This is a genomic window from Fumia xinanensis (assembly GCF_014384905.1).
Taxonomy (GTDB): domain Bacteria; phylum Bacillota; class Clostridia; order Oscillospirales; family Ruminococcaceae; genus Fumia; species Fumia xinanensis.
The window spans coordinates 572,151-629,676 of sequence record NZ_JACRSV010000002.1; the positions used below are offsets into that span (position 1 = coordinate 572,151).

Consider the following 57,526-nt stretch of genomic DNA (forward strand, 5'->3'; position numbering starts at 1 on the left):
GGGCTGGTGTTCCAGTACCCCGAGTACCAGCTCTTTGAGGAGACGGTGTATAAGGACATCGCTTTCGGGCCGAAAAACATGGGCCTCTCCGAAGAAGAAATCGACAAGCGGGTCCGGGAGGCGGCGGAGTTTGTCGGCCTGCGGGCGGAACTCCTGGAAAAAAGCCCCTTTGAGCTGTCCGGCGGGCAGAAGCGCCGGGTGGCCATCGCGGGAGTCATCGCCATGGAGCCGAAGGTGCTCATTCTGGACGAGCCGACAGCCGGCCTCGACCCCAAGGGGCGCAACAAGATTCTCGATCAGATCAAGGCCTACCACGACAAGGTGCAGAATACCATTTTGCTCGTCTCCCACAGCATGGAGGACGTGGCAAACTACGCCGACAAGGTCCTCGTCATGAACGAGGCGAAGGTTTTCGCCTACGACACGGTGGAAAACGTCTTTGCTAGAAGCGACGAATTAAAAGCCATCCGGCTGGCGGTGCCCCAAGTGACGAACGTGTTCCACAGGCTTCGGGACGAGGGGCTGGACGTGCCCAAAAACGTTTACACCGTGGGCTACGCCAAAAAGAAAATCCTCAAGGCCCTCGAAGAAAAGGGGGTGTTCCCCCGTGCTTAAAGACATCACCATCGGGCAGTATTTCCCGGGGCAATCGGTGGTTCACCGGTTAGACCCCCGGATGAAGATTTTACTGACCATCGGCTACATCGTGCTCTTATTTTTGGCGAACCAGCCGCTGGGGTTCCTGCTGGCGGCAATCCTGCTGGCTGTTTGCTACTGGGTGGCGAAAATCCCGGTGCGGATGATCGGCAAAAGCTTAAAACCCATCATCCCCATTTTGATTTTCACCGCCGTTTTGAACGTGTTTTTCATCTCCGGCGGGACCGAACTCTTCCACTGGTGGATTTTTCGCCTCACCACCGGCGGGCTCTACACCGCCTTTACCATGGCGGTGCGCATCGTGCTGCTCATCGCGGGCAGTTCGCTGTTAACCTATACCACGTCCCCCATTACCCTGACCGACGCCATCGAGCGGCTGTTAAAGCCGCTGAAAGTGGTGAAATTCCCCGTTCACGAGCTTGCCATGATGATGTCCATCGCGTTGCGGTTCATCCCCACCCTCATCGAAGAGACCGATAAGATCATGTCGGCCCAGAAGGCGAGGGGAGCGGACCTTGAAAGCGGCGGCATCATGCAGCGGGCCAAGGCGCTGATTCCCATCCTCATTCCGCTGTTTATCTCGGCCTTCCGCCGGGCAGAGGAACTGGCGCTCGCCATGGAATGCCGCTGTTACCACGGCGGCGAGGGCCGCACCCGGATGCGGCAGCTCCATCTGAGCTTCCGGGACTGGGCGGCGGCGTTTGTCATGGCGGTGGGAATCGCGGCGGTTGTGCTGTTAAACCACTTTTTGCCGTTTGTGATTTAGTGTGAACAAAACGGAGGCTCCCATGACCGAATTTCACTTTGTATCCATCATTCCCGTCGAAAAAGGCTGGTCCGGGGACAAAAAATTTGAGGTGACCAAGGAGGACGGCTCTCGGTATCTTCTGCGGGTTTCCCCTGCCGAGCGGTACGAGAGGGCCAAGGCCACGTTTCAGGCCATGGAGCGGGTCGCCGCGCTGTCGGTTCCCATGTCCCGGCCTTTGGAGTTCGGCCTCTGTGAAGAAGGGGCCTGCACCCTCCAAACCTGGATCGACGGGGCCGACGCCGAGGAGGCAATCCCCCTGCTGCCGGAAAGGGAACAATACGAGCTGGGGGTACAGTCGGGGGAAATCCTCCGGAAAATCCATTCGATTCCGGCGCCCGACAATCAGGAGGACTGGTACGCCCGGTTTAACCGGAAGGCCGACCGGAAAATCCAGATGTACCGGGAATGCCCCCTGAAAATCAACGGGGGAGAGGCGTTGATCCGATACATTGAAGAAAATCGGGAACTGCTCCAAAACCGCCCCCAGTGCTTCCAGCACGGGGACTACCATATCGGCAACATGATGCTCCAAAACGGGGAGCTTTTTATCATCGACTTCGACCGGTTCGACTACGGCGACCCCTGGGAGGAGTTCAACCGCATCGTCTGGTGCGGACAGGCAAGCCCGCCTTTCGCCGCGGGGCAGCTGGACGGGTACTTCGGCGGGGAGCCGCCCATGGCGTTTTTCAGGCTGCTGTGCCTTTATATCGCCAGCAATACCTTGTCCTCCGTCCCCTGGGCGATTCCTTTTGGACAAAAGGAAGTCGATACCATGATGAAGCAGGCCGAGGACGTGCTGAGTTGGTTTGACAACATGGATAACCCGGTTCCCACCTGGTACCGGCAGTGGGGCGGGAAATACGAACCGGTGCAACGGGTAAAGCTTTGAGGGAGGAAACTATGCGAAAACTGCTGTTTGAAATGGCCTACGACGGGAGCCGCTACCACGGCTACCAGGTGCAGCAAAACGCCCTGTCGGTGGCGGAGGTGGTGCAGGACGCGGTGGAAGTGGTCTTTAAAAAGCGGGAGGACATCGTGGGATGCTCCCGCACCGACGCGGGCGTCCACGCCAGCCAGTATTTTTTCCACATGGAGACGGCCCTGCAAATCCCACCGGAGGCGGCGGTCATCGCTTTGAACAACTGCCTGCCCGGGGACATCGCCATGCTGTCCTGCACGGAAATCCCGCCGGACAAAGCGGCGGATTTTCACGCCAGGTACAGCGTCTGCTGGAAAGAATACGTCTACAAAATCTGGAACAGCAAGGTGAAAAACCCCTTTTTGCAGGACCGGGCCTATCAAGTCAAATACCCGGTGGACGCGGAACTTTTGGACCGCTGTGCCAGAGAATTTATCGGGACTCACGACTTTCGCGGCTTTTGCAGCGCCGGGGCCAAACCCACCGAAAACTACACCCGCACCATCTACCGGGCCGGCGTCCATAGAGAAGGGGACCTCATTGAATTTCGGGTTGCGGGGGACGGGTTCCTCTACAACATGGTGCGCATCATGGTTGGGACGTTGCTGTTGGCTGCGGAGGGGAAGCTCAAAGAAGGGGATGTGACCCGCGTCCTCGCCTCCCTCGACCGGGAACAGGCGGGGATTACGGCGCCGGCGGCGGGGCTCTACCTCAACTGGGTCAGTTACACTCCGTTTGGAGAGGAAAATCCTGTGAAGTAGAATTACTTTACAGTACTGAAGTTGACAATTGAGCGCAAAAAAGAGCGCTTTATCATACATTCTCCGCCGGACGGAATTTTTTCGCGGCGGCGGGCGCGGGGGCCAAAAAGCCCCTAATGCAGGATTCCCGCGGAAAATTTCCCAGCGGGACGGCGCAAAAGCGCCAAGGACAAGAAATTTTGGGTGTTTGGGAGAGAAGACTGTGAAGAAAGAGAACAATACTCCGGAAAAACAGGCAAAGACCTACGACATCGAAGAATACCGCCGGAAAAAACAGCGGAAAAAATGGCGCAACCGCCTGATTACCGGCCTTACTGTCGTCGTCATCCTCGTGGGAGTGGCCGTGGGCATCTATTTCTACCAAAATTACGATTTGCAGGGCCTTATGGAGAGCGCCAAGGGTTCAAGCGACAGCGAGGGCACCGGCACTTTGAGCCAGAGCTTTCCTGTTTCCCTCACCGGCATCACCCCTTTGTCCATCAGCCAGTCGGGGGACAACCTGGTACTGCTGACAAACGAGGAGGAGATGCTTTACAGCGGCGGAAACGCTGGGCATCACTTCAACCACCGGTTCACAAACCCGGTGGTCCGGCAGGCGGGGGGGAGAATCCTCACCTATGACCGGGGCGGCTACGGCTACCGCATTGACAGCGGCTCGGGGCTCCACCTGAACAGCCGGATGGAGAACACCATCCTCACCGGCACCATCAGCGAAAAGAGAAGCTACGCCATTGTCACCAAGGAGGCCCGTTACGCCGGAAGCGTCACTGTTTACAGCAAGGGGAACGAGGAAATCTTAAAGTGGTACTCGGCGTCGGAACAGATCGCCGACGTGGCCATCTCCCCCGACGACCGGTATCTGGCGGTGGCCTGTGTGGGCTTTGAGGGCGGGGTGCTCAGTTCGAAGCTCTACGTCATCGACCTGAAGCGCCAGAGCGAGGAAGCAAAGGCGGTCATCACCTTCAGCGGCGCTCTGCCGGTGGCTCTCGACTACAAGAAAAACGGCCAGATCCACCTTGTCACCGACGTGGGAGTGGGCATCGTCTCCAAGGACTTTTCCTCCCAGCGGACGGCGGCCTATGCAAACGGCCTTTATCAGTACCATTTTACAAACGACCGCACCTACGTCCTCACCACCGACACAAACTCGGTGTCCTGTTCCATCCTGATGACCGACGGGGAGACGGAGAAGGTCGCCACGCTAAAAGGCGAGGTGCTGGATGTTTCCGACAACGGGAAAAACCTCTTCGTGCTGGGCAAAAGCGTCATCACGGTGCTCGACCGGGAGCTTTCGGCCACCGGGACCCTCAAGGTGTCAAACGACGTCTACGGCATCGAGGCCATCGGCGGGAGCGTTTACCTTTTAAGCAGCAACTCTCTGGACGTGATGAGCGCAGATCCGGAAAAAGCGGAGGAAAGCTCCCCTGCTTCCGAGGGTGAAAACAGCGCCCCCCAGCCGGCCGCGTCCTGATATACAAAGCCCGCGGCAAAAAGGCGGAAGCCGTTTGTTTACCGGTACGGCAGCCGCCCTCCAAAACAGGCGCTTCCGGCGCCTATGGGCGGCCCAAGGGCTTTTTTGACAGAAGTGACACGTCCGCGCAAGGCGTTTTCCGTCATCTGCATTTTTATGAAACCGAGAAAGGAGCGCGCCATGAACATCACTGCAATTATTCTCGATCTACTGCTTGTTGCGGCAATAATTTACTATTTCGGCCACGGCTGGCGCAAGGGCTTTTTGTCCACCCTGGTCCATGTGGTGGGATATGTTTTGGCCCTTGCCGGCGCTTATATCGGCAGCCGGGCGCTGGCTGAGACCACCTACCAGCTCTTTATCCGGCAAAAGCTTGTCCAGTCGGTGAGCGACGCGCTGCAAAATTCCGCCGCCTCCGCCGACGTGACCGCCTCCATTGGGGCGGTGCTGGAATCGGTGCCCAAACTGCTCAGAAGCTTTGTCACCACCTTTTTCGGGGGGATGGAAGGCCTGACCAAAGAGTTCGGCAGCACCCTCGCGGGCGCCGCCGATTCGGTGAGCGCCACCATTGCCGACCAGATGCTTTATCCCATTATATACACCCTTTTGCAGGCGCTGTTTTTCCTGCTTTTGTTCTTTGCCATCATGGTCATCGTCCGGTCGCTTTCCAAAGTGTTCCGGGGGGTGCGCCATATTCCTCTCATCGGGCCGGTGAACTCGCTTTTGGGCGGCGTTCTGGGCCTTGTACAGGCGGCTGTGGTCATCCTCATCGTGGTGATGGCGTTAAACCTTCTCATCGGCGTCACTGGGGACGGCATCCCGTACCTCAACAACGAGGCCATCTCGAAGACCTATCTCTTTCATTTTATTTACGACTGGAACCCTATCGGCGGCGTTTCAGCGAGCCTGGGGGACCTGGGGCTCAGCGCCCTCGGCCTGCTCCCGGTTTAGCCGCTGGGCCGGCAGCCGCCTGAAACCGCCTTTTTTGTGTCGGATTTCCCGCTGTTTTTCGGAACTGCGGGGCTTTTGCAGGCGGCGGGCGCCCGCCCAAACCGAAGTTTCCGTGAAATCGCGGTGGACGGCGCTTCGTATGCTGCCTACAGTTCGCGATGCACCGTGGAGAGCCAGCCGCTTCCGTTTTCCCGCCGGATTTTCGGCCTTTATTTGATTCTGCCCGAAAGGATGAATGCTGTTCTATGAACCTGCCAAACGCGCTGACCATCGTGCGCCTGATTTTGGTGCCGGTGTTCGCGGCCGCCTATTTTCTCGTACCGGAAAATTATTTTTACCTGCCGGCCATTATTTTGCTCCTGTCGGGCCTCACCGACATGCTGGACGGGTACTTCGCCCGGCGCTTCCACGAAATCACCCCGTTGGGGCAGTTTCTCGACCCCCTTGCCGACAAGCTCACCATGTTTACCGTTATCATCTGCCTTTCGGTGAGCCACCGGGCGGTTTTGATGCTGTTTCTCATCTTTGTGGTGAAGGAACTGGCTTTGGCCGTCATCGGCCTCGCTCTCCTCAAAAGCTGGCGCAATTCCATCCCGGCAAAATGGTACGGCAAAGTGACGACGATCCTGCTTTACGCCCTGCTCTGCGCGGCGCTCATCTTCCCCAAGATGCCGGAAAGCCTGCTGTTTACCCTGGCTCTCATCCCCGCCGCCTTCATCATTCTGTCATTTATTTTTTACTTAAAAGAGATTATTAAAAGAAAAGATGCATTATAATGATAAGAGGGGAATTCTAAAAAGGCCGCCTGCTGCTGTCAGGTGAATTTTTTCCCTAAAAAGTGAAAATCTGCTGAAAACGGGCCTGTCCCGTATCATAAATAGGCGCCCGGACAGCGGGCCGCCGGGTTTCCCGCTGAGGGAAACGGAAAGGAACCACGATACATGGATATGTTGTGCTGTAAATGCAAAAAACGGCCGGCAATGTTGTTTGTCGCAAAATTTGACGGAAAGGATATGGTCAACGAAGGCTACTGCCTCAAATGTGCGTCGGAGCTGGGACTGCCCCAGGTGAAGTCGATGATGGACAGCATGGGCATCACCCAGGAGGATCTCGACAACTTTGACGAGCAGCTGGATAACCTTGATAACGATATGTTCGAGCTGGGCGGAGCTGAGACCATGCCGCCCTTTATTCAGAAGATGTTCGGGAACATCACCCCCAAGGACGGGGCGGGGGAGGAAGAGGAGAATTTTGACGATTCCGCTTTGCCCGTCGAGATTCCCGACGAGGAGCCCCGCACTTCCCGCACCCAGAACAAAAAAGAGTCCCGCAAGGATCGCCAGAAACGCAAGTATTTGGACAACTTCTGCACCAACTTAAACGAAAAAGCAAAAGAACATAAGATGGACCGGATCGTCGGACGTGACGCCGAGATTTATCGGGTGGAGCAAATCCTCAGCCGCCGGCAGAAGAATAACCCCTGCCTCATCGGTGAGCCGGGCGTGGGCAAAACCGCCATCGCCGAGGGAATCGCCCAGAAAATCGTCAGCGGGGACGTGCCCTTTCGGCTGCTGGACAAGGAAGTGTACCTTCTCGACCTGACCGCTCTGGTGGCCGGAACCCAGTTTAGGGGCCAGTTCGAAAGCCGGGTCAAAGGCCTCATCGACGAGGTGAAGGCCAAAGGAAACGTCATCCTCTTTATCGACGAGGTTCACACCTTAGTCGGCACCGGCGATTCCGAAGGCTCCATGAGCGCCGCCAACATCATGAAACCCGCTTTGTCCCGGGGTGAAATCCAGGTCATCGGCGCCACTACCTTCGGCGAGTACCGCAAGCACATCGAGAAGGATTCCGCTTTGGAGCGCCGCTTCCAGCCGGTGAAAATCGAAGAGCCCACCATCGCCCAGACCATTGAGGTGCTAAAGGGCATCCGGGAATACTACCAGAACCACCACAAGGTGCTCATCCCCGACGAGATCGTCAACGCCTGCGCCAACCTGTCCGAGCGGTACATCACCGACCGGTTCCTGCCCGACAAGGCCATCGACCTCTTAGACGAGTCGGCGGCCTGCGCTTCCATCAAGAGCACGGTGCTCACCGACTGCGAGAAGCTCAATAAGCGGCTCAAGGGCCTCTATGACACCGAAGCCGAACTGGAAGCCGTAACTGAAAACCCCGACTACGAAGCCATCGCCAGGACTAAGGGCGAGATCATCATGGTGAAGGAACAGCTCAAGGAGCTGGAGCCGAAAGTCAAAGACGTGAAAGTCACCATGGAGGACGTGGCCAAGGTCATCGAGCTTTGGACCGGCATCCCCGCGGAAAAAGTCAGCCGCAACGAGGGCGAAAAGCTCCAGGAGCTGGAGGACGAACTGAAAGCGAAAATCATCGGCCAGGACGAGGCCATCGAAGCCGTCGTCAAGGCCATCCGCCGCTCCAAAGTGCGGCTCAATGTGAAAAAACGCCCCGCCTCCTTCATCTTTGTCGGCCCCACCGGTGTGGGTAAGACAGAGCTTGTCAAGGTGCTGGCCGAAGGGCTGTTCGACAAAGTGGACCCGCTGATTCGGGTGGATATGTCGGAATACATGGAAAAACACACCGTTTCAAGGCTCGTCGGGTCGCCCCCCGGCTACGTGGGCTTCGACGAGGCGGGCCAGCTCACCGAAAAGGTGCGCCGCCGCCCCTACTCCGTCGTGCTGTTCGACGAAATCGAGAAGGCCCATCCCGACGTGATGAACATCCTCCTGCAAATCCTCGACGAGGGCCGCATCACCGACGCACAGGGCCGCACCGTCAATTTTGAGAACACGGTGGTCGTCATGACCAGCAACGCCGGCTCCAACGACAAGAGCGGCGTGGTGGGCTTCAACAAGGACGCGAAGGCCGTGACCAAGGAAAAGGCCATGAAAGGCCTTTCGAGCTTCCTGCGGCCGGAATTTATGGCGCGGGTCGATGAAATCGTCGTCTTTAACCCGTTGAGCCGCGACAATCTCAAAGACATTGCCAAGCTCATGCTGGAGGAAATGCGCAAACCTCTCGAAGATTTGGGTCTGGGCCTCCAGTACGACGAAAAAGCGCTCGAAGTGCTGGCCGACAAGTCCCAAAACGGCAAATTCGCCGCGAGAGACCTTCGGAGCACCATCCGCCGGGAGGTGGAAGACAAGATTTCCATGCTGGTCATCTCCACCATGAAGAACAAAAAAGAAATTTTCGTCAGCGCCGACGAAAAGGATATCATCGTTTCGATGATTTAGTGCTGAAGCGAAACAAACCGCCTGGAACAAATCGTTCCGGGCGGTTTTTGCGTCTAAAAAGGTCCCCCGACAGACGGAGTTTTCCAGTCTGCCGGGGGCTATACCATAAGTGAAGCACAATTCCGCGGGGAAGTTCCCGCACGAAGCGCATTTAGGAGTTGTCGTTTTGTTTTTTGCGGATTGCGATGTTGATGGGACGCAGGCCCAGCCCCTCGCCGTAAATGATGTCGCTTTGCGCCCCGCCGAAGTCGGTGAGCTGGAAGTAGACCATGAACCGGGAATGTTCGATGGCGATGCGGCTGACGGAAAAGGACGGGTCCGATTCGGGCCGCAGGCAAATTACGGCGTCGAAGTCGTATTCCGACTTGGTGAGCAGATTGATGTCGGTCCCGAGAAGAACGGCTTTAATGGGGATATAGCTGTAGGTTTGCTGAAGGACACGCAGGGTCTTGAGACAGAGCCGTTCGAAGATGTCCAGCCCGAAAAAAAGGTAACAGGTCACCCCGTGGGCGATGAGATTATCGAATTCGTGTTCCAGCGTGGCTCGGTATCCGGGAGGAAGGTCGGGGCGGCCGATGATACAGCAGGTTGCAGCCCTAGAAGTCAGAAAACTCATGTATTATAACTCCTTAAAATTTTATTTTGTCTCATTTTTACAACCGATTAAAATTTATTATAGGGTAAAATAAAACAAAGTGCAAAAAATGAGACAAAAAAGAGATGATTAGATGCCAAAATCTAAAAGCAAACCTGAACAGAAAAATCTTATTGGAGCCCAGCTCAAAGATTTAAGAGCTCAAAATCATATTTCACAAAGAGATTTAGCACATCAATTACAACTTTTGGGATTAAATGTTGATAAAAACGTTATCACGAGAATTGAAACCAACAAAAGATGCGTAAATGATTTTGAGATTCAAATAATTGCAAAATATTTTGATGTTTCATATAAGTATCTAATTGATGGTGAAGAGTAAGCCGAACAGTTTATTGCTGTTCGGTATTTTTCTTTTTAAGCGCACTTAAATTTTATTTGTCTCACTTTTACAACCGATTATACCACTATTTTTTGTTAAAATCAAGAAAAAGTGCAAAAAATGAGACAAAAGAGGTGCTATATGTCAAAGCCTAAAAGCAGAAACGGGAAGAAAAACCTGATTGGGCCTCAATTAAAAGCATTAAGGGCGAGGGATGATATTTCCCAAAGAGATTTGGCGGTTCAATTGCAGCTTCTCGGGTTGAATGTTGAAAAAGACGTTATAACAAGGATAGAAACAAATAAAAGGTATGTAAATGATTTTGAAATCCAAATCATCGCTAAATATTTTAAAGTTTCTTATCAATATCTGATTGATGGTGAAGAATGCCTATAATGTTATGGAAAGCAAACCTGTTTTTATATTCCACCAGTAGGGGCGGCCATCGGCCGCCCGTGGTTTCACTGTTGCGTTTTGGTGGGGCGGCTGATAGCCGCCCCTACATTTATCAGAAAAATTTTCTGCATAGAACTCCAATTTTCCGCCATACTAAAAAAGCTTGAGCTATATTTGCCGCCTTCATCCGCAGCCGGGATACAGCTTGTTTCCCAAAAGATGAAAAAATCCGTTTCCGGTTTGGAAAATTTGGAGCAAAAACAGCGTTTTTTCCCGGAAATCAGGGCTTTTACCGCCAAAAACAAAGAAGTGGAAAAATTAAGGGAAAACTATTGACAAACATCGAGCCTTTTGTTATAATATTACCTGTTGCTGAACAGGACCGGCATCCCTTCGCCGAAGAAGTCTGGCAGCAAAGAAAAAGGCAGCACTGCCTTGGTTGTCCCTTTTGCGGGTGTAGTTCAATGGTAGAATCCCAGCCTTCCAAGCTGGTCGCGTGGGTTCGATTCCCATCACCCGCTCCAATCCGTCTTTTGAGGCGGATTTTATTTGCGCCCATAGCTCAGCTGGATAGAGCAACTGCCTTCTAAGCAGTAGGTCTCAGGTTCGAGTCCTGATGGGCGCGCCAATATGGTGGGTATAGCTCAGTTGGTTAGAGCGCCAGATTGTGGCTCTGGAGGTCGTGAGTTCGACTCTCATTACCCACCCCACATATTGGGCTATAGCCAAGCGGTAAGGCACAGGACTTTGACTCCTGCATCCCGATGGTTCGAATCCATCTAGCCCAGCCATTTTTCTTTTATTGGGGTGTCGCCAAGTGGTAAGGCAGCGGATTCTGGTTCCGCCATTCCGAGGGTTCAAATCCTTCCACCCCAGCCAAAACAAAACGCCGGTTTTTGACCGGCGTTTTGTTTTTGTATTCCAAGAAGAATTTGAACCGGAGCGATGTCTTTCCACCCCAGCCAGAAAATAAAGAACCGGCCATTGACTGGTTCTTTATTTTTGTTCCAAGAATGATTTTAACCGAGTCAACATCCTTCTATCAGTGATAATTAAAGCGCCGGTTTTTGGAGACGGTCCGGTAATTTGGCGGAAGCCGCTGGGAATGGCATATCGCCCGCTAGTAAAACGGCAATTACTGGAAAAATACCTTTCCTCACCGGTTCAGGACCGGACGATTTTGGGGATGCGGAGATTGAGCGCTTCCCGCAGATCGTATTTTTCCACGACGAACTGGCGCACCGTGTCTAGAATCAGGCAGTAGCATTCCGAAAGGCCGTCGGCAAAGCCTGTGACATCACTGTTTTGCAGACTTTGGAGAGCTTCAAGCGCCTTTTTGTTCAGCTTGTCGATGTTGCCGCTTTTGATGCGGTAAAAGGCAAAGTAATACCCCCATTGCACCAGCCTTCTGAGCTCTGAGAAAATCGTCCGGAGTGGTTCCAGCTGCAAATGGTTCAGCAGCAGGTCATAAATATCTCCCAGGGGGATGGCGGCGGAATCCTTAAATCGATGGACCAGCTCCTTTATTTCCTCTGCTGTGAAAAGGGGAGCAGCCAGCCGCGCGCTGGGGCCAATGGCAAGGGAAAGAAAGTGCAGGGCGTAGATGTAAAGAAGGGTGTCCTGCTTGCTCACCTGGTTTTGCAGAGTGCAGAGCACTGTGGAATCATTTGGAATGGTGACCATAGTGCCTTTTACGTTATAGGTTTTTCCAAAACCCAACCGTCCCAGCTGGGCCAGGGCATTGCGCACTGTGAAAACGGAAACGCCGTATTCCTTAGCCAAGTCCGCTTCACGGGGAAGGTAGCTGCCGGGTTTATAGGCTCCAGAGCCGATTTTATTTACCAGATCCCGCACGATGCGGGTGTAATAGTGGTCCCGGCCTCGGACGGGATTCCACTCGAAGCAGGAACCACCGCCTGTGGGACAGTCGGGAAAGGAGCTTCGAAGCAGATGGAGGCTGCTGTCTACCTGGCTGGCAAGATTTTCGTACATGGCGGTGAGTTTGCGGTATTTCTGCACCGGATCCGGGCCTTTGAGCATAGCGATCAGCTCTGTGACCATGGGGGAGGTAGTGCGAAGTGTGAGGCCGGTGAAAGGATACTGGTCTTCGATAAAAAAGTTGGCGCGGCCGTGGAGCTCGATGGCGGAGTACACGTCAGCAAAAAGAGGGTTCCCGCTGTGGTGCAGCACGTCCTGAAACAAGCCGGACACCGCTCGCCAGCCTCCCACTTCCAGGCCCATCCGGTCCACCTTCATGGCCTTTTTATAGTAGGGGAGCTCTTCCACAGGGCAGTTCCAGGAGGAAAAGGTCAGAAGCTGTGGAAGGAGCAGCGTCATGGTCTGGTAGACCTGTCTCACGTCGTCCTCTGCGGCCAGGACTGCCAAGACTGCCGCCTCTGGTTCCAGCACAGTCCCTTTTTGGCAGATCACGGGGGCTTTTCGAGGTTCAACTTTGATCAGGCCCTCTTTTTTCAGGGCGTCTAATACCTCATTTATGGTGCGGATGCCCACCTGGTATTCCTGACAGAGTTTCCGACTGGAGGAAAGGCGGCTCCCCGGCTGGAGCTGCCCGGTGAGGATCCGTTCTTTCAAGTTTTGGTACACGTAAGAAAATCGCGTGGCTTTTTCTTCCAAGGGGAGGCCTCCTTGTTCTTAATAGCTGGATTTTAAACCCAGCAGGCCGAGTTTCTTCATAGAAATTGTTTAGGTACAGAGCTGTATATCCTGCGGAATAAGCGCGGTCAGGCTCCTCAGACGTGAGGCAAATCAGATGCCCAGCGGTTTGACGGATCCCGGACAAGGGGTCTGTTTGGACAGATTACTTAATACTATACACTACTTAAAAATTTTTTTCAATACTATGTGTATACGTGTGCAGATAGTATCTTGTTTGAGATGGTGCTTTCTATTATAATAAAATAAAATGTGAGTTTTTTTGCCAACTGGAGAAAAATTTGTCGAAAAATGCGACAGAGCCGCCATAGGCGGCCTATAGGCGAGATTTCTGGCGAGGCTTCTCTGAGCAGGAGAAAGACTCTTCAGAAAATGCAAGTGGAATGACCAGGGGGAGAAGAATACGGATTCTAGGTGGCTGCTTACACGGGGCCTATTGCAGCGCCTGTTCACCACAGGGAAATTAACTAGCATCAAAGAATTATTTTGCAGACAGATCACCTGACGGCGCAATGCTCAGACAGATTGAAAGCGGGAGGGAGAACAGATGAAGCAAAAAACGGAGCAGGGGCATCTTACAGCCAGATATCGCCTTTTCACCTTTTTTGTGCTGGTGCTTTTGGCGATGATTGCAGTCGCCGGCTTGTGGGGATCTCAGCGGATTCTGCTGAAAAACGCGGCGCGTATGGGACAGAATCTGGCTCAGAGCTATGCCTCCGACGAGCAGCACCATATTGAGATCTACCAAAATGTCATTCGCATGGGAATGACCTACTTGGAGGATTACACCGCCGCCGGCGCCTCCTATGAAAAGATAGAAAGCTGGATGATCGATTTTTTCCAGAAGGCGGCAGATGCCACAGGGGAAGGCAACATCACTTTCTACGCCATCGTGGATGAAAAAATCATCGCCTCCCAGCCTTTTGAGGGGATAGAGCAGTACGATTTTCGACAAGCTACCTGGTATCAGCAGGCCATAGACGCCCGGGGCCAGGTGATTTTTACCGATGCCTACAAGAGCGTCACTGGCAGACAGGTGGTCACAGTGGCGGCGGCCAGCCCTAAAAGCGGAAACATCATTGTCATCGACCTGTTTACCGAAAACTTTGAGCACTACCATAAGAATCTGTCCTTGATAGAGGACGGAGCTTACTATCTGTGCGATTCCAGCGGAAATCTCCTGTTTTACAGCGCGCCGTTTGACGTGGACGAGGCGGCAATGGAAAATTACGTCAAAAGCGTTGTTTACAAGGCAAGTACCGGAGAGCAGCTGGAAAACGGAAAGGAATCCTTTCGGGATTTAAATGGTAAGGCCCGCGGCCTTTATTACTACCAGATGCCAAACGGCTGGCTTTCCATCCTTTCGGTGCCGCGTGCGGTTTTGCTGGAAGGAATGGGGGTGGTGGTCACCTGGTATGCTGTCCTCATGGTTGTATTTTTAACGGCGTCAGTGGCCTATTGGCTGCGGGAAGGCCGTCTGAACAAGACCATTGAGCGGACCAACGACACCATCAGGGTGCTGGGCAACTCCTACTATGCCATATACCGCGTCGATGTAGATAAAGGCGAGTATGAGATGACCAAAGGCTCCGATTACGCGCGGCAGAAGCTCCCATATAAAGGAAGCTACGAGGCGCTGCCGGAAACCGAGGAGCAAAATTCAGCGGCGGCGGATGTTTTGCAGGGCAGGCATATATTGCTGGTTGAAGATAATCCCCTCAATATGGAAATTACAGCCGAACTTTTAAAAATGAGAGGAGCACAGGTGACTCCCGCCGCCAACGGCAGAGAAGCGGTAGAAGCTTTCGAAAAATCGGAACCTGGGTTCTTTGACGGAATCCTGATGGATATGCAGATGCCGGAGATGGACGGCTGTGAGGCGGCACGGGCTATCCGAAACTTGAACCGTCCCGACGCGAGGGCGGTGCCCATTGTAGCACAGACGGCCAATGCCTTTGCTGAGGATATTTCCCGCACTGAACAGGCGGGCATGAACGCCCATCTCTCAAAACCCATTGACATGGAACAGCTCTGTTGCATATTAGAGGAACTGTTTACCAAACGGTGACTGAAATAACCTAAAGGATGAAACATATGACAGACAAAGAAAAATGCCACAAACAGAAAATCCTTATTGCCGACGACTCAGAGATGAACCGCTTCATTTTGGCCGCCATGTTGGAGGAAGAATACACTGTTATTGAGGCGAAGAACGGATTGGAGGCGGTGGCTGCCCTGCAGGATATGGAGGCAGGTGTCGATTTGGTGCTGCTGGACATCGTGGCACCGGAAATGAACGGCTTCCAGGTGCTGACGGCCGTGAAACAGCACCGCTGGGGCGAACAGGTGCCGATTATCGTGATTTGGGCGGAAAACAGCCCTGTCTGCGTGGAACGGGCTTACGAGCTGGGAGCATCTGACTATATCAGGCGTCCTTTTGAGGCGGAGGCGGTTCGGCGGAGGGTGGCGGATACCCTGAGGCTGCGCGCCAAGCAGAAACAGCTTGTACAGCTGATCGCGGACCAGATCTACGAAAAAGAAAAGACCAGCAATCTCATGGTGGGCATTCTCAGCCATATTGTCGAGCTCCAATACGGTGAAAGCGACCTGCACTTGATGCACATCCAAACCATCACAGAGATGCTGCTCAAGCGTCTGGTGGAGAAGACTGACCGATATGCCCTGTCCCAGGCGGATATTTCCATCATTTCCGCTGCCTCCGTCCTCCACGACATTGGGAAAATATCTGTTCCAGGCGAAATTCTGAACAAGCCCGGAAAGCTTACTCCGGAAGAGTTTGAGCAGATAAAAAGCCATGCGGCGGCAGGGGCCCGCCTGCTCAGGCGGCTGCCTCTCTACCAGGATGAACCGCTCATCCAGACTGCCTGTGAAATCTGCCACTGGCACCACGAGCGGTATGACGGCGGAGGTTATCCCGACGGGCTCATCGGGGAGAAAATTCCCATTGCCGCTCAGGCGGCGGCAATTGCCGATGTATACGTAGCTTTGATTGGCGAGCGGGTCTACAAAAAGGCGTTTTCACACGAAACCGCCCTTCGGATGATCCAAAACGGGGAGTGCGGTCAATTTAATCCCCTGCTGCTGGAATGCCTCAACGATATCTCCGGAACGCTGCGGCAGGAGTGGAAGGTTGATCTTCTGGGCCGTGAGTTCCGCTGGAAGCTGGAAAACACTGTGGCTGAGCTGCTTCGAGATAATGGGCTGTCGGCTTCGAAGCGGATCATTCGCCTGATGGAAGAGGAGCGGGATAAAAAGCGATTTTTCGATTCTCTGACCAAGGAGGTTCAATTCGAATATACTGTCACGCCGTCGATGATATGCTTTTCCGATTGGGGCGCCGCTTATCTGGGGCTGGACAAAGTGGTCATGGACCCCGCTGGAAATAAGCTGTTTCGGGATCTGTTGGGGGAGGAAAACCTGCATCAGTTGAGCCGAGCCGTCCGCCAGACTGCGCCCCAGCATCCGGATGTTCAGCACAACTGCCAGATACGGATGAAAGGAGAGCTGCGCTGGTGCCGCGTCATCTGCCGGACGCTTTGGTCCAAGGAAGAACCGTCTCAGTTCCTGGGGGCCATCGGAAAGCTTTTGGACATCAATGAAGAGTACACCAAAATGCTCCAATGGCAGTACCGGGCCTCCTGCGATATGCTGACCGGCCTTTTGAATAAGGCTGCGGTCCGGGAGAAAGTGCAGCAGCGGCTTTTGCAGTATCCTGACCAGCGGTTTGTGATGCTTATGGCAGATGTGGACCGGTTCAAGGAAATCAACGATACACGGGGACATACCTTCGGCGACCGGGTTTTAAAATACATTGCCAAAAGGCTCAAGCAGCGTATCCGAGGCAGCGATATTGCTGCGCGAGCCGGCGGGGATGAGTTCCTGATTTTTGTCCAGTATGATGAGAATCCAGACGCCATCGTCAAAAGAGTGTTCGCAGACCTGCCCCGGGAATATGAGGGGCACCCCGTTTCGGTGAGCATGGGAGCTGTGACCACGATTGGAGCGGGAAGACAATATGAAGTTCTGTTTCACAGGGCGGACCAAGCCCTTTACGCCGCCAAAAATGCCGGACGGGGAAGGTTTTGCTTTTATGACGACTCAATGCGGGGCCTGCTCTCTCCGAGGGCCGGCGCTGACAGAAAGAGAGCGTTTATTTGCGCTGAAGCGGAAGAAGAGGACGAACAATGACGTTGAAGCAATGCTATAAGGCTTTGGAAGGGGATTACAGCGGTACGTTAGCCCGGCTGTACAGCGAACAGATGGTGCAGAAATTCCTGCTTCGTTTTTTGGAAGATCAAAGCTATGAGCAACTGTGGCGATCCTTTGAGAACCATGACTACGAATCCGCTTTTCAGGCTGCCCACATCTTGAAAGAGAGCGCCCAGGTTCTGGGGCTCTTGAGGCTCTTTTCCTCCAGTGAGGCGCTGGCGGAAGCTTTGCAAAACGGGGAAAGCCATAACAGTGAGGTGTATATGGGGCATGTGGCGGCGGATTATCAGCAGACATTGAATGCAATCCGTCAGTACCAGATGGAATGGGATGCGTGAGAGAAATCCGGTTTTCCGAACATCACAAAACGGCGCTGTAAGGTCCGTTGCTTTTTCGCCTTCTCGATGCTGCACTGATAAAAACGGCGGGGAGGGAGATAAATGGACGAGGTGAGGCTGAAAAGAGCGCCGCGTCGGCTGAAAAAAGAGGAATTGAGGCTGCGGTACGGAAGCGATACACCTGAGAAAGGCCTTGTTAGGGATGCTTATTTTTCCAACGGGAGGACCTGATGTCCGGTATCCTTTTGTATCGCTCCGTGCCATGGATCGGGAGGCGTTTCGCAGGTGCAGGCCGAATTTTACGCCGATCTCTGCGCCGTTTTTGGGCGGAAGGTTCCCGCCGGGACGGGAGCGCATGTTTATGACCCGCGGCTGCTGGCCCAAATGGGGCTCCCGCCGCAGACGGGGCAGACAGAGATAAAAAGCCGGTTCAGTTCTCTGGCCAAGGAGCTCCATCCTGACTGCGGCGGCGACGAAGATCCGTTCATTCGCCTCGTGGAGGCCTACCGGAAGTTGATGGCGTGGAGTGAACGGGTTTGGGTTCTGCCCGGATTGATTTTGTACGATATAAATACGGTTTTGTTCCTAGGGGCGGCAGCGGAGGTAAAAGTTTCACAAATTCTTTATTGAAAACGTTTACACTTTGGGGTAAGATAAGGGTAAAAGAACCGAAAGGATGAGTGAAATATGGATTTTTTGAGCAGCATGTCCTCCCTGCCCCTGGTGAACGGGGGCAGAAGCCGCGCCGTTACCGGTGAAAATCCTAAGGGTGAAAAAGGCGCAGGAGGGAAGGAAGCAAGCAATCTGGGGCCTTCACGGAAAGGACGGCCCTGTTATCCTTTAGTTAAGGCGGGGGAGACGGTGACTCTCTGTGACATCGAGGGACCGGGTGTCATCCAGCACATTTGGATGACGGCGCCGGGAAAAACCAACGACCAAAATCCCTTCGTCCTTAGGGATTTGATTCTCCGCATCTACTGGGACGGAGAGGAAATCCCATCGGTGGAATGCCCTCTGGGGGATTTTTTCTGCCTGGGGTTCGGTCAGGGATACCATGTCAACTCGCTGCCCATCGCCGTTAACCCCAACCGGGGGATGAACTGCTATTTCGCCATGCCCTTTCATAAATCCGCCCGGGTGACCGTTGAAAACCAAAACGAACTGGACATCACGGCGCTGTTTTACCAGTTTGACTACACCCTCTATGACGAGCTGCCGAAAAACACCGCTACCTTCCACGCCCAGTGGCGGCGGCAGAATCTCACCGAAAAAGGAAAGGACTATGTGATACTTGATGGGGTCGAGGGGCAGGGACAGTACGTGGGTACCTTTCTCTGCCTGTCTGCACTGGAGCGGTACTGGTGGGGCGAAGGGGAAGTAAAGTTCTACTTGGACGGGGACAAAGACTATCCCACCATCTGCGGCACCGGCACCGAGGATTATTTTGGCGGCGCGTGGAGCTTTGCCTCCTATCCAGAGGGAAAATGTGTGGAAACTACCTATCAGACCCCCTTCCTTGGCTACCCCTATTATTCTGTGAAGGACGGGACAGTAGAAAACCCCTATCACGACGATTCCTGCCCGCCTATGCGGAGTTTTTACCGATTCCACATTATGGATCCCATCCGGTTTTCACAAAACCTTAAGGTGACCATCCAGCAGATTGGTGTCAGCCATCGGGGGCTCTTTGAGCGGCAAGACGACGTTTCCACCGTGGCATACTGGTATCAGCTGGAGCCTCACAAGGCGTTCCCGCCCTTCCCGGATCGGTTTAGCCGATGGCCCAGATAAATGAGCCTTTGCACACGCTGGCTTGATGCGCCGGTTTTGCCTGAGGGGAGCCGAAATGGGGAGCGTCCATGCCCCTTGCTTTCTCTGGCTGGAGAACCGGACGGACAACCGAATGCCCAAGCGGGAGGAAAGCCCAATTACAGCAAAATTTTACATGATGACGGTTAAAACACCGAAGCCTGTGGGCTTCGGTGTTTTTTGTGAGAAGCCGCAGATGCTTTTGGCTAATCGCTTTTTGAGTATTAATTTTACATCTATTAAGGAAAAAGCAGTTTTGATGCAAAAATAAATAGTATAACAACTATTATATCGTATTATATTTACTTTTTTATCAATAAAAAACTATAAAGTAAAAATAATACGGTTGATTTATGTTAATTTTTCATTAAAATAAAAGAGTACAATAGATTACTATGTTTTTTAGAAAAGTGAATTAGTTCGACATAATCTACATAATATCATTTGAAAATTGCCGCGTATTTATAGATTATGTCTATTTTTATGCGCTTGACATAAAAGTTGAATTATAAAGTGTTTTGACCTAATGAACGAAAAGCTGTGATAGCTGGAGAAAGTCCTGACAAATAGGCTTAGAAGAATAATTGAGGAAGTATGGAAACTGCCTGGCGAATGGAAGGAGTTTAGGCAGTTTTACATAAATTGTGACAAAGGAGATAGTTGAGATGTTACACAAACGACTCAAAAAGCGGCTTTCGTCTTGCTTGGCGGCTGTGCTCGCGGTAACCTGCATGTTCAGCAGTATACCGGTACAGGCGTCCAACACGCGCGCCGCGGACAACAGGGTCAATCTGGCGCTTGGTATCACTTATGAAACCAACGCCACGGATGCTGATTACAATGAATCGTATCCGGATTTTGACCATGTTAAAATGACCGACGGGCAAATGGCTTCCAGTGTTTGGAGTGGGGCCAGCGTCGGATTCAAAAACCTAAAAAGAGGGGATCCTGCTGCTGACATCCCTCTGACCCTGACCTTCGATTTAGGCGGGGAAAAGGACGTTAATGCAGTTCTCTTCTCTGGATGGGACAGCAACAATGACGGAGGAATCCGTAACCCTGTCCATTATGTCATCAAGTACTGGGCGGACGGCGCCTGGCAGGTTCTGCATGAGCAGAGTCATGGCCGGGTCGACCCGAATGGAGGCCATGCTTATTTCGAATTTGGCTACACCATTCCCGATAATGGTTCCGTCAAGGCTTCAAAAATTATGTTGGAAATCACCAATGACCCTGAGACCCTCGTGGCGTTTCTGGACGAAGTACAGATTCTCGCCCCGGCAGAGCAGGGCGGTGGTATAGCCCCCGGCACCCCCGGCAACTTGGCCAAAGGCAAAAGCTACGAAGTCACGGGGACAAACGACTGGATCAGCGAGGACAAGAACTACGGCGATCCCACCGGCCGCAAACTCACCGACGGCGTGATTCACACCGATGATTCCAGTTTCCAGACCGGGGACGCCTTGGTGGGCTACAAGGTCAACGACGCGGAACATCAGGATTTTATCATCGATTTAGGTGAAGAGAAGGAAGTCAGCGGCTACGCCATCCACGGCTGGTGCATCAACGATTACGCTTGGCTGATTTGGAATCTTCGCCACTACTCGGTATCCTACCTGGATGGAAACGGCGACTGGCAGACTCTGGTGGACACCGAAGACCGGCTGCCCCGTCAGGATGACACCGCTTCCTGCTACACCTGGAAAGGAGATTTCCAGGCTCCTGTCACCACCAGCAAGATCAAATTTTCCATCCGCTGCTGGAGCACAGGCCTGTTCCTCAGCGAGCTTGAAGTGTTCGGCACACAGGGTGGTGGCGAACCTGACGAGCCCGATACCTACGACAATAAGGCTCTGAACCGGCCCTACACCAAATCCGAACCCTATTCAGAAAACGGTTCGATTCTCTATCCCGACACCGGCGACAGCGAACTGACTGATGGTAAAACCGGCGGCGACAGCTACGGCGATGCGGGTTGGGTAGGTTTTGCTGGACAGGACAATGAAAAATTTGTACAGGTGGACCTGGGCAAGCCTTATGACATCGATAAAGTGGAATTTTCCTACTGTGTCGACAGCGGCGCGGGCATCAATCCGCCCTCTTCCACTAAAGTGACTTATTCGCTGGACGGCGTCACTTTCTACGATTTTGTCACCTTCCAGAATCTCAGCCCGGCTTCCGGCGCTCACACAGTTTCTCTCAAAGGGGAGCCGGTCGTGGCCCGGTATGTGCGCTATAACTTCACCAAATCCGGCTCCTGGCTGTTTGTGTCAGAAGTTGCCGCTTACGGTACAGCCGCGAATTTGGATCCCAAAGTACCTTACCTGGCGCAGAACCTGCCCGCGGAAAAACAGCTCTATTTCGGAAACGATGCGGAGCTCACCGTTTCCGCTATTATCGGTACCCCCGGCACCGTTACATATGAGTGGAAAAAAGACGGTACCCCGCTTGAAGAAACCGGCGCAACCCTGTCCCTCAAAAATGTCCAGGCAGAGGACAGCGGCGTCTATCAGGTGACCGTCGTCAACGAACTGAACGGGGAAAAGCACACCGCCGAGAGCAACCCCTGTACCGTCTCCGTTACCGAGGTTCAAGACGCGAAAACCCTGCTTGATGTGTTCAGGACCAAGACTCCCGTCATTGAGGGCGGCAAAGTGGTCATCGAGGACTCTCAGAGCTCTCTTTACAAAGTGGTGATCGGCGGTTCTGACCGGGAGACCATCATTGACCTGGACGGAAACGTCTACGAGCCCCTCTTCGACACTACGGTAAACCTGGTGTACAAGGCGGTCTCCACCACCGACGAGACCGATTTCGCAAACGCAGATTACAATGTTCAGGTCGTGGTTCCCGGCAAATACAAAAAAGTAACCGGCGACAACAAAGCGCCTTCCACCCTTCCTTCCATCCGGGAGTGGAAAGGCAATACCGGCAAGTTTGAAATGACCGATTCTACAGCTATTGTCGCCAACACCGCTGTGGAAAAAGCAGTGGCCCAAAAGATGGCCACCTTCTTCAAGGATGTGCTGAAAAAAGACGTTTCCGTCAAAGAAGGCACTCCTGCTAAGGGCGATGTACAGCTGAAAATCGATTCTTCCATCCCCGAAATGGGCGCGGAAGGCTATTACATGGACGTCACCGACACTGTCGTCGTTCGGGCCCCTCAGCAGACGGGCCTTTTATACGGCGCAATCACCGTGGTCCAGTCCCTTTACTCCGACAAGGAGAAAACCTTTATCCCCAAAGGTATCGCCAGAGACTACCCGGCCTATAAGGTCAGAGGCGCGTTTTTGGACGTGGCCCGTATGGGTTACCCTCTGGAGTATTTGGAAGAAATCACCAAGTACATGGCCTGGTTTAAGATGAACGACTTCCATCTTCACTTAAATGACAAGGCAGATCAGGATTACAAGTCCTTCCGGCTGGAAAGCGACCTGCAAAACCTGACCTCCACAGACTTGTACTACGGAAAAGAAGAATACAAGGATTTCCAGGACATGGCGGCCGACTGGGGCGTCAACATCATCTCGGAAATCGAGACTCCCGGCCATGCGAGAGCCTTTAGAGACGTCCCCGGCATCAAGATGACTACCGACGGGGAGCATCTGGACCTCTCTGACCGTCAGACCGTCGAGACCATCAAAGGCCTTTTTGACGAAATGCTGGACGGAGACGATCCGGTTATCCGCAACCCTGTTGTCCACATCGGTACGGATGAATATTACGCCGGCACCCCTGAACAGCTCAACGAATATGTCTATGAGCTGACTCAGCACCTGGCTGCGAAAGGCGTTACCATGCGTTTCTGGGGTGCGTTTCTCAACAACGCCGGCGTTCCCGCGGGCGTCAGCAAAACCATCCCCGGTTCCCAGTGCAACATCTGGGCTTCCTCCGGCGAGTGGAGCGATACTTTAAGCCCCACCCAGATGATGGAGTACGGCTACGATCTTATCAACTCCAACGGCTACAACCTTTATATGGTTCCCGGAGGCGTCGAGTATTCCGACAGCCTGAACCACGCAAACCTTTATAATAAGTGGGATGTCAATCACTTCGACCTGGCGGGCAAACAGACTAACATCATGCCTCTGGGCCATCCTCAGGTGTTGGGCGCAGATTTCCTTATCTGGAACGATCGCGGCACCTCCAACACCGGATTCTCCATCTTCGACACCTTTACCCGTTTCCAGAATGGTACTACCATCGTGGCGGAAAAGACCTGGCACGGTCCCAAGGACGAAGATCAGGATTACAACGACTTTGCAAAACGGGATAAGATGTTCAAAGACATCGTGGGCGGCGCAAATCCCACAAGAAAAGTCAATTCCGAGACCCAGACCCTGGTGGATATCGACTTTGAAGACGCAAGTGGAAACACCGCTTACGATCTGTCCGACAATCATCTGGACGCTACTGTCACAAACGGCAGCTTTGTTGAGGACAACGGCAGCACCGTCCTTTCCTTCGACGGAAACGGCTCCATGTCCCTGCCTGTTCAGTCTATCGGCTTCCCCTACGAGGCTTCCTTCGACCTGAAGGTCACGAAAGCCCCGGCGGCCAATACCAAGCTCTTTTCGAGCCAGGACGGCACCTTCTATCTGAACATTGACGGCACCGGCAAAATGGGCTTCAAGCGGGACGGCTTCAAGGTCATTACGCCTAATAAGGATGTCCGGTTCGACTTGGAAGGCTACACCTTCACTTTTGATTACAAACTGCCTCTCAATACCTGGACCAAAATCAAAATCAAGTCCGACAAGCAGTTTACTTATCTGGAAGTGGACGGCAAATCCTACAAAGCGCAGAATAGTGTCAGGAGATTAGACTATCCTAAGCCCAGTTCTCTGGACGAAAGCTCTATCAGCATGTTCTCCACCGAGAAGATGTTCGAGGGTATGACCTGTATGGTGGATAACCTTGTGGTCAAGAACCCCGAACTGAAAGACAACAGCGAGAGAAACCCGAATCTGGCGTTTGAATGCGATGTCACCACCTCTCCTCTGGAGGACGGCAGCATGTACGGCCGGAACTTCTATCCCGGCGCGCTGACTGACGGCATCAAAAACGACATCAACACTCGGGTATCCTTTGAACCGAAGAGTGAAACCACCTGGGCCATCATCGACCTGGGCAAGGTGAAGGACATTAACCTCATCAAAGTGTTCTTCTTCGAGAGCTGCCCCGAGTACAGAATCTCTATTTCTGAAAATGGGGAAGACTGGACAGAAGTTCTCCACAAGACCGACGGCGTCCATGGACGTCCCGAAAACGTCGACGTGGAAATCGATATTCCATTCGAGACTCAAAAGGCCCGTTATGTCAAGTACGAAGGCCTCCAGAAATGGCAGTCCCAGTGGGGCGGATACCACGGCGGCCTCTCTGAAATGGAAGTTTACAACATGAAGGCCGACTTTGACGTCGTGGTCAAAGAAACTGCAAACGGCACCGTCTCCGTTGATAAAATCTACGCAAACGAAGGCGACAAAGTCACCGTTACGATTACTCCCGACGAGGGTTACAAACTGGAATCCCTCACCGTCAACGGCAAGGCAGTCACCGTGGAAGGAAATACCTATATTCTGACCATGCCCGCCAAAAATGTGACGATTGCAGCAAACTTCGTTTCCGCGACGAAACCTACCTTCAGCGTCACCATGGACAGCATGCAAAACGGCACTGTCACCGCCGATAAGACTACTGCCAACGAAGGCGACAAGATCACCCTGACGGTCAGACCGGCAAACGGCTATCAGCTCAAGGAGATCAAGGCAAACGGCGAAACAATCACTCCGGTGGAAGGCGTTTACAGTTTCGTGATGCCTGCAAAAGATGTGACTGTTACAGCGGTATTCGAGAAGATTCCCGAAGTGAAATACAACATCAACATCGCAGAAACGACAAACGGCACCGTTTCTTCCGACAAGCAGACTGCTGCCAAGGGCGAGACCGTCACTCTGACTGTCACTCCTGCAAATGGCTATCTCGTGAAGAGCGTGAAGGTCAACGGCAGCACTGTTGAAGCGGTGGGCGGCGTTTACAGCTTCGTAATGCCCGCTAAAGACGTTAATGTGGAAGCAGTATTTGAGAAAATTCCCGAAAACCAGTACAAAGTGACTGTTCTGCCTTCTGAAAACGGCACTGTTACTGCTGATAAGCAGGCTGCCGCCGAAGGAGAGACCGTTACTCTGACCGTGAAGCCTGCAAGCGGCTACTCCATCAGTTCCGTCAAGGTGAACGGCGAGGCCATCACACCTGTAAACGATGTTTACCGTTTTGTAATGCCCGGAAAAGACGTGGAGGTTACCGCTTCCTTCGAACAGGGCGAAACTTATAAGATCATCGTCGAACAATTAAACGGCGGCGTGATCGTTCCCGAAAAGACCACCGCTAAAGCTGGTGAAACTATCCACCTGACCGTTGTTCCTGACTTCCAGTACGCTGTGAGCTTTGTTTGGTGCAATAAGCAGGAATTGGTTTCGAAGGACGGCAAATACAGCTTTGTGATGCCTGCTCAGGATGTGAGAATTTACGCTTACTTCATCTACATGGGCGGCTCCATCGGCGGAGGTTCTTCTGGCGGCGGAAGCAGCAAACCTTCGAAACCCGTGAAACCCACCGAGCCCACCTGGGAAGAGGTTGACGGCGTCTGGAAACTCAAAGGCACTGACGGCGAATACCTGACCGGCTGGCAGAAGGTTGACAGCAAGTGGTACTATCTGGGCACCGATGGCGTACGCGCTACCGGCTGGCAGAAGGTTGACAACAAGTGGTACTATCTGAAATCCGACGGCGTGATGGCGACAGGCTGGCTCAAACTGGGCAACATCTGGTACTATCTGAACGCAGGCGGCGTCATGCAGACCGGCTGGCTCTACAACGGAGGCGTATGGTACTACCTCTACAGCTGGGGCGGCATGGCTAACACCAGTTGGGTACAGATAGGCAATACCTGGTACTACTTCAGAGGCAACGGCGCTATGTTTACCGGCTGGCTCCAGCAGGGTACCACCTGGTATTACCTGAAAGACAGCGGCGCAATGGCGACCGGCTGGAACTGGGTAGGAAACAAATGCTACTACTTTAACGCCAGCGGCAAAATGGCGCAGAACACCACCGTAGGCGGCTACAAGTTAGACGCTTCCGGCGCATGGGTGAAATAACTGGGATTTTAGTTGTTTTCATCAATTTGCTATTTCCTTGTAACTCATAACAATCTCTTAGAGAAAAAGGCTCCGAATAATCGGAGCCTTTTTTCATTGTGACGGCATCAAAAAACAGCCCGGGAAACAGTTCCCGGGCTGTTTGATGATTTCATTTTATTTTGCAAATTCACTGAAAGCGCGGTAGGTGGAATACACGTCGATTTTGCCGGTCACTTCAAATGGGGAGTGCATCGACAGAACAGGGACTCCCAGGTCTACCGTGTCCACATCCAGCTCGGCGATATAGGCTGCCACCGTTCCGCCGCCGCCCTGGTCGACTTTGCCAAGCTCGGAGGTCTGCCAGAGCACGTCGCCGTCGATGAGCATTTTCCGCACTTCGCCCATAAACTCGGCGGAAGCGTCGTTGGATCCGCCCTTACCCCGGGAGCCGGTGTATTTGAGCACAACGGTGCCGTAGTTTACATAGGCGCTGTTTTTCCGCTCGGACACGTCGGGGAAGGTGGGGTCGAAGGCCGCGCCTACGTCGGCGGACAGGCATTTTGATTTGCTGAGGACGGTTCTCGCCTCGATGCCGTGGGGTTTTGCCAGATCGGCGATGAAGTACTTGAGGTAGGCGCCTTTGAGGCCGGTAGCGCCGTTAGAGCCGATCTCCTCCTTGTCGGCGAAGATGGTGACGAGGGTTTTATGGGGATTTTCGGCCTCCAGCGTCGCTTCCAGCGATGTGAAGGCGCAGACCCGGTCGTCCTGGCCGTAGGAGCCCACCATGCTCCGGTCAAAGCCGATGTCCCGGGCCTTGAAGGCGGGAACGGCCTCCAGCTCGGCGGAGAGGAAGTCGCTTTCGATGATACCGTACTTTTCGTTTAAGATGCGCATGATGTTGAGCTTTACCTTCTCGCTGGCCTCGTCGTCCTTAAAGGGGCGGGAGCCGATGAGGAGGTTTAGTTCCTCGCCCTGGATGAGCTTGGGGGCGGGGCGCTTCATCTGCTCGTCGGCAAGGTGGGGAAGCAAATCGGTGACGCAGAAAACCGGGTCGCTTTCGTCCTCTCCGATAGAGACGGTGACTTTACTCAGGTCGGATTTCACGATGACGCCGTGGAGCGACAGGGGGATGGCGGTCCACTGGTATTTCTTGATGCCGCCGTAGTAGTGGGTCTTGAAAAGAGCCAGTTCGGCGTCCTCGTAGAGGGGGACCTGCTTTAAGTCAAGACGGGGGGAATCGATGTGGGAAGCCATGATTTTGACGCCGTTTTCCAGCGGTTCCTGGCCCATGACTGCCAAGATAAGGGATTTGTCCCGGTTTACGAAATAAACCTTGTCGCCGGGCATGTATTTGACGCCGGGCTGGAAGGGCTTATATCCCTTCTGCTCTGCCCGGGCCACGATGTACTCCACGGCCTCCCGCTCGGTTTTGCCCCGGTTTAAAAAATTCTTGTATTCCTCGCAGAATTGGTCGGCTTTTTGCAGCGTTTCGTCGTCCATGAGAAGGCCGCCGTTTTTCTTTTTCATGAGAAGCTCTTTTTCCAGAGTGGATTCTTTTTCGCTCATAACAATCATTCCTTTCAGGAAATGGGGGAGGATTTTGGCCTCTGCCCGGAAACTCCGGCGGCAGAGGCGCGGATGCGCCCCTTTTTCAGTTTAGTATATTCGTTTTTGAGCCGTTTATCAGGAATAAAGGCTCTGATACGCTTTTTGAGCTTGTAAAACGTCGTCTACATAATCGCTGGTAGTGGGGAAGGGGATGTTTTCGAGAGTCGTTCCGTCGGAGCTGTATCGCTCGTCCTGGAGCCACTTTTTCACATTGCCCCAACCGGCGTGGTAAGCAGTGAGCGCGTTCTCCGCCGAATCGAATTCAGTAAGCAACAGGGAGAGCAGATAGGTCCCGTACCGGATGTTCACCTCCGGGTCAAATATCTCGTCGTAAGAGGCTTTTTCGCCGGCGGGCATCTTGGAGTTCACCCAGTCAAAAGTCTCCTCGGTGATCTGCATGAGGCCCTTAGCGTCGGCCTTGGAGACGACGTTTGGGCGAAAACCGCTCTCGCACTTGATGACGGCGTAGACGAGATTTTCGTCCACGTTGTACTCCTGGGCGCAGGCAGAAACGATTTCCTCATATTTTTGGGGATACATCTGGTGAAGCATCAGCTTGTAGGCCCCGCCGATGACGACGATGCAGGCCAGAATGATCGCCGCCCAGATGAGCAGGTTCATCCCAGGCCCCCGTTCCTTTTTACCGCCGTCCGCACCGCTGCCCATCCGCTTTGCGATGAGCCGCCCCTGGTCGAGAAGCTCCTGTTCTGAGCCGTTGTTGCGGAGAATGTAGTCGGAGCGGAGAATGTAGAACCGGTCGTTATGCTGGGCAGACATCCGGTCCTCGGCTTCCTTGGAGGAAAGACCGTCCCGGCGCATGATCCGCTCTTTCCGTAGCTCCGGGTTTGCCAGCACCGATACCTTGCAGTCGCAGAGGCGCTGGGCGCCGCTCTCAAAGAGAGTGGGGGCATCCAAAAGAATTTTTTGTTCCCCTGCCTCCTGTAATTCCCGGATCTGCCCCTCGATCTTCTCGATGATGGGCGGATTCATCACAGCGTTTAATTTTTCCAGCTGTTCTTTATCAGAAAAGGTCTTGGCGGCTAAAAGGCGGCGGTCGAGCGTGCCGTCGGGCCGCAGGATTTCGTCTCCGAACACGGCGCAGAGCCGCAGGAGAACGTCCGGGTCGGCGGCGACTGTCCGGGCGACTTTGTCCGCGTCGATGACGGCGTAGCCCATGTCGGCGAAAACTTTTGTCAGAGTGGACTTGCCGGCTCCGGTCTGCCCGGTGAGGCCGACGACCACTTCTTTTTTCTTCTGTGACAGGAAAATCCCTCCTTTGTGGGAGCCGCTCCGCTATGGGAGCTATGAAAGGCCGGAATCCGGCGCGAATGTTTGTTGAAACAGAGGGGCCATCTGCCCACAGGATTCCGTCAATGGTTTGGCAATTCCGCGGGCGGAGCGTAAATCTAATGCGGCAGCGTTTGATTTTGACCCGCCCCTACAATAAATGAAAATCCCCATAGGGCAGGGGTATCACCCCCTACAGGCGTTCGGGTCAGACGGGATTTCCGTCCTTGCCGACAACGGTGAAGCCCGCCGCCCGCAGCAGCCGGTTGTACACCGCCAAGCCGATGCCGTCTTTCTGCGGCGCGCGGACATAAACGGTTTTGGCCCCCAGCTCGTCACAGCGGCGCAGACTGTCAAAGAGTACCTTTGCCTGGGACGGCTGGTCATCCTGAACGCCGAAAGAGAGGGTGGGAACCTGTAACAACGCTTCCTCCCCGTCGAAAACCATGGCGTAGACGCCGTTTTCCCGCCGGGCGTTGACAAATGAGGCGAAATCGGGAAGTGGAGCGTCTACGATAATCACCTTGGCTTTGGGAGAGTAGTGCTTATACTTCATGCCGGGAGAGGCGGCTTTCGTCCCCTCGTCCAGCTGATGGAGCACCCCGTCGTCGATTTCCACCGGAGCGTAAGCCCGGAGCTGCTCCGCGGTGATCCCGCCGGGCCGCAGCAGCCGAATTCTGTCCTCCATGACGGCAATGACGGTGGACTCTAAGCCCACGGCGCACGCACCGCCGTCGATGATCAGGGGGATTTTGCCCTGTAAGTCGTCGTATACATGGGAGGCCCTCGTGGGGCTGGGACTGCCGGACAGGTTGGCGCTGGGGGCGGCTAAGGGCAGGCCGCTCTCTCTGATAATCGCCTGGGCCGCCGGGTGGGCGGGGAAGCGGATGCCCACAGTGGGGAGGCCCGCCGTCACCTCGTCGGAGAGGCAGGTAGCTTTGGGGAGCACCATGGTCATGGGGCCGGGCCAGAAGGCCTTTGCCAGCTCGTAGGTAAGCTCCGGAGGGTTACTGGTCAGCGTTTCCATCATCGATAGGTCACAGATGTGGACGATGAGGGGATTGTCCTGAGGGCGGCCCTTGGCGGCGAAAATTTTTCGCACTGCCGCAGGATTTAAAGCGTCCGCCGCCAGCCCGTAAACCGTTTCGGTGGGGAGGCCGATGAGTGAGCCTTCCTTTAAAAGGGCGGCGGCCCGGGCGATGCTTTCCGGGGAGGCGGGGAGAAGCTGGGTTTCCATAAAAAAGGTCATTCCTTTCTGGGAATCGGGGTAAAATCACTGGAAAGCGAAAATACTTTACAGTTGAAAAATGGCTTGATACAGGGATTTTTTGAGTCTTCCCAAAAATCCTGCGTCAAAGGAGAAGGGCCTCAGCTTTCGGCCTGAGCGGCCAGCAGTTCCGCCTGATGGGCGGTGATGAGGGCGTCGATCACTTCGTCGATGTTGCCGTTTAAGAAATCCTCCAGCCTATAGATGGTCAGGCCAATGCGATGGTCACTGATGCGGCCCTGGGGGTAGTTGTAGGTGCGGATCCGCTCGGAGCGGTCGCCGGTGCCCACCTGGCTTTTGCGCTCGGCGGCGACGGCGGCTTCCTGTTCCCGGACCTTGGCTTCGTAGAGGCGGGAGCGGAGCACCTTCATGGCCTTTTCCTTGTTCTTCATCTGGCTGCGCTCGTCCTGGCACTCCACCACCACCCCGGTGGGCAGGTGGGTGATGCGGATGGCGGACTCGGTCTTGTTGACGTGCTGGCCGCCCGCGCCGCTGGAACGGTAAGTGTCGATCTGGAGGTCCACGGGGTTGATCTCAAATTCCACCTCTTCGGCCTCGGGGAGGACCGCCACCGTGACGGTAGAGGTGTGGACCCGGCCCTGGGTCTCGGTCTCGGGGACCCGCTGGACCCTGTGGACGCCGCTTTCGAACTTCAGGCGGGAATAGGCCCCCTCGCCGTCGATGCTGAAGGAAATTTCCTTGAAGCCGCCCAGCTCGGTGGGGTTGGCGTTAATGACTTCCACCTTCCAGCGCTTCTGTTCGGCGTACATGGTGTACATACGGTAGAGGGAATTGACGAAAAGCGCCGCCTCCTCGCCGCCGGCGCCGCCGCGGATTTCGACGATGACGTTTTTGTCGTCGTTGGGGTCCTTGGGGAGCAGGAGGATTTTCGCTTCCTCCTGGAGCCTGTCGATGGCGGCACGGCTCTCGTCGTACTGCTCCTGCAACAGCTCCTTAAAATCCTTGTCGAGGCCGCCGGCCTCCAGCATGGATTTTGCTTCCTCGAAGTCGTCAGAAGCCTTTTGGAGCTCCTTGTACTTCTCGACGATGGGGGTGAGGCTTTTGTATTCCTTCATAAGATCCCGATACTGGTTTTGGTCGTTGATGACATTGGGGTCCATGAGTTTTTCGTTGATTTCATCGTAATGGTCCGCGATGAGTTTTAATTTTTCTAACATAAATTACCTCCAAAGATGAAAAGGGAATGTGGGATGGACGCCGGGGAACGCTTCTATAGAAAAGATAGAAGCGAAACTTATTCCAAAGAGAAAACGTCCGCGCTTTTTCAGGCAAAATACCGGTTACCGGCTTTTGGGGGCGGCGTTTCCAATGCGTTGAAACAAAGCGCTAATCCTCGCCGCTTGACTCCACCCGTTTGACGCCCTTTTCCGCTTTGGAGCGGGGAATCATGATTTCGTGGCCGCATTTTTGGCAGCGGAGCTTGAAGTCCATGCCGACTCGCAGCACCGAAAAACGGTTTTCGCCGCAGGGATGGTTCTTTTTCATGATGAGGGTGTCTCCGACTTTGATATCCATTGCGGCACCTCCTTTGCCGGATGATTGGTTATGGAAAATTTGTCCATACTTTTATAGTATACCACTGTTTGGCGGCAGTTGGCAAATTTTTTTGGAAACAAATGCTGAATTTTTCAAAAACAAGAGCAATACCCTGTTTTTGGCTGGAATAACCGGGCGCAAAGGGGCGAAAATACAAATGTATCAAAGAAAGAGCGTAAAATTCGCTCAAAATAGAAAAATATAGGAAAATATGGCATGATGCGAAGTTTTGGAGCAATGAGAGAAAATGCAGTTGGCGAGAGGGGAAGCGCAGGAATACACGGTTTATTCCACATTTTGCTGCGTCCCGTGCGCTTTACGCCCGCCCAAACGGTGCTTTTGACGGAAACTACGCATGATGCGTTGTTGGGATAGGGTATGTTATCGAATCGGCCCATTGTGGGAGCGGCAGGGGCGGCCGACTCGGGAGAGAAAGGATGAGAGGTATGAAGGTTTACGCGCAATTTGACAGCATCGATGAGGCGGAAAACGCCGCCCGAGACCTGCGGCGGCGTTGTGAGGGAATCAAGGCGGTGAAAATCCGCTACCGGGAAGTGGGGGAAGTGGCTCCGGATTTGCCGGTGAGCTCCTTCGCACTTTTTGACAGCGGCGATTATTCGCTGAGCGGCAACGGCGCCCACGGGGTCAGCGAAAGTTTTTCCCCGGCGGTGTATTTCGATTCGGATTTCGCCGACGTGCCCACCCGGGAGATGCTGGACGGCCCAAGGGGCCGGGTGGACTGCTCCATGGACGTAGTGGTGGAGGATTACTCGGCCGACAGCGTGGCCCACATACTGCGGTCGGCCCACGGGAGAAAGGTGAGCATTTTAGGATAGAAAATCTTTCTAAAAACCAGCGGACCTATGTTCAAAAGAAAATCCCGGCAGGCTGGAGTAATGAGCCTGCCGGGATTTTCTGCCATAAGTAAAGCGCAATCCCGCGTGGGAGTTATCCCACGCGGGATTAGAAATTGTCGTTTCGTTTTTTGCGGATGGCGATGTTGATGGGCCGCAGGCCGTGGTCGTAGCCGCAGCGGACAGCGGGATAGGAGCCGCCGTAGTCGTGGCCTTTGCTGAAATAGACCATGTAGTGGGCCTGACCGACGATAAAGCGGTACAACTCCCGGCAGGAAGCGTTCGACGGGGGATAGAGGCGGTGTACTTCGTCGAAGGAAAGCCGCCACTTGCCGATGACAGCGGGGTCGTCAGAGAAGAGGACGATTTTGAAGCGGACGGTGAAAAAGTGCCGGGTGCGCAGGGTGTGGAGCGCTCGCAGGCAGGCCTGCTCAAAAGGCGCCAGGCCGCAAAACAGAAAGCGGTTGATACCGTGAACCAGGAGGGTCTCCAGCTCGTATTCGATGGTGGGCTCGTAGCCTTTGATGAGGTTTCGACGGCCGATGATGCAGCAGGTACTAATTTTTAGGATAGCGTAATCCATAAATTTATTCTCCTATTAGTGATAATGTGAGGAATACGTCACATATTTGAATTAGTGATATATCATCCTCATAAAAAGCTTTAGTGAATTATCATATGTTTATAAATCACTAATAGGAGGTTTTAAATGAAAACTCACGAAGCAGTTGTTCGCAGGATTGTACAATTGTGCCAAATGAAAGGTACTACTCCTTACGGAATCAGTCTCATATCAGGTGTCCCTCAAGGGACGCTGAAGAGCATTTTAAATGGAGAAAGCCAAAATCCGGGAATTGTAAATATCAAAAAGTTATGTGATGGATTTGAGATAACATTAGGTCAATTTTTCAGCACTCCTGAATTTGATGCGTTAGAACAAGAAATTGAGTAACAGTAGATATGATACCTCTTATTTTGAATCTTAGAGTATTTCCTAATTAGTGATATATCACTAATTATAGCATAATAAATGATTAGTGATATATCATCCTCGTGTAAATTTTTAGTGAATTATCATATGTTTATAAATCACTAATAGGAGGTTTTAAATGAAAACTCGTGAGGCGGTTGTTCGCAGGATTGTTCAGTTGTGTAAGGAAAGAATTACAACGCCCTATGGAATTGCCAATCAATCAGGTGTTTCGCAAGCAACGTTAAAGAGCATTTTAAATGGATCCAGTAAAAATCCTGGAATCGTAACCATTAAAAAGTTATGCGATGGATTTGAGATAACCCTGGCTGAGTTTTTCAGCACTCCCGAATTTGATGCGTTAGAACAAGAAATTGAATAGAGCTATGGAAAGTGAGCCTATTTATACACTCCACAAGTAGGGGCGGGGCTTTGCCGCTGCGTTTCGGTGATAGGACGGGAACGAAAAAACCAACCGCAAAAAAACAGACGAACCATAACCGGTTCGTCTGTTTTTCGTTCCGTATCTTTACGCCGCCTTATTTTGACCCTGCGCTTCGGCGATGTACCGCTGGACCTGCGCTTGATACACGTCAAAGCTCGTGTTGCCGCATTGGAGCAGCACCCGGTGGAACTCCACGGGGTCGAAGCCGTCTCCAAGGGCCTCCTGGGCTTCGGTTTTCATCTGTTCGAAATAGAGGCCGCCGGCGTAGTAGCTGAGATAGTTGCCGGGGCTTTCCAGGCAGAGGTCGTACTGGGCGTTGGACGCCTCCAAAGTCATATTTTCGCTGAGGCGCTCCTTTAGGAACTTAAGGGCTTCCTCCCGGCTCCATCCGTCGTAATGGATGCCGATGTCCAGAAGCCCGATGACACAGCGGGTGTACTGCTCACTGTACCACATGGCGTCGGTGCCGGCGCGGTATTTTTCCGGTATGTAGCTCATGGCGTAGCCCTCGGCGTAGTTGGCCCAGCCCTCCGCCGAACCGGCGAACTCCGTCAGGGAGCGGACGGCGGGGAAGTCCATGGTCTGATAGAAGGTGTACTGGTACATGTGGCCGGGGAAGCTCTCATGGGCGACGGTGCGGTAATTGCTTTGGTCAAAGGCACCGTTTAATTTGATCACTTGGGGGTCAGTGGGGGCGGCGTCCACCTTGGGGGTCCGGTAGGAGGCGGGGCTGTAGTTCTCGCTCATGGAGGCGGGGACCTGCTCCACTCTGTAGTTCGGCATGGGAACCTCCGGGAAATCGGCCTTGGAGGCCTCGTAGAGTTCCGCGATCAGCTCTTCGGCAGAAGTGAGCTCAGTGAAAACGGGGTTTCCGTTTTCGTCAGTAAACCGTTCGGCGTCCTTGTTGTCCCAGATGGAGCGGAACATGCCGATGTAATTTTTCACCATGGCTTCTGTGAGCATGAGGCGGATGTCCTCGATGCCGTCGGTGGTGCCCACCTTCTGCTGGACCAGCTTTTCGTAGTAGGCCCTGCCGTCGGGCTGTTTCGCCAGGCCGCCGTCCGGGGTTTTGACCGTGATGGACTCAAGCTCTCGCTGGAGGGTGCGGTAGGCGTTCACCAGGTCGTTTTGGACGAGTTTTTTGTTCTTCTCCTTGGCGGAAGCCTTTTCCGCACCGGTGAGGAAAGCAACCCGGTCGATTCGCTCGTCAAAGGACTCGAGGAGATAATCGGTGGAGTTGCTCACAAAGTTTTTGCACTGCTGGATGGCGGCCTCCATAATGGCAGGGGTGAGGCCCATGCCTTTGTCCTGGCGGAGCTGTTCGTTTTCCGCGTATTTCACAAAGGTCGCCTTGGCGGTTTGCAGCAGGTTAAAATAGCTGTCCAGGTCCGCTTTGCGGTTGAAGGTAAACTGCATCAGGTACATGGGAAGGTTCGCCTGGGTGCTCAGATAGCCGCCCAGATAATTGTTGTTCTGGTAGGCGTAGGGGACGAGGGCTTTGTTGAGATTGAGGTAATCCTCCAGGGTGTCGTAGGTAATCTGCTGGCTGCCGGTGAGCTTGTTGGCATCAAACTCATGAAGGGCCTGCAAAAGGGCGTCGTATTCCTGTGCTCCTTCCCGATAAAGGTCCCGGGATGGCACGTAGGGAAGAGTGAGCAGGGCGGTTTCGTCGAAGCCGAAGGCCGCCGGATCGTTGAAATTAGAGTTGACGCCCAGGTTTTGGGAGGACATCATCAGGGAGGGAAGGGCGTCCACGAATTCGTCGAACCGCTCCGCCTGGGAGGGGGCGGATGTAAAGGACATCATGGACAGGGAAAGGGCGACGGCTGCGGCAGCCGCGGCGAAACGTCTGGTTTTTGTCATCGGTGAACCTCCTGTATGGCGGCAATTTGGCGGATGATTTGCAGATAATACCAATATAGCAAGATAATGTGACGAAAAAGTGACGGTTTTTTCAAATTCTCATGGAAATTTCCGGAAAGGGGCGGATTTTGTGCGGGAAAGGCAAAAAACCTCGGCTTTGCCAAAAGAGTTATGAAAAAAGACAGCCCCCGGTTAACGGGAAGCTGTCTTTGCTGTTCAGACGGCTTTGCGGGCCGCCAAAGCGGTGGCGACGTAATTATCCGCCTGTTTTTGATAGATGGGGAAAGTGGTGCTGCCGGCTTTTAAGAGCTCCTGATGGAACTGCACCGGGTCAAAGTCGCCGCCCAGGATGGTTTGAGCCTCGGCGCGCATCTGCTGGAAATAGAGGCATCCGACGGCAAAGGGCAGGTAACTCCCCGGGTTTTGCAGGCAGGTGTTATACCAGATGTTCGAGTAATCGAGGGTGGCCTTTTCGCTGAAATACTCCTGGAAGAACTGAAGGGTTCGTTCCCGAGTCCAGCCGTCGTAATGGATGCCGATGTCCATGAGGGCGCTGAAGCAGTAGTTTTTCATGGTTTCGTAATAGGCGTACAGGGCCGAGGGGCGGTACTGCTCCGGGACGTAGCTTGCGGCGTATTCGGCGGCGTAATTGGCCCAGCCTTCCGCCGCGCCCTGGAATCCGATGAGCTGCCGGATGGCGGGCAGGCCCATGATTTCAGTGAAATTGTACTGGTACATGTGGCCGGGGATGGTTTCGTGGGCGATGACGTTCAGTTTGCTCCGGTCGAAAGCGCCGTTCAATAAAATGAGCTGGGGGTCGGTGGGGAGGGCGTCCACCCTGGGGTTCCGGTAGGCGGCGTCCTCGAAAAAGGCGCTGACCGGGGCGGGCACCTGCTTTACCGTGTATTTGGGCTTGCCGATGGTGGGAAAATCGGTCTTGGAGGACTCATACAGAGAAGAGATCAGCCCTTCCACCGAGGTTTTGTCGGTGGTGAGCAAGTTGCTGTTCTGATCGAAGAGGAGCTTCCCGCCCGGGTCGTTTTGAATCTCCTTCATCTTTTGGTCGTACATTTTCATGCCGTCCATGAGGAGCTGACGGATGGCTTCTATGTTATCGCGGGTGCCCACTTTGGCCTGTATAAGCTTTATGTAATAGGCCCTGCCGTCCGGCCGGGCGGCGAGGCCTCCGTCGGGGGATTTCACCTTGATTTTCGCAAGCTCTCGCTTGAGGGTCCGATAGGCGTTTACAAGGTCTGTTTTCACCAGCTTTTTATTCTGCTGCTTGGCGTCCGCTTTCTCGGCGGAGGTGAGATAGGAGGCGGCGTTGATCTGCCCGTCGAAAAACTGAATCAGGTAGTCGGTGGAGCCGCCCGCAAACCGGTCGCACTGCTCCATGACGGATTTGAGGCTCACTTCCGACAGGCCCACCCCTTTGTCCTGGCGTTCCTGTTCATTTTGGGCATATTTCACAAAGGTGGCCTTGGCGGTCTGGAGCAGATGGAAATAGTCGTTGATGTCGTCCTTCGACTGGAAGGTATAGAGGATCAGGGTCGCCGGAAGGCTGCACGCGGCGCCTAGGTAATCGTTGTCCAGATAGGCGTAAGGGGTGAGGGCTTTCTGCATTTCCAGGTAGTCCCGGATGGTTTCGTAGCTCACCTGCTGGCTCTGGGTGAGCTTGCTGTAGTCGAAGGAAGCGAGCGACTTGAGCAAGGCGTCAGTTTCGCCGGACCCCGCTTTGAGCCGATCGCTGATAGAGGTAAAGGGTTGCTCCGGAACGGCGGCCTGAAATCCAAAGGCCTGGGGGTCGTTGAACTGGAGATGGATGCTCAGATCGTGGCTGGATGTGAGGGCGGCGGGCAGCGAGGCCAAAAACTCATCGAACCGCGCCGGTTCGTCCGGAGCGGCGCCCACCGGCGCGCCGGCAAACGATATCATGGACAGGGAAAGCATTACTGCCGCGGCGGCCGCGGCCACTCGTTTCAATCGATTCATACAGAACCCTCCTATTGGATGAAATTCCTTAAATTATGATCAGTATATCAGGAAATTATGACGAAAATATGACCAAATTTAAATTTTTGGAAGTTTTTTGGCGAATTTGCCCGGTGGGAAAGTTGCGGTTTTGGGAGAATGGGAGTAAAATAGAAGAAACTTTTCCGCAAAAACGGTTTGCGCCTTTGCCGCAAACAGAACAGCGGCTCAAACAAACGGAAAGGAACGCGGATTTTCATGGAGCAAAACGACTTTTCCAAGGGCAGCGTCCCCCGCACCATCCTGCGGCTGGCGCTGCCCATGACGGTGGCACAGCTCATCAACGTTTTATATAACATCGTCGACCGGATTTACATCGGGCACCTGCCCGAGGCGTCCACCCTGGCGCTGACGGGACTGGGGCTCACCTTTCCCATCATCACCATCATCTCGGCATTTTCAAACCTCTTTGGCATGGGCGGCGCTCCCCTCTGCTCCATCGCGCGGGGCCAGGGGGACTTAAAGCGGGCGGAAGAAATTATGGGCAACTCTTTTGCCATGCTTTTGGGTTCAGGGGCGGTACTGACGATATTTTGCCTTCTATTTAAAAAACCAATCCTCTATCTGTTTGGGGCCAGCGCCGGCACCTTTCCCTACGCCGACGCCTATGTGACCATCTACGTCTGCGGCAGTGTGTTCGTCATGGTGGGGCTGGGGATGAACAGCTTCATCAACGCCCAGGGCTTCGCCAAAATGGGGATGCTCACCATCCTCATTGGGGCGGTGCTGAACATTTTGCTGGACCCGCTTTTTATCTTCGCGTTCAAGATGGGGGTGCGGGGTGCGGCGCTGGCCACCGTCCTGTCCCAGATGGCCTCCGCCTGCTGGGTGCTGCGGTTTCTCAGGGGAAAACGGGCGATTTTTAAGCTCCGGCGGGAGGCCATGGGCCTCAAATGGAAAACGGTGAAGGAAATCGTGTCCTTAGGCATGTCCGGATTCATCATGGCGGTGACAAACGGCCTGGTGCAGATCGTCTGCAACGCCACCTTGCAGCAGTGGGGCGGCGACATCTACGTGGGGGTCATGACGGTTTTGAATTCCGTCCGGGAAGTGCTGACCATGCCGGTCATGGGGCTGACAAACGGGGCGCAGCCCTTTTTGGGCTTCAACTACGGGGCGGGGGAGTACAAAAGGGTGCGAAAGGGCGTGGGATTCATGTCCGCCGTCTGCATCGGGTACACCGTTTTGGCCTGGGTGGCGATCATGCTCATCCCGGATGTGTTCATCCACCTCTTTAACAGCGAGCCGGAGCTGATCCAAAAAGGCGTCCCGGCCTTGAACCTCTATTTCTTCGGGTTCTTCCTCATGAGTTTGCAGTTTTCCGGGCAGTCCACCTTTGTGGCCCTGGGGAAAAGCCGCCAGGCCATCTTTTTCTCCCTGTTTCGGAAGGCGATCATCGTGGTGCCGCTGACCCTCTGGCTGCCGGGGATGTTCGGCCTGGGGGTCAACGGAGTGTTCCTGGCGGAGCCCATCTCCAACCTGATCGGCGGGGTGAGCTGTTTTGTGACCATGCTGCTGACGGTGTGGCCGTCCCTACGGGAGAAAAAGGGGGAAAACGGTTGACAAAGGGGCTTTTTTGCGGTAGGCTGAAACTGTAAATGAGGATGTTGGACGGGATTTCCTTTGGGGAAATCCCAACGACCCGAAAGGAGGCCGAACCCATGGAACGAATTCTCAGTTGCTGCGGCATCGTCTGTTCCGAGTGCCCCAGCTACCCCACCGAATGCGCCGGGTGCCCCGCCCTGAAAGGCCGGGTGTTCTGGCTCGACTATGTGGACGCGGATATCTGTCCTGTCTACAAGTGCTGCCTCGACAAGGCGGTGGAGCACTGCGGCAAATGCGGGGAGATGCCCTGCGAACGGTGGACCCGCTACAAAGACCCCAATGTGAGCGAAGAGGAAGGGGCGGCCGAGCGGGAGAAGCGGGCGGCTTTCCTGCGTCAAAGGGAAGAATCGGGCGAGTGAGGAGCCGGTGAAAACGGGCTTCCGGGCTGCTTTTTGTCCGGGATGTGACTCTAACGCGCTGCCCCCCATCGGAGAGCGGCTTTGGGGCAGATGGAGCCGGCTCCGCTCCCACAGAGGGGCGGAATGGTGAGAAGCGCCGCGAGGTCCGCCTTCAACAGATGTGAACGGCGGGAGTCCTGCTCCGCATCCCATGGGGCTGGCGCAAATATCAGACAAGTGAGGAAAACGGCATGGAAGAACTTCTAAAGCTCAAACGGGCAAGGGAATATATGCAGGCTCTGTCAGAGGGGGTGGACCCGCTTTCCGGGCTGGAAATCCCCGAGGACGACGTGGCAAACCAGGTGCGGCTCTGCCGGTGCTTTGCCTATGTGGCGTCGGTGCTCGACAAGGTCATCCAAAACGGCGGCGCGGTGGGCGGCGGCCCGAGGATCGTGGCGCGGCTGGGCCTCACCGAAGAGCAGAAGCAGGCGGTGGAACTGAGCGGCCGCCCCATCGGCATCACCGAGCTGGCGAAACGGATTTTAGCCGCGGCGGGAGTGGACCGGATGCGGGGGGTGTCGGGCGTCCACATGGCGGCGTGGCTCCTCGAGAAAGGATTCCTGGAGGAGGAGTTCGACGACGAGGGGGAGCTCCAGCGGGTCCCCAGCGAGACGGGGACCGCTCTGGGTATCACGAAAATCATGCGGGAGACCACCTACGGGGTGAAGCCCATGAACCTCTACTCCCAGGAAGCCCAGCAGTTTATATTGGACAACCTGGACGAAATACTCTGCTGGAAAAAGTCGGGGAAAAAATAGGGAAAGCCGGGAACCGTAAGGGTTCCCGGCTTTTTTGCCTTGGAGGGGGTGCTATTTGAGAGCGGAGAGGATTTCCAGGTGTTTGCCCCGACGATCACAGGCGTCTCGAAATACCCCAATGACTCTTTCATGGGGGATTTGGGACAGATCGACGGCAAAATCCACGGCGTTATCGCCAAATCCTACGGGAGACACGTCTACCGGGAAATTTCCATCCCGCAAAATCGCCTTGACGTCTTGATAACCGCCTTCGGGGATGCGGGTACCCTGCGGAAGTGCGCAGCACTGGTACGTCTCCTTCAAAAGGGCGTTGTCGTTCATGTACACCGCCCGCAGCAAGCCCCTGTCCGCTCCCGTTTTCAGCAAAATCAGCTCCTGATGGGAGGAATAGGGTTCGGAAAGAACCTTTCGTCCCTCCGACCAGTCGTTGGCGTCTAAAAAGAGGTCATAGAAGCGGGGGAAGCTATGTGGATCGCCGGAGGAGGCTCTTACAATCGTCGCCGTTGGGTAATTTTCGCAGAGCATGCAGATGGCGTCTACAGCCGTGTCACAAAAAAGCACGGTGAAATCCGCCGTATTTTTATCGGTGTGATAAGACCAAGTCTGAAAGATGTAGGTTCCCTCAGAAAAGCAGAGATAAAAGGCCCCGTCCGGGGAGGCGGGGTCGGACTCCCGCTGTTTTTCCTCGGGTTTTAGAACACTGTCCGCCCATTGGCGGGGGGCGTTTTGTTTCCAGAAGCGTTTCATCATTTTCCTCCTGTTAATAGTCCCATCTGGTGGAATAGCGATAGGAATTTTCTCCCAAACGCTTGAGGCATCCGGCATCCGGCATCCATTGACTGAGACCGGAAATGCCCAGTTCGCCTTCACCGTGGGTCTTATCCTCCGGTTCCCCTTCCTTGTGATAGCCGCGGCGGATTACCCAGTCGATTCCATCCAGCTCCCCGTTGAGGGCGGGGTCGTTTACAAAAACGACTCCCACGCTGTCGTCCGCGGCCCCTCCCAGGGCATAAAGCACAACACCTGGGTGTTCCTGGGAGATTCCCCCTTTGACAGGATGCCAAAATCGGAAGGATTCCAGTTTGATCGTCTTGTAGACCTTCCGGTCGCGGTTCAGGAGCTCAATGGAGTTCCATTTGACTTCGGCAAACAGGAAGCTTTCGTCTTTGATTTGCTCGTTCAGCTCAAAGCAGTACCGGTTGTACCGCTGGCAGAGCCGGTCTCCTGTGTTCAGATAGAGCCAGCCCGAAAGACAGGCGGTTGCGAGAAGGAGGAGAGGGAGGATCATATGCCATTTTTTGGAGCGTGTTTGCATCATCTTTACCTGCTTTCTAGTTTTGAATCCATGGGTGCCTATATTTCGGCAAATGCTTTCTCATGAATTCTTCGTCCTTGCCCAATAATTGATAAAAATATCGAATACCTTCCCATCTCATGAAAGCATCTTCAGCTTCATCCCATCTTTTCTCAAGGACTAAGCTTCCTCCTTCTGCCAACATGTTTTGCAAATCATTTCCATATCCCTTTGACGCTAAATAGCAAGTCCACATAAAATTACCGGCCTCATTCCGATCACACACAATACCATTTATTAAGTACAGTTTTTGCTGATCTAAATAGTATTTGAAGTTAAGCTCCCCATGAGCCTTAGCCGATTCTAACAGAACTCTCATAATGTCCGCATCTGTTTCGTCTGCAATCCAGAATTTTTCCGTCATTGTTGTGTTTAGAAAGTCAGTGTCAATCGTATACCAGTCATATTTGGTAACCGCTTCTCTGCTGTTTGCCGGATAAATCTCGCCTTCAAATTCGGCATAGTAATGATCAACTTATGTGCCTAAGGTATTCGGCCGTTCATCTTTTATATAGTAGTGTGTTTGATCTGTATAAACATAATCGTATGATTTAGATGTCAAGTAGACCATAGAAATATGGGAAAAAATCAGGGGCTTTGCGGATCGCGGGCCTCTGATTTTTTGCTTTACTCCCAAAGTAACACATTTTGTCCGTTGAGTCAATGGAAAAACAAAAGATTTGTAGCATTGTGCGATATTTATTACAAGTATTCAGATATTTTGTATCAAAACGCAACTTTATTTTTGGTTTAATGGCTCTCACATTTTACCTCAATTTTACAAAAATATTTTCAGAACCCTATTGACAATCATGTGACCTTATGATATATTTAAGTAAACCGGAAAAGGAATTAGAGAAACTCTTTCGAGGGTTCTCGAAATCATTCGTCCATTTCTTTGGAAAGAAGGTGAAAAAATGGCTCATTACCTGCCCGGTTCCACCATCGAGGCGGAAGAAATCAGTGCGAAAACCGCCAATCGGCTCCTTTCCCCCATGTTTTTGAGCGGGGGGCTCATGCTGTCCCAGGTGGCGGCGCTGACGGGACTCGAACCCTACACCATCCAGAACTGGGTGAAGCGGGGATTTCTGCCGCCGCCACAGAACAAGCGGTACTCCATCCGGCAGTTTGCCCGGATTCTGCTCATCAACATGCTCAAAGATTCCTTCCAGTTGGATCGGGTGAGCGTCCTATTGAGTTACATCAACGGACACCTGGACGACGAAAGCGACGACATCATCGACGACATGGCTTTGTACCTGTCCGCCGCCGAGGCGGTGGGGAAGATGCTCACCCAGAGCAAGCTGGGGGTTGAAACGCTGGACGAGGCCTGCGCCCGTGCCATCGAAGGCTACGAAGAGCCGATTCCCGGCGCGAAGGAGCGGGTTTACCGGGTGCTCCAGATCATGGTGACGGCGTACATCGCGTCGATGCTCAAGCAGCAGGCCCTAAAGATGTACGACGCGCTGCCCCAGCAAAACAGATAACCTCCATCGAAATTTATCCAGCCCAATGGGCCGCCGCCCTTGTTTTCAGCCCCCTGCAATTTCGGGATCGTCCCGGGGCAGACTGTAAATAAAGGTTTTTACGGGGAATTTGGGTGAACGAGCCCGAAACCCCACACGTTTTTCGGCCCCGGAAACCTGTTGCCGGGCCATCGAAGGGAGGCGGATTCAAAACAGGGTATCGTCCGGCGTTTGCGCCTTTTCCGCCGGGAAGCTTCAGCGACAAAGGCGAAAACGTCAGAAAGGAATGATTGCTATGCTGCAATGGTGGGAGTCCTTAACCGGGCTTCAGCAGATTTTCGCCTGCATCGCCATCCCGGCAACGGTGCTCCTCGTCATCCAGACCCTCCTGACCCTTTTGGGCCTGGGCCACGGCGCGGGGGACGGCGACGACGGCGGTTTCGTCCACGACGCCCACGTGGACAGCGGATTCGACGGGCCGGACGCTGGATTCGACGCACCCGACGGCGGTTTTGACGGGCCGGATACCGGCTTCGATATGCCTGACAGCCCTGTCGATCTGGAAGCCGGCCCGCATGAGTTCGGCCCTGCCTTTGACGCGGGAGCCGGGGGAACGGTGCCGGAAATGCCCGGGGAAGTACCGGACGACGGCCTCGGGGGCGCTTTCCACGAAGGGCCCCAGCTCATCGAGCACGACGTCCACGGCGACCACAACACCCCCCGGGATTCCGGCGAGTTCGACCACAGCCTGCGCATCTTTACCCTGAGGGGCTTCGTCGCCTTCTTTGCGGTATTCGGCTGGTCGGGGCTCGTCATGCTCAAGGGCGGGCTGGGCACGGTGGTTTCGGTGTTCCTGGCCCTGGTGTTCGGCGCGCTGATGATGGTTTTAGTGGCGCTTTTGTTCGACTGGCTCTTAAAATGCCAGTACGACGGCACCATGGATCCCAGAGAAGCGGTGGGCAAAGAGGGCGAAGTTTATCTCACCGTCCCCGCGAAAAAGCAGGGCATGGGCAAGGTAAACGTCCTGGTGGGGGAGGCCCTCACCGAATTCGACGCGGTGACCGACGACAGGGAAGACATTCCCACCGGCGAAACGGTCGTCGTGCGGGAGGCGCTTGCTTCCACGCTCCTGGTCCGCAGGAAATAGCGGGCAAATACAGAAAAAAGAGAGGGAAAAAACATGCCAAACAATTTATCCATTGAAATGCTGATTCTCATTGTTGTCATCGTTGTGATTTTGTTCTCCCTGCTGCTCCTGATCCTGTCCCGGTACAAAAAGTGCCCCTCCGACAAGGTCATGGTCATCTACGGTAACGTGGGCAACAACAAGGACGGCTCCAACCGTACCGCCAAATGCATCCACGGCGGCGCCAGCTTCATCTGGCCGGTGGTGCAGGCTTACGAGTTTCTCGATTTGACCCCCATTTCCATCTCGGTGGATTTGCAGAGCGCGTTGTCCCGGCAGAACATCCGCATCAACGTGCCGTCCAGGTTCACCGTGGGCATCTCGGTGGAACCCGGCGTTATGCAGAACGCGGCAGAGCGGCTTTTGGGCCTGAAACTCCAGGAAATCCAGGAGCTTGCAAAAGACATCATCTTCGGACAGCTCCGTCTCGTTATCGCCACCATGGACATCGAGGAAATCAACACCGATAGGGATAAATTCTTAGCGGCGGTGTCCAGCAACGTGGAGGGCGAGCTGAAAAAAATCGGCCTGCGGCTCATCAACGTCAACGTCACCGACATCAGCGACGAGTCCGGTTACATCTCCGCCCTCGGTAAAGAGGCGGCGGCAAAAGCCATTAACGACGCCAAAAAGAGCGTGGCCGAAAAAGAGCGCGACGGCTCCATCGGTGAGGCCAACGCCAACCGTGACCAGCGCGTACAGGTGGCACAGGCAAACTCCATCGCCATCGAGGGTGAAAACGAGGCCCAGATAAACATCGCCATGTCTAACGCCGCCCGCCGCGAAAAAGAGGCGGAGGCCTTAAAAATCGCTACCTCGGCGGAAAAAATCCAGTCGGCAAAAGCTTTGGAAGAGGCTTACTCGGCCGAACAGCAGGCTGAGGCCGCACGTTTCGCCCGTGAGAAAGCCACTTTGGAAGCGGACATCATCGTCAAGACCGAAATCGAAAAACGCAAAATGGAACTGGAGGCTGAAGCGGAGGCCGAGCAGACCAGACGCCGCGCCCAAGGTGAGGCCGACGCAATTCTCGCCCGCATGACCGCTGAGGCGGAGGGCTTGCAGACCATGCTCCAAAAACAGGCAGACGGTTTGAAAGACATCGTCAGCGCCGCCGGCGGCGACGCAAACGACGCTCTGCGCCTGATGCTGGCCGACAAGATGGAAAACCTCCTGAAAATCCAGGTGGAGGCCGTCAAGGGCATCAAAATCGACAAAGTCACCGTCTGGGACGGCGGCGAAAAGGACGGCAAGACCGCGACTGCGGGCTTTGTGTCCGGCCTGATGAAGAGCATCCCCCCCATGAACGAGATGTTCGACATGGCGGGCATGAACCTGCCGGAATTTTTGGGCAAAAAGAAAGAGGAAGCCCCCGCGGCGGAAATCAAAGCGGAGGAATAAGCTTTCGTAAGAAAAAAGACGAACCCCCGGCGGGTTCGTCTTTTTTGTTGTTTTCAGTGGAATGTAGGGGCGGCTATCAGCCGCCCGCCGATAGGCAAAAACTGTGGGAAACCGCGGGCGGCCGATGGCCGCCCCTACATTTTCCTGAAACCTTCCGGCAGACTGCGGGCGGATTTTATATCCGCCCCTATATTTTTTCGAAACTTCTTGGTAAACGGTAGGGGGCGATACCTTATCGCCCCGCCAGTAAAAAACACGGTTTCCTGATGGAGGGCCGGAGGAGCGTCAGCGACGACGGCCCCAAAGGGGGGCGAGCGGCGAAGCGCGCAGCCCCGGACAGCGACGAAGCAAAAAATCTTTCCGTTTTACTACAAGCCCTAGAAAAGCACGAGGGGTGGCAGGGGAGGGCGACTCCTAGGATTCTAAGCGCAGCGCGGAGCCCTCCCCCCGCGGTAGGATTATTAAGGGGCTGACAAGACAGCCCCTTAATTCGCCTGTCGGGGCGAGTCCCGACGACTGAACGAAAAGAAAACAGTAACGGTTAAGGAGAACAACGAAACAGAAACCAACATAACAAACCCGCCCTCACCGAATCGGTAAAGGCGGGTTTGTTGTTCCATAATGGTGTAATTTTGGGACTATTTTGACACTAGTTTAGCACTAGATTATGAACGAATGCTTCTGATATAATATTTGATGAGATACCCCTTAGGGAGAGTTACAACAAAAATTATCCGTGGAACCTTATAATATTCAATGAAAGGCAACAACAATTTTTAATATACGTTACAGCCGCCCGATGCTCTCAAAAAATGGGGACCAATAATATATAAATCTTTTTCCCAATATTTTACAATGGATGCAGGAAGTGATGCTATGAATGACAGCAATAGAGAACCGCTAAAAATCAAGATTCGCGGTGAGGATGGATATCGTGTGACAACCATTCGGATATCGGAAGGAATTATTTGCCGGCTAGACCGGCTTGCTGACGAAACGCATCGCTCCCGCAATGAATTAATCAATATCATGCTGGAATACGCGATCAACAACATTGTTATCGAGCGCCTGCCAAATCAGAAGGTCAAAGAATAAAAATCGGAACCTGCTGCATCCTCGGCCGCCCCGACATTCCTCCCGAATACCGGGCCGCGCTGGAACGCGAACTCGATAATCTAATGCCCTATGAGGTGACCTAACAAAAAGCACCTTTACAAATCCAAAAGCGGGTTTATTTGTTTTCCAATGGGATATATTCAAGCAAATCGCTTATTTCGCATTGAAGCGAACAGCATATTTTAGCAAAGAGCACCATATCCAGTCTATAAATTTCCACGTCCGGTTTACAGTAATGGTCGATTGTCTGGAACTTGACACCGATACTGTCAGCCAAACTGTTTCTGGTAATACCGTGCTGATTCAAGTATTCGCCCAATTTGACTTTGATTTTGCCAAAAGGCTGCAAAGTAGAGACTTCTGTCCGTTTTCCAACCAATTGAATCGGAATTTTCACTTTGCACACCTTCTTTGTTATTTTCTATAATTATACCTTAACACATATAACCCAATTTGACATTATACCTATTCGGGTATTATACTTATACAAGTATAATACCCATAGGAGGAAATGATTATGAATTTTTTGACTTCTACAGCCGGAACCTGCTGCATCCTCGGCCGTCCCGACATTCCTCCCGGTTACCGGGCCACGCTGGAACACGAATTCGATAATCTGATCGCCCACGGGGTCACTTGTTACTTTTTCACCGGGTTGGATATCTTCGAGCGGCTCTGCCTCAAGGCCCTGCGCTGCCTTCAGCAAACTTATGACTACATCCCTATCAAAACCATTCTCCTCGGCACCGACATCACTCTGCTCACCAAATCAGAATACGACTTCGACGCGGTTTGCTGCCTGCGGCCCGAAAAGGACCCCTCCTTTTCCCTCAACCGCATTGCCATCGAGCATTCCCGGTTTATGGTCTACTTTCAGCTCACCGACTTCGGCGGAATCCAAAGCGACCTCATTTACGGCGAGGGGCTGGGCCTGCGGCCCATCAACATTGCGGCGCGAAAAAAAGCGGATGATGGGCCATCCGCTTCTCTATGAAAATATTCCTGTTTTTCACCAGCGAAACCGCTCCACGGCAGCAAGCGGGAGCGGTTTTCATCAATCGTTTTCCGGGGGAAGGTAGCGGAGGATATCCGACAGCTCACAGTTCATGGAGTAGCAGAATTTCGCCAGCAGGCTCAGGTCCACCCGCTCCACGTTTTTGTTCTGGTAATACCGGTCGACGGTTTTATAGTCCAGGCCGGTGCGCTTGGCAAGCCCGTTTCTGGAAAATCCGTGGGCGTCCATATATTCGCCTAAAAACAGCTCCACCTTCCCGTACGGCCGCTCCTTGCCCACTACATTTTCGACGATTGTCCTCAAAGTACCCATGGCTTTCCCTCCTATATATAGACATAGATTATCATACCTATTGACATTTGGATATTAGGTATTATATACTTATCTATATTTACTAGTATATATATCCATATATAGGAGAAGTATTTATGCGGATTCAATACATTGCAAAGCGTACCTGCTGTATCGTCGGTAGGCCCGATGTTCCGTACGGGTACGAGCCCGTGGTGGAATACGAATTCAACGGCCTTATCGCACGGGGCGTCACCAGCTTTCTGTTCTGCGGCGTAGGGCCTTTTGAGCGCCTCTGCCTGGAAACCCTCCAAAAACTTCAGCAATGCTACGGCTATATCCCCATCCGGCTCACTCTCATCGGGTCGGACGCCCATCTGCTGGCCGATTACGAGGATGAGTTTGACGCGATAATCTGCCTCTGCCGCCAGTCAGAACCGCACTTACGGCCGGTGCGGTATGCCATTGGCAATTCCCGGTTTTTATTTTATTACCAGCGGGACGATTTCGGCGGAGCATTCAGTGACATCCGCTACGGGCTGGACATGGGGTTGGAGCTGATAAACGTCGCAGAATCCAAAAGGGAAGCGGACAAAACGCCGTTTACTTCCCTATTATAACGCAAAAGCAGGGGAGGCCCCCTGCTTTTTTTCATTGCATTGGAACTGTTTTCAGGACGATGATTTCGATATTTTAGGGAACATGGTAAAGTTGCTGTACAGCAGGAAAAACAACGAAAATTCCCGCTTGGAGAACGTTCCGTTCCGGATCAGGAGCTCCTGGGTTTTCCCGCCCAATTTGATATAATATCCCGTTTCGGCATATCCGTTTCGGAGATAGAAATTTTTGCGCCGGATCCTCTGCGCCAGGTCTTTTGCACCCTCTCCGCAAGGTTCGATGGACACGATGACCTTGCTGTCCGGGTGCATGGCCTGGACTTTTTGCAGAATGGCGCCGCCGTATCCTTTGGAGCGGAGGGTTTCTTCCACCGCGAGGAACATGATAAAGCTGAGCTTGCGGACGGTGGCGAGATAGACAAAGCCGCAGAGGGTATCGCCGTCATAAAACGCCAGAAACTCGGTGTTCCAAAGGTGGGACATGGCCATCATCATCCAAAAGGGCATCCGGTCTTCTCTGGAAAACGAAGCGTGGTAAATTGCCTTGATTTTTTGCTTGTTTTCGCGCTTCGCAGCCTTTTTTGCTCTTAAATCCATCATTTAACCATCCTATTATCGTCGGGTAATGGTTTTTTGGTTTGGCAGGGGCCTTTTTCGTTGGGACGGTCGTAAGCTTTCCTACAAAAATTTGATATGAAATCCATGTATATGTAGAATTGAAAAAACAAAGATTTTGGACATATTAAAATAAGCCTGTCAAGACCTTGGCATAAAATTCACGCAAATGGAATTTATATAGAAAAGCAATAAAACCCAGAAAAACACTCATTTAAGCAAATTGCCAATTGCTTCATATTTTTATAAATATAGGAGGATATTAAAATGTACGACATGATTATTATTGGCGCAGGACCTGCTGGTATCAGTGCAGCAATTTATGGGAAAAGCAGAGGAAAAAAAGTTTTGGTGTTGGAAAAGAAACAGGTGGGAGGTTTGATTGGAACGGTATCTACAGTGACACACTATACAGCAATCGTACAAGAAGAATCTGGCAATACCTTTGCTGAACGAATGAAAGAGCAGGCGCTCGGTGCTGGTGTGGAGATTCGTTATGAAAATGTGACAGAGACAAAACTTACAGGCGAAATAAAGAAAGTCGTTACCGATAAAGCAAGTTATCAATCTAAAACCTTAATTTTGGCAAATGGTGGCTCTGGCCGTATGCTGGGCATTCCCGGGGAAAGTCTGAAAGGTGTCAGATTAAATGCACCAAAAGATGGTTTGAACTATAAAGGAAAGAATGTTTATGTTATCGGCGGAGCAGATGGAGCGGTTAAGGAAGCTCTTTATCTGGCTGAATTAGCGGCAAAAGTGATGATTGTATGCCTGGAGGATGAGCTTGCATGTATACAGGAATTCAAAGATAAAGTATTTACCCATGATAATATCGAAGTCATGCCGCATTCAAGTCTAACTGGAGTATATGGCAACGAAGCGGTGGAAGAGCTCGAATTTACAGATAACAAAACAGGAATGAAGCAGATTGTAAAAGATGCAGAGTGTGGAGTATTTGTATACGCGGGAATTGTTCCGAATACGCAGATGTACACAGAATTGAAGTTAGATGACGGCTATATTTTGACTGATGACTCGATGCAGACGGAAATCCCAGGAGTATTTGCGGCAGGAGATATCCGCGCGAAGAAAGTAAGACAGGTTGCTACAGCAGTGGCCGATGGTGCCATCGCAGGTATTCAGGCAGCCGCAATGTGCTGATATTAAAAGCAAACATTAGGGCGGGGATTAAGGTTACGTCTTAGCGCTGAATTTGGTTAGCCAAATTCGTCTGCTGTGAAAATCAAGGGGATCTTTGTGGGAAAAAGGCAGTACCATTGGGGCGGCGCCTATTACAGATATATTTTTCCAAATTCGTCCGCGGGCAGGGGTTTGCTGTATAGATACCCCTGGGCGGTGGTGCAGTCCATGTTTTTCAGAAGGGCCAGCTGCTCTTCGGTTTCTACTCCCTCGGCCAAGCATTCCATTCCCATTTCCCGGCACATGTCGATGATGCATTTGACCATGGTACGGCAGGAAGGGCTGGTTTCCAGGTTCCAGATGAGGCTTTTATCCAGTTTCAGTGTGTCGAACTCCATGAAGGTGAGCAGCGACATACTGGAGTACTGGGAGCCGAAGTCGTCCAGTCCCAGCTGGAACCCCTGATCCCGGATGCTCTTGCCGATCTGGAATACGATTTCCCGCTCCACCTCTCCGATGGTCTCGGTGAGCTCGATTTGGACAAAATTTTTGGGCACGGAATCATACCGGCTGTAGATTTCAAGCATTTCCTTCATCAGGTCGGCGTCCAGCAGGGTGATGCGGGAGAAGTTGAGGGAGATGGGGAAGAGGGGCTTGCCCTGTTGCTGCCACGCCGTCATCTGTTTGAGCACCTGCTCGTAGATAAACAAATCCACATAGCGGATGAGCCGCTCTTTTTCCAGCAGAGGGATAAACTTGTCCGGGGTAATGAGGCCGTGAGTTTTGTCCCCGAAGCGCACCAGGGCTTCGGCTCCCACAACCTCACCGGATGAAATATCGCACTTGGGTTGGAGGTACATGCGGAAGGAGCCTCGGGCCACTTCTTCCAGAAGGGCAGTCTGGGACATATGGTTGGCGTGCTTGGAATTGCTGTCAAAGTTTTTGTAAAACTCCTGCTTTTGGATAAACATCAGCTCGTCGGCGTGGGTGACAAGGTTCTGGACATTTATTTCGGCATCGCTCCAGGTGTAGCCGATGGTGACGCCGTACAGCACCCGCCGTTCGAGGATTTCCTGCATCTGGCGGATTTTATGGACGAACTGCTGGATATCGGTGTTTTCCACAAAGCCGACGATTTCGTCACCGCTGAGGCGGAAGAGAATCCGCTCTTCGATAAATTCCTTCATAATGCTGCCAGTGGTGGCCACGACACTGTCGCCAAAGGAGTGGCCAAACCGTTCGTTGATTTGTTTGAGGCCATTGATGTCGGCCACCACTACGCCCAGGGACTGGAGCCGTTCTTCAGGGTTGCTGTCCAGGTAGGCTATATAGCTGTTGCGGTTTAGAAGCCCGGTGAGGGGATCGTGATAATTGAGGTAGGTGTGCTTGGATATCATCCGCCGCTTGGTAATCTCGTTGGCGATGAAGTAGGCAAGGCTCTGGAGCAGGACCGGGTTCCCGGCGTAAGCACGAGGATTATCCACTCCGACGTAACCCATGAGGATGTTGTCGATGGTGAAGGGGGCGGCGATGAGGTTTTTGATGTTCTGCATCGAAAGGATGCAGTACTCCTCCGGGCTGTCCACCTTGATGGCTTCCAGGTCGGGAATGAGCACCGGCTCCATCTGCTCGAAATGGGGCATCCACCGGTTCAGGAGGGTCATGTCCACGTCCTGCAAAAATTCCATTTCCGGCGCCACGCCTTCTCCGCACCACTCATAGGTGTTTTTGCAGATGTCCTTTTGGTGGTCGATCTCAAAGATATAGGCCCTGTCGGCCCGATAGAATTCCCCGATGCTCTGGAGCACCAGGGCGATGGCTTTTTCCAGGCTCTCCGCCGAAGTGAGAGACCGGGTGCAGGACACGATGGCCTGCTCCACAGCCAGCTTTTCAGACAGCTCCCGGCTGACGGTTTCCCGGTCGGTGATGTCTAAGGCCACCTCCATTCGCACCGGGCGGCCTTGATAGGAAATCAGCTTGTCCTTCAGCAGGTAATGCCGGTTGACCCGTTGGTTTTGATGTTCCCAGACATAGGTTTCGTCGGGCTTCAGCAGATGGTTGGTGCAGAAAGGACAGGGTTCGTCCCGATTTTGCAGCACTTTGTAGCAGGGCTTTCCCAGGTAGTCGTCAGGGGAGTCAAGGCCCAGGTCTTTCCGGCAGGCCCGATTGACAAACAGAATTTCATAGGTTTCAGCATCGCTGAGATAAATCACTTCATCCAGCTCTTCGATGAGCCAGCCGATTTCCATGGTGACACCGCCTTTCCTTTAGAGTATATTCAAAATTAGTCTACCACAAGTTTACACAAAAGTACAGTGAAAAAGTAAAAGACGCCGACTTCCGGGCGGTCCAATAAAACATTATAATATTGTTTTCGGGAAGGCGGCATGAGTGATCATGCCGCTTTTCCGTTCACAACGTCATAGAGTAAATTGGCGGGGAGTATGCCGATATAGTTGTAACTGATGGTCACATCCTGCACTCGGTGTCCGCTGGACTTGTCCGGTGCATGAACATATACGGCGTTCACCATATCGTTCAGCACGGTCGGTGTCAGCTTCTCCAGATACAGGTATTTCTTTGCCTGTCGGATAAATCTATCAACATTCTCCGCTTGATCTTCTTGATTCTGTATTTCGTTTTCAAGCATTTCAATCTTGGCTCTCAAGTCTGCCTGCTCCTGCTCATAATCATCAGACAACATCTGAAAACGAGCTTCGGACAGTTTTCCGTTGACCATATCCTCATAAATACGCTTGAACAATCTGTCCAGTTCAGCCAGACGATTTTCGGATTTCTGCAAGGTTTGCTTCTTGGCAGAAAGCTCTTTCCTTGCTTCCTCGCTTCGCTTGGCACCCAATGCTCTGCGGAATGAGTCCTCATAGCCTGCAACACAGGAGATTACCAACCTCATGTGCTGGAGCGTACCTTCTTCCAGTACAACGGCTCTGATGAAGTGGGTGTCACAGACCTCCTTACCCTTTTTACGGGAAGTGGAGCAAACAAAGTGGTCTTGTCTGGTTTCAAAACTGTTGCTGGTGCAGTAGTACAATTTCTCACCGCAATCGGCACAGCGGACGAGACCGGAGAACATATTGGTCTTGCCTGTTCTGGCGGGTCTGCGCTTATTCTTGCGAAGCTCCTGCACACGGGCGAAGGTTTCTTCGTCAATAATAGCTTCATGGGTGTTCTCGAAAATCTTCCATTGGTCGGGAGGGTTTTCGAGTTTCTTTTTGCTTCTGTACGACTGCTTGCGGGTCTTGAAGTTGACCATGTGACCAAGGTATTCCATCTTTTCCAGTATGCCGGTGATAGTTCGTGGTGCCCAATTGTAAGGATTATCCGGTGTCTTTGCAGGAGCATTACGTCCCATCTTCATCCAATGGACGGTGGGGCAATCCACCTTTGCTTCCTTCAGCTTCTTGGCAATCTGAGAGGGGCCGAAGCCCTCCATACACCATGCGAAGATCTGACGGACAACAGCTACGGCTTCATCGTCCACAACCCAATGTCTCTTTGGATTGTCGGGGTCTTTCATGTAGCCATAGGGTGGGTTGGTGGTCAGATACTCACCGGATTCGCCTTTCTGCTTCATAACCGCTTTGACCTTTTTACTGCTGTCCTTGACATAGAACTCGTTGATGATATTCAAGAACGGAGTAAAGTCGTTGTCCTGCTGATTGGCGCTGTCCACACCGCTGTTCACGGCGATGAAACGGACATCGTGTTCGGGGAAAAGCATTTCACTATTATAGACAAGAGCACAAAAAGGATAGGTACGGTGGGGATTAACCCGTCAGATTTTCCATTCAATTTCTACCTTTTCATTTGTCGCCCGGATGACCGTTATCAGTGCGTCCACCACCTGCCTCTTGTCCTCAAAGCTGACATTCTCCCAGTCATCCAGATACCCGGAAATGCTTTCCATCTTCTCCATCGGCACAGCGTCCGCAGAGAGTTTTGCAATCTCATTGGCAATGGACTGCCGCCTTGCGTCCAGCTCCTCAATTTTGCTGTTGGCATAGGAGATCAAAACAGGGCTTGCGCCCGTCAGCGTGTCAAGCAGCTTTTCAATCTCGCTTTCCACCTGCGCCAGTTCCTGCCGCTTTGCCGCCAGCTTCGGGGAGATTTTCGCCGCTTTTTTCCGGCCTGTTAGCGTCTTAAAATCTTTCAGCTTCTTCACCATAGCCCCATAGACCACCGCTTCCAGTTCGTGCAGCTTCACGCACCCGCAGCCGGGACACGCCTTGCTGTCCGCATGGACGGTGCAACGCATATAGAGGATGCCGTTGGAGTGCGCCGACATAAGCGCATACCCGCATTTCCCGCATTTGATTTTTCCCGCCATCCATGTGTTCCGGGCTTTCCTTGCGGGCTGGTAGGTGTGGCTGGCAAGCAGCTTCTTCCTGCATTTCAGCCACAGCTCCGATGGGATAAACCCCTCATGTGGAGCCAGTACCAGCGTCTGTCCTTGCAGGTGCTTGTGCTTGTCCTCTGTATTCCCCTTGCCCTGATAGTAATAGCAGCCGTTTGTCCCGGCAAAGTCGGCGGCGTCATTGTAAATATCCGTCCCCTGGCTTTTGTAAAACTCGTATATGTCGAGGTCAGCCATGACATAAATCGGGTTGCGGAGAATAACGCTCAAAGTAGCCCTTGACAGCGGCCTGCCATGATAAGTACGCATACCGCCCGCCGTCAGCTTCTTTGTAATGTCATGCAGCGATACCTGCGGGTCAGCGTACATCTCATACATCTGCCGGACAAAGGCCGCTTCGGTTGGCTCTATTACCAGCTTCTTTGTGCTCACCCCGTCCATCACATAAGGCTCTGTCCGAAATCCGTAGGGCGTTTTGCCGCCCATTTTGAAGCCCCGCTGACAGCGGGAGTACCATGCGTCCTGCACCCGCTTCTGTATCGTTTCCCGTTCAAGCTGGGCGAACACGATACAGATATTCAGCATCGCCCGCCCCATTGGGGTGGAGGTATCAAACTTCTCCGTAGAGGACACAAACTCCACTTCGTACTTTTGGAAGAAGTCCATCATCTTCGCAAAGTCCAGAATGGAACGGCTGATGCGGTCGAGCTTGTAAACCACCACTTTCCGCACAAGGCCGCTTTCAATATCCCGCATAAGCTGTTGGAATTGTGGACGCTCCGTATTTTTCCCGGAATACCCTTTGTCCTTGTACTCTTTGCAGTTCCCGCCTTTCAATTCGTATTTGCAAAACTCAATCTGGCTTTCAATGGAAATGCTATCCTTTTTGTCTACCGATTGCCTTGCATAGATTGCGTCTATTCTGTTATTCATTTTGTCGCTCCTTTTCTTAAAAAAGAAACGGAGCTGCTGACAGTTCTATTATACCGTCAGCAGCCCCGCAAATCAACGATGGTTTCGGGAAACCTTATGCCCCGGCTTCCTCACTCTGCCGTTTGTCGGCATACTTGCGGAACACCTCATAAAGCTGCTGTTCCAGCTCTCGGCGTTTTGCCGCTTCCTGCTCCGGCGTGAACACCGGGGAGAGGTTTTCCAGCGTGATTTCCCTGCCTTGAAAAGTCACGACTTCCGTTTCCTTTTTGTATCTGATAGTGGTACTTATAAAATCACCTTTCCTTTCCATGCTGCCGCTGCTGCCGTTTCAGTTCCGCCAGTATATCCGGCGGGATACGGTCAACCAGCCGCTGTAAATTGTCCAGTTCGCTTTTCAGCTTTGCCCGTTCCATCGTATCTTTCATCTTGCCTTTTTCACCGGCTTTTGCCCTTGCTTCCAGCTTTTCATTTTCCGCTAACAGGTCATTGATTGTGACCTTGTATTTTTTCAACTGCCCGGAGAAATTCTCCATCTGCGGGAACCACTTTTTCAGCATGGAGAGGGCTTCCTCTTTTTTCTTTCCGGCGTTGAACGGGGTAATATCGCCCAGCGTGGCTTCAATGGCTCTTGCCTGTTTGGAGAGATTGACCGCCTGCTTGAACAGACGGGTGGGGATATGCTTCCTGCCTGTCTTGCTGGCACTTTCCCCACGCTCCAAGTCAGGATATTTCTCCACCATATAGGCGTGAAAATCGTCCTGCCACTTTGTTAAATTCGCCCGGTTGCCTATGATTTCTTTAGCGCACAGGCGGTTGTCCTTAGTAAGCGGGACAAAGGTCAAATGCAGGTGGGGCGTTTTCTCGTCCATGTGTACCACAGCAGACACGATATTGTCCTGCCCTACCCGGTCAATGAGGAAATCAGCCGCCCTCTGGAAAAACGCCTGTATCTCCTTTGGGGATTTCTTCTTGAAAAACTCCGGGCTGGCGG

At 53.1% G+C, this 57,526-nt stretch carries 53 protein-coding genes and 5 tRNA genes (2 of these 58 only partly in view); 37 read left to right on the forward strand and 21 right to left on the reverse strand.

The annotated features are described in order from the left end of the window. The 8 genes from H8710_RS09205 to H8710_RS09240 all read left to right on the forward strand — a co-directional run. On the forward strand, window positions 1–615 hold the 3' portion of the coding sequence (locus H8710_RS09205) for an energy-coupling factor transporter ATPase (protein ID WP_249295328.1). It extends 306 nt beyond the left edge of the window; only the last 615 of its 921 coding nucleotides appear in the window; the start codon falls outside the window, past its left edge; it ends in the stop codon at window positions 613–615. Continuing rightward, entirely contained in the window at window positions 608–1,423 is an 816-nt protein-coding gene (locus H8710_RS09210; protein WP_249295217.1) for a CbiQ family ECF transporter T component, read from the forward strand. Before H8710_RS09205 ends, H8710_RS09210 begins: the two co-directional genes overlap by 8 nt. A 22-nt stretch (window positions 1,424–1,445) precedes the next feature. Beyond that, on the forward strand, window positions 1,446–2,354 hold the full coding sequence (locus tag H8710_RS09215) for an aminoglycoside phosphotransferase family protein (protein WP_249295218.1): 909 nt from the start codon (window positions 1,446–1,448) through the stop codon (window positions 2,352–2,354). Window positions 2,355–2,365: 11 nt separating this feature from the next. Then, a complete protein-coding gene (truA, locus tag H8710_RS09220; RefSeq protein WP_249295219.1) occupies window positions 2,366–3,145 on the forward strand; it encodes a tRNA pseudouridine(38-40) synthase TruA in 780 nt (259 codons plus the stop codon). A 202-nt stretch (window positions 3,146–3,347) separates the two neighbouring features. Then, on the forward strand, window positions 3,348–4,616 hold the full coding sequence (locus tag H8710_RS09225) for a DUF5711 family protein (RefSeq protein WP_249295220.1): 1,269 nt from the start codon (window positions 3,348–3,350) through the stop codon (window positions 4,614–4,616). A gap of 180 nt (window positions 4,617–4,796) precedes the next feature. After that, a complete protein-coding gene (locus tag H8710_RS09230) occupies window positions 4,797–5,567 on the forward strand; it encodes a CvpA family protein (protein ID WP_249295221.1) in 771 nt (256 codons plus the stop codon). Between the two features lie 245 nt (window positions 5,568–5,812). Beyond that, window positions 5,813–6,343 carry a CDP-alcohol phosphatidyltransferase family protein gene (locus H8710_RS09235; RefSeq protein ID WP_249295222.1) on the forward strand — a complete coding sequence of 177 codons (531 nt, stop codon included), beginning with the start codon at window positions 5,813–5,815 and terminating at the stop codon, window positions 6,341–6,343. A 171-nt stretch (window positions 6,344–6,514) separates the two neighbouring features. Then, window positions 6,515–8,821: an ATP-dependent Clp protease ATP-binding subunit gene (locus H8710_RS09240; protein ID WP_249295329.1), complete on the forward strand. Its 2,307-nt coding sequence runs from the start codon at window positions 6,515–6,517 to the stop codon at window positions 8,819–8,821. Between the two features lie 151 nt (window positions 8,822–8,972). Here the strand turns inward: H8710_RS09240 and H8710_RS09245 are convergent, their stop codons facing one another. After that, window positions 8,973–9,437: a hypothetical protein gene (locus H8710_RS09245; protein ID WP_249295223.1), complete on the reverse strand. Its 465-nt coding sequence runs from the start codon at window positions 9,435–9,437 to the stop codon at window positions 8,973–8,975. A gap of 112 nt (window positions 9,438–9,549) precedes the next feature. On the opposite strand from H8710_RS09245, the gene H8710_RS09250 reads away from it, so the two are divergent. The 7 genes from H8710_RS09250 (at window position 9,550) to H8710_RS09280 (ending at window position 11,073) form a co-directional block, all read left to right on the forward strand. After that, a complete protein-coding gene (locus tag H8710_RS09250) occupies window positions 9,550–9,798 on the forward strand; it encodes a helix-turn-helix domain-containing protein (RefSeq protein WP_249295224.1) in 249 nt (82 codons plus the stop codon). A 141-nt stretch (window positions 9,799–9,939) separates the two neighbouring features. Continuing rightward, a complete protein-coding gene (locus H8710_RS09255; RefSeq protein WP_249295225.1) occupies window positions 9,940–10,194 on the forward strand; it encodes a helix-turn-helix domain-containing protein in 255 nt (84 codons plus the stop codon). Between the two features lie 450 nt (window positions 10,195–10,644). Beyond that, a tRNA-Gly gene (locus H8710_RS09260) sits at window positions 10,645–10,718 on the forward strand. Between the two features lie 27 nt (window positions 10,719–10,745). Next, a tRNA-Arg gene (locus tag H8710_RS09265) sits at window positions 10,746–10,822 on the forward strand. Between the two features lie 5 nt (window positions 10,823–10,827). Next, window positions 10,828–10,904, forward strand: a tRNA-His gene (locus tag H8710_RS09270). Between the two features lie 5 nt (window positions 10,905–10,909). Continuing rightward, window positions 10,910–10,985 (forward strand) — tRNA-Gln (locus tag H8710_RS09275). Between the two features lie 12 nt (window positions 10,986–10,997). Further along, window positions 10,998–11,073: transfer RNA gene (locus H8710_RS09280), tRNA-Gln, on the forward strand. A gap of 285 nt (window positions 11,074–11,358) precedes the next feature. On the opposite strand, the gene H8710_RS09285 is transcribed toward H8710_RS09280, so the two are convergent. Then, entirely contained in the window at window positions 11,359–12,828 is a 1,470-nt protein-coding gene (locus H8710_RS09285; protein WP_249295226.1) for a GntR family transcriptional regulator, read from the reverse strand. Window positions 12,829–13,414: 586 nt separating this feature from the next. On the opposite strand from H8710_RS09285, the gene H8710_RS09290 reads away from it, so the two are divergent. The 8 genes from H8710_RS09290 (at window position 13,415) to H8710_RS09320 (ending at window position 26,404) form a co-directional block, all read left to right on the forward strand. Continuing rightward, entirely contained in the window at window positions 13,415–14,935 is a 1,521-nt protein-coding gene (locus tag H8710_RS09290; RefSeq protein WP_249295227.1) for a response regulator, read from the forward strand. 26 nt (window positions 14,936–14,961) lie between these two features. Next, complete coding sequence (locus tag H8710_RS09295; protein ID WP_249295228.1) at window positions 14,962–17,076, forward strand: GGDEF domain-containing response regulator; 2,115 nt, start codon at window positions 14,962–14,964, stop codon at window positions 17,074–17,076. Further along, window positions 17,073–17,435, forward strand: coding sequence for an Hpt domain-containing protein (locus tag H8710_RS09300; RefSeq protein WP_249295229.1), 363 nt, complete (start codon window positions 17,073–17,075; stop codon window positions 17,433–17,435). Before H8710_RS09295 ends, H8710_RS09300 begins: the two co-directional genes overlap by 4 nt. Window positions 17,436–17,537: 102 nt before the next feature. Continuing rightward, window positions 17,538–17,666, forward strand: a complete 129-nt coding sequence (locus tag H8710_RS13390) for a hypothetical protein (protein WP_283242825.1) — start codon at window positions 17,538–17,540, stop codon at window positions 17,664–17,666. 54 nt (window positions 17,667–17,720) lie between these two features. After that, window positions 17,721–18,065: a J domain-containing protein gene (locus H8710_RS09305; protein WP_249295230.1), complete on the forward strand. Its 345-nt coding sequence runs from the start codon at window positions 17,721–17,723 to the stop codon at window positions 18,063–18,065. A 57-nt stretch (window positions 18,066–18,122) separates the two neighbouring features. Next, window positions 18,123–19,226, forward strand: coding sequence for a glycoside hydrolase family 172 protein (locus H8710_RS09310; RefSeq protein ID WP_249295231.1), 1,104 nt, complete (start codon window positions 18,123–18,125; stop codon window positions 19,224–19,226). A 55-nt stretch (window positions 19,227–19,281) separates the two neighbouring features. Further along, window positions 19,282–19,515 (forward strand): hypothetical protein, encoded by a 234-nt coding sequence (locus H8710_RS09315; RefSeq protein WP_249295232.1) that lies wholly within the window; start codon window positions 19,282–19,284, stop codon window positions 19,513–19,515. Between the two features lie 394 nt (window positions 19,516–19,909). Beyond that, window positions 19,910–26,404: an InlB B-repeat-containing protein gene (locus H8710_RS09320; RefSeq protein ID WP_249295233.1), complete on the forward strand. Its 6,495-nt coding sequence runs from the start codon at window positions 19,910–19,912 to the stop codon at window positions 26,402–26,404. Between the two features lie 156 nt (window positions 26,405–26,560). On the opposite strand, the gene H8710_RS09325 is transcribed toward H8710_RS09320, so the two are convergent. The 5 genes from H8710_RS09325 to H8710_RS09345 all read right to left on the reverse strand — a co-directional run bounded on the left by H8710_RS09325 (window position 26,561) and on the right by H8710_RS09345 (window position 32,084). After that, a complete protein-coding gene (locus H8710_RS09325; protein WP_249295234.1) occupies window positions 26,561–27,952 on the reverse strand; it encodes an aminopeptidase in 1,392 nt (463 codons plus the stop codon). 117 nt (window positions 27,953–28,069) lie between these two features. Further along, window positions 28,070–29,236 carry a dephospho-CoA kinase gene (gene coaE / locus H8710_RS09330; protein WP_249295235.1) on the reverse strand — a complete coding sequence of 389 codons (1,167 nt, stop codon included), beginning with the start codon at window positions 29,234–29,236 and terminating at the stop codon, window positions 28,070–28,072. A 253-nt stretch (window positions 29,237–29,489) separates the two neighbouring features. Further along, a complete protein-coding gene (locus H8710_RS09335) occupies window positions 29,490–30,530 on the reverse strand; it encodes an L-threonylcarbamoyladenylate synthase (RefSeq protein WP_249295236.1) in 1,041 nt (346 codons plus the stop codon). Window positions 30,531–30,649: 119 nt separating this feature from the next. Beyond that, complete coding sequence (gene prfA, locus H8710_RS09340; protein WP_249295237.1) at window positions 30,650–31,726, reverse strand: peptide chain release factor 1; 1,077 nt, start codon at window positions 31,724–31,726, stop codon at window positions 30,650–30,652. 169 nt (window positions 31,727–31,895) lie between these two features. Beyond that, window positions 31,896–32,084: a DUF951 domain-containing protein gene (locus H8710_RS09345; RefSeq protein ID WP_249295238.1), complete on the reverse strand. Its 189-nt coding sequence runs from the start codon at window positions 32,082–32,084 to the stop codon at window positions 31,896–31,898. Here H8710_RS09345 and H8710_RS09350 point away from each other — a divergent pair. Both H8710_RS09350 and H8710_RS09355 read left to right on the forward strand, forming a co-directional pair. After that, entirely contained in the window at window positions 32,074–32,310 is a 237-nt protein-coding gene (locus H8710_RS09350) for a TetR family transcriptional regulator (protein WP_249295239.1), read from the forward strand. The genes H8710_RS09345 and H8710_RS09350 overlap by 11 nt on opposite strands. Window positions 32,311–32,551: 241 nt before the next feature. After that, entirely contained in the window at window positions 32,552–32,941 is a 390-nt protein-coding gene (locus H8710_RS09355; protein WP_249295240.1) for a hypothetical protein, read from the forward strand. A gap of 127 nt (window positions 32,942–33,068) precedes the next feature. Here H8710_RS09355 and H8710_RS09360 read toward each other — a convergent pair whose 3' ends face one another. Next, complete coding sequence (locus H8710_RS09360; protein WP_249295241.1) at window positions 33,069–33,542, reverse strand: hypothetical protein; 474 nt, start codon at window positions 33,540–33,542, stop codon at window positions 33,069–33,071. 126 nt (window positions 33,543–33,668) lie between these two features. Here H8710_RS09360 and H8710_RS09365 point away from each other — a divergent pair, with 126 nt between their 5' ends. Both H8710_RS09365 and H8710_RS09370 read left to right on the forward strand, forming a co-directional pair. Beyond that, window positions 33,669–33,911, forward strand: a complete 243-nt coding sequence (locus H8710_RS09365; protein WP_249295242.1) for a helix-turn-helix domain-containing protein — start codon at window positions 33,669–33,671, stop codon at window positions 33,909–33,911. 157 nt (window positions 33,912–34,068) lie between these two features. Further along, window positions 34,069–34,311, forward strand: a complete 243-nt coding sequence (locus H8710_RS09370; protein ID WP_249295243.1) for a helix-turn-helix domain-containing protein — start codon at window positions 34,069–34,071, stop codon at window positions 34,309–34,311. Between the two features lie 147 nt (window positions 34,312–34,458). On the opposite strand, the gene H8710_RS09375 is transcribed toward H8710_RS09370, so the two are convergent. Together H8710_RS09375 and H8710_RS09380 are read right to left on the reverse strand one after the other, a co-directional pair. Then, window positions 34,459–36,237 carry a DUF885 domain-containing protein gene (locus H8710_RS09375; protein ID WP_249295244.1) on the reverse strand — a complete coding sequence of 593 codons (1,779 nt, stop codon included), beginning with the start codon at window positions 36,235–36,237 and terminating at the stop codon, window positions 34,459–34,461. Between the two features lie 216 nt (window positions 36,238–36,453). Next, a complete protein-coding gene (locus H8710_RS09380) occupies window positions 36,454–38,229 on the reverse strand; it encodes a DUF885 family protein (protein ID WP_249295245.1) in 1,776 nt (591 codons plus the stop codon). Between the two features lie 237 nt (window positions 38,230–38,466). Between H8710_RS09380 and H8710_RS09385 the strand changes: the two genes are divergently transcribed. The 3 genes from H8710_RS09385 to H8710_RS09395 all read left to right on the forward strand — a co-directional run bounded on the left by H8710_RS09385 (window position 38,467) and on the right by H8710_RS09395 (window position 41,029). Next, window positions 38,467–39,831, forward strand: a complete 1,365-nt coding sequence (locus H8710_RS09385) for an MATE family efflux transporter (RefSeq protein WP_249295246.1) — start codon at window positions 38,467–38,469, stop codon at window positions 39,829–39,831. A 98-nt stretch (window positions 39,832–39,929) separates the two neighbouring features. Then, on the forward strand, window positions 39,930–40,232 hold the full coding sequence (locus H8710_RS09390; protein ID WP_249295247.1) for a DUF3795 domain-containing protein: 303 nt from the start codon (window positions 39,930–39,932) through the stop codon (window positions 40,230–40,232). Between the two features lie 230 nt (window positions 40,233–40,462). After that, window positions 40,463–41,029 carry a hypothetical protein gene (locus tag H8710_RS09395; RefSeq protein WP_249295248.1) on the forward strand — a complete coding sequence of 189 codons (567 nt, stop codon included), beginning with the start codon at window positions 40,463–40,465 and terminating at the stop codon, window positions 41,027–41,029. A gap of 51 nt (window positions 41,030–41,080) precedes the next feature. Here H8710_RS09395 and H8710_RS09400 read toward each other — a convergent pair whose 3' ends face one another. From H8710_RS09400 to H8710_RS09410, 3 genes are read right to left on the reverse strand one after another with little or no spacing between them, the layout of a single operon-like run. Continuing rightward, window positions 41,081–41,779, reverse strand: coding sequence for a hypothetical protein (locus H8710_RS09400; RefSeq protein WP_249295249.1), 699 nt, complete (start codon window positions 41,777–41,779; stop codon window positions 41,081–41,083). Between the two features lie 10 nt (window positions 41,780–41,789). Further along, window positions 41,790–42,347, reverse strand: coding sequence for a hypothetical protein (locus H8710_RS09405; RefSeq protein ID WP_249295250.1), 558 nt, complete (start codon window positions 42,345–42,347; stop codon window positions 41,790–41,792). 13 nt (window positions 42,348–42,360) lie between these two features. Continuing rightward, window positions 42,361–42,702: a hypothetical protein gene (locus tag H8710_RS09410; RefSeq protein WP_249295251.1), complete on the reverse strand. Its 342-nt coding sequence runs from the start codon at window positions 42,700–42,702 to the stop codon at window positions 42,361–42,363. Between the two features lie 598 nt (window positions 42,703–43,300). Here H8710_RS09410 and H8710_RS09415 point away from each other — a divergent pair. The 4 genes from H8710_RS09415 (at window position 43,301) to H8710_RS09430 (ending at window position 47,528) form a co-directional block, all read left to right on the forward strand. After that, a complete protein-coding gene (locus H8710_RS09415) occupies window positions 43,301–43,870 on the forward strand; it encodes a DUF1836 domain-containing protein (RefSeq protein ID WP_249295252.1) in 570 nt (189 codons plus the stop codon). A 274-nt stretch (window positions 43,871–44,144) separates the two neighbouring features. After that, a complete protein-coding gene (locus tag H8710_RS09420) occupies window positions 44,145–44,996 on the forward strand; it encodes an NfeD family protein (protein WP_249295253.1) in 852 nt (283 codons plus the stop codon). Window positions 44,997–45,029: 33 nt separating this feature from the next. Beyond that, a complete protein-coding gene (locus H8710_RS09425; protein WP_249295254.1) occupies window positions 45,030–46,433 on the forward strand; it encodes a flotillin family protein in 1,404 nt (467 codons plus the stop codon). An 876-nt stretch (window positions 46,434–47,309) separates the two neighbouring features. Continuing rightward, on the forward strand, window positions 47,310–47,528 hold the full coding sequence (locus H8710_RS09430) for a ribbon-helix-helix protein, CopG family (protein ID WP_249295255.1): 219 nt from the start codon (window positions 47,310–47,312) through the stop codon (window positions 47,526–47,528). Window positions 47,529–47,664: 136 nt separating this feature from the next. Here H8710_RS09430 and H8710_RS09435 read toward each other — a convergent pair whose 3' ends face one another. Continuing rightward, a complete protein-coding gene (locus H8710_RS09435) occupies window positions 47,665–47,946 on the reverse strand; it encodes a helix-turn-helix domain-containing protein (protein WP_249295256.1) in 282 nt (93 codons plus the stop codon). A gap of 120 nt (window positions 47,947–48,066) precedes the next feature. Between H8710_RS09435 and H8710_RS09440 the strand changes: the two genes are divergently transcribed. Then, on the forward strand, window positions 48,067–48,543 hold the full coding sequence (locus H8710_RS09440; RefSeq protein ID WP_249295257.1) for a hypothetical protein: 477 nt from the start codon (window positions 48,067–48,069) through the stop codon (window positions 48,541–48,543). A 60-nt stretch (window positions 48,544–48,603) separates the two neighbouring features. Here H8710_RS09440 and H8710_RS09445 read toward each other — a convergent pair whose 3' ends face one another. Then, window positions 48,604–48,876, reverse strand: coding sequence for a helix-turn-helix domain-containing protein (locus H8710_RS09445; RefSeq protein WP_249295258.1), 273 nt, complete (start codon window positions 48,874–48,876; stop codon window positions 48,604–48,606). Window positions 48,877–48,992: 116 nt separating this feature from the next. Here H8710_RS09445 and H8710_RS09450 point away from each other — a divergent pair, with 116 nt between their 5' ends. Then, window positions 48,993–49,475 carry a hypothetical protein gene (locus H8710_RS09450; protein WP_249295259.1) on the forward strand — a complete coding sequence of 161 codons (483 nt, stop codon included), beginning with the start codon at window positions 48,993–48,995 and terminating at the stop codon, window positions 49,473–49,475. A gap of 51 nt (window positions 49,476–49,526) precedes the next feature. Here the strand turns inward: H8710_RS09450 and H8710_RS09455 are convergent, their stop codons facing one another. Further along, window positions 49,527–50,072 carry a GNAT family N-acetyltransferase gene (locus tag H8710_RS09455; RefSeq protein WP_249295260.1) on the reverse strand — a complete coding sequence of 182 codons (546 nt, stop codon included), beginning with the start codon at window positions 50,070–50,072 and terminating at the stop codon, window positions 49,527–49,529. A gap of 282 nt (window positions 50,073–50,354) precedes the next feature. Here H8710_RS09455 and H8710_RS09460 point away from each other — a divergent pair, with 282 nt between their 5' ends. Beyond that, the gene (locus H8710_RS09460; protein ID WP_249295261.1) at window positions 50,355–51,248 is read left to right on the forward strand and encodes an NAD(P)/FAD-dependent oxidoreductase; all 894 of its coding nucleotides are present in this window, start codon (window positions 50,355–50,357) and stop codon (window positions 51,246–51,248) included. Window positions 51,249–51,379: 131 nt separating this feature from the next. Here the strand turns inward: H8710_RS09460 and H8710_RS09465 are convergent, their stop codons facing one another. The 5 genes from H8710_RS09465 to mobV all read right to left on the reverse strand — a co-directional run. Beyond that, on the reverse strand, window positions 51,380–53,476 hold the full coding sequence (locus H8710_RS09465) for an EAL domain-containing protein (RefSeq protein ID WP_249295262.1): 2,097 nt from the start codon (window positions 53,474–53,476) through the stop codon (window positions 51,380–51,382). Window positions 53,477–53,622: 146 nt separating this feature from the next. Further along, window positions 53,623–54,969: a recombinase family protein gene (locus H8710_RS09470; RefSeq protein WP_249295263.1), complete on the reverse strand. Its 1,347-nt coding sequence runs from the start codon at window positions 54,967–54,969 to the stop codon at window positions 53,623–53,625. Between the two features lie 54 nt (window positions 54,970–55,023). Beyond that, the gene (locus H8710_RS09475) at window positions 55,024–56,535 is read right to left on the reverse strand and encodes a recombinase family protein (protein WP_238045388.1); all 1,512 of its coding nucleotides are present in this window, start codon (window positions 56,533–56,535) and stop codon (window positions 55,024–55,026) included. 94 nt (window positions 56,536–56,629) lie between these two features. Further along, a complete protein-coding gene (locus H8710_RS09480; protein ID WP_006772915.1) occupies window positions 56,630–56,845 on the reverse strand; it encodes a hypothetical protein in 216 nt (71 codons plus the stop codon). Further along, on the reverse strand, window positions 56,829–57,526 hold the 3' portion of the coding sequence (gene mobV / locus H8710_RS09485; protein WP_249295264.1) for a MobV family relaxase. Its footprint extends 247 nt past the window's final position; only the last 698 of its 945 coding nucleotides appear in the window; its start codon lies beyond the right edge, outside the window; the stop codon is at window positions 56,829–56,831. The genes H8710_RS09480 and mobV overlap by 17 nt, the downstream gene beginning before the upstream one ends.

Bases quoted from the DNA above. Each gene is read 5' to 3' on its own strand.
- H8710_RS09215 (WP_249295218.1), top strand. From the start codon at position 1,446: ATGACCGAATTTCACTTTGTATCCATCATTCCCGTCGAAAAAGGCTGG.
- H8710_RS09475 (WP_238045388.1), bottom strand. From the start codon at position 56,535: ATGAATAACAGAATAGACGCAATCTATGCAAGGCAATCGGTAGACAAA.
- H8710_RS09255 (WP_249295225.1), top strand. From the start codon at position 9,940: ATGTCAAAGCCTAAAAGCAGAAACGGGAAGAAAAACCTGATTGGGCCT.
- H8710_RS09325 (WP_249295234.1), bottom strand. From the start codon at position 27,952: ATGAGCGAAAAAGAATCCACTCTGGAAAAAGAGCTTCTCATGAAAAAG.
- H8710_RS09405 (WP_249295250.1), bottom strand. From the start codon at position 42,347: ATGATGCAAACACGCTCCAAAAAATGGCATATGATCCTCCCTCTCCTC.
- H8710_RS09295 (WP_249295228.1), top strand. From the start codon at position 14,962: ATGACAGACAAAGAAAAATGCCACAAACAGAAAATCCTTATTGCCGAC.
- H8710_RS09420 (WP_249295253.1), top strand. From the start codon at position 44,145: ATGCTGCAATGGTGGGAGTCCTTAACCGGGCTTCAGCAGATTTTCGCC.
- H8710_RS09390 (WP_249295247.1), top strand. From the start codon at position 39,930: ATGGAACGAATTCTCAGTTGCTGCGGCATCGTCTGTTCCGAGTGCCCC.
- H8710_RS09320 (WP_249295233.1), top strand. From the start codon at position 19,910: ATGTTACACAAACGACTCAAAAAGCGGCTTTCGTCTTGCTTGGCGGCT.
- H8710_RS09400 (WP_249295249.1), bottom strand. From the start codon at position 41,779: ATGATGAAACGCTTCTGGAAACAAAACGCCCCCCGCCAATGGGCGGAC.
- H8710_RS09335 (WP_249295236.1), bottom strand. From the start codon at position 30,530: ATGACCTTTTTTATGGAAACCCAGCTTCTCCCCGCCTCCCCGGAAAGC.
- H8710_RS09410 (WP_249295251.1), bottom strand. From the start codon at position 42,702: ATGAGAGTTCTGTTAGAATCGGCTAAGGCTCATGGGGAGCTTAACTTC.
- H8710_RS09375 (WP_249295244.1), bottom strand. From the start codon at position 36,237: ATGACAAAAACCAGACGTTTCGCCGCGGCTGCCGCAGCCGTCGCCCTT.
- H8710_RS09385 (WP_249295246.1), top strand. From the start codon at position 38,467: ATGGAGCAAAACGACTTTTCCAAGGGCAGCGTCCCCCGCACCATCCTG.
- H8710_RS09230 (WP_249295221.1), top strand. From the start codon at position 4,797: ATGAACATCACTGCAATTATTCTCGATCTACTGCTTGTTGCGGCAATA.
- truA (WP_249295219.1), top strand. From the start codon at position 2,366: ATGCGAAAACTGCTGTTTGAAATGGCCTACGACGGGAGCCGCTACCAC.
- H8710_RS09245 (WP_249295223.1), bottom strand. From the start codon at position 9,437: ATGAGTTTTCTGACTTCTAGGGCTGCAACCTGCTGTATCATCGGCCGC.
- H8710_RS09235 (WP_249295222.1), top strand. From the start codon at position 5,813: ATGAACCTGCCAAACGCGCTGACCATCGTGCGCCTGATTTTGGTGCCG.
- H8710_RS09465 (WP_249295262.1), bottom strand. From the start codon at position 53,476: ATGGAAATCGGCTGGCTCATCGAAGAGCTGGATGAAGTGATTTATCTC.
- prfA (WP_249295237.1), bottom strand. From the start codon at position 31,726: ATGTTAGAAAAATTAAAACTCATCGCGGACCATTACGATGAAATCAAC.
- H8710_RS09480 (WP_006772915.1), bottom strand. From the start codon at position 56,845: ATGGAAAGGAAAGGTGATTTTATAAGTACCACTATCAGATACAAAAAG.
- H8710_RS09355 (WP_249295240.1), top strand. From the start codon at position 32,552: ATGAAGGTTTACGCGCAATTTGACAGCATCGATGAGGCGGAAAACGCC.
- H8710_RS09240 (WP_249295329.1), top strand. From the start codon at position 6,515: ATGTTGTGCTGTAAATGCAAAAAACGGCCGGCAATGTTGTTTGTCGCA.
- H8710_RS09250 (WP_249295224.1), top strand. From the start codon at position 9,550: ATGCCAAAATCTAAAAGCAAACCTGAACAGAAAAATCTTATTGGAGCC.
- H8710_RS09415 (WP_249295252.1), top strand. From the start codon at position 43,301: ATGGCTCATTACCTGCCCGGTTCCACCATCGAGGCGGAAGAAATCAGT.
- H8710_RS09445 (WP_249295258.1), bottom strand. From the start codon at position 48,876: ATGGGTACTTTGAGGACAATCGTCGAAAATGTAGTGGGCAAGGAGCGG.
- H8710_RS09315 (WP_249295232.1), top strand. From the start codon at position 19,282: ATGGGGAGCGTCCATGCCCCTTGCTTTCTCTGGCTGGAGAACCGGACG.
- H8710_RS09365 (WP_249295242.1), top strand. From the start codon at position 33,669: ATGAAAACTCACGAAGCAGTTGTTCGCAGGATTGTACAATTGTGCCAA.
- H8710_RS09290 (WP_249295227.1), top strand. From the start codon at position 13,415: ATGAAGCAAAAAACGGAGCAGGGGCATCTTACAGCCAGATATCGCCTT.
- H8710_RS09440 (WP_249295257.1), top strand. From the start codon at position 48,067: ATGAATTTTTTGACTTCTACAGCCGGAACCTGCTGCATCCTCGGCCGT.
- H8710_RS09455 (WP_249295260.1), bottom strand. From the start codon at position 50,072: ATGATGGATTTAAGAGCAAAAAAGGCTGCGAAGCGCGAAAACAAGCAA.
- H8710_RS09370 (WP_249295243.1), top strand. From the start codon at position 34,069: ATGAAAACTCGTGAGGCGGTTGTTCGCAGGATTGTTCAGTTGTGTAAG.
- H8710_RS09470 (WP_249295263.1), bottom strand. From the start codon at position 54,969: ATGCTTTTCCCCGAACACGATGTCCGTTTCATCGCCGTGAACAGCGGT.
- H8710_RS09425 (WP_249295254.1), top strand. From the start codon at position 45,030: ATGCCAAACAATTTATCCATTGAAATGCTGATTCTCATTGTTGTCATC.
- H8710_RS09300 (WP_249295229.1), top strand. From the start codon at position 17,073: ATGACGTTGAAGCAATGCTATAAGGCTTTGGAAGGGGATTACAGCGGT.
- H8710_RS13390 (WP_283242825.1), top strand. From the start codon at position 17,538: ATGGACGAGGTGAGGCTGAAAAGAGCGCCGCGTCGGCTGAAAAAAGAG.
- H8710_RS09345 (WP_249295238.1), bottom strand. From the start codon at position 32,084: ATGGATATCAAAGTCGGAGACACCCTCATCATGAAAAAGAACCATCCC.
- H8710_RS09380 (WP_249295245.1), bottom strand. From the start codon at position 38,229: ATGAATCGATTGAAACGAGTGGCCGCGGCCGCCGCGGCAGTAATGCTT.
- H8710_RS09450 (WP_249295259.1), top strand. From the start codon at position 48,993: ATGCGGATTCAATACATTGCAAAGCGTACCTGCTGTATCGTCGGTAGG.
- H8710_RS09395 (WP_249295248.1), top strand. From the start codon at position 40,463: ATGGAAGAACTTCTAAAGCTCAAACGGGCAAGGGAATATATGCAGGCT.
- H8710_RS09310 (WP_249295231.1), top strand. From the start codon at position 18,123: ATGGATTTTTTGAGCAGCATGTCCTCCCTGCCCCTGGTGAACGGGGGC.
- H8710_RS09430 (WP_249295255.1), top strand. From the start codon at position 47,310: ATGAATGACAGCAATAGAGAACCGCTAAAAATCAAGATTCGCGGTGAG.
- H8710_RS09460 (WP_249295261.1), top strand. From the start codon at position 50,355: ATGTACGACATGATTATTATTGGCGCAGGACCTGCTGGTATCAGTGCA.
- H8710_RS09360 (WP_249295241.1), bottom strand. From the start codon at position 33,542: ATGGATTACGCTATCCTAAAAATTAGTACCTGCTGCATCATCGGCCGT.